General features: G+C 70.6%; 46 protein-coding genes. 25 read left to right on the top strand and 21 right to left on the bottom strand.

All coding sequences use genetic code 11. The features are described 5' to 3' along the window. The first annotated feature begins 131 nt into the window (after positions 1-131). From AC0682_RS28320 to AC0682_RS28290, 7 genes are all read left to right on the top strand, one after another. Positions 132-791: an SCO family protein gene (locus AC0682_RS28320; RefSeq protein WP_478535971.1), complete on the top strand. Its 660-nt coding sequence runs from the start codon at positions 132-134 to the stop codon at positions 789-791. Then, complete coding sequence (locus AC0682_RS28315; RefSeq protein WP_478535969.1) at positions 788-1,237, top strand: copper chaperone PCu(A)C; 450 nt, start codon at positions 788-790, stop codon at positions 1,235-1,237. Before AC0682_RS28320 ends, AC0682_RS28315 begins: the two co-directional genes overlap by 4 nt. Before the next feature lie 13 nt (positions 1,238-1,250). After that, positions 1,251-3,347 (top strand): copper resistance CopC/CopD family protein, encoded by a 2,097-nt coding sequence (locus AC0682_RS28310; RefSeq protein ID WP_478535968.1) that lies wholly within the window; start codon positions 1,251-1,253, stop codon positions 3,345-3,347. Positions 3,348-3,351: 4 nt separating this feature from the next. After that, positions 3,352-4,662: an iron uptake transporter deferrochelatase/peroxidase subunit gene (efeB, locus tag AC0682_RS28305; RefSeq protein WP_478535966.1), complete on the top strand. Its 1,311-nt coding sequence runs from the start codon at positions 3,352-3,354 to the stop codon at positions 4,660-4,662. An 89-nt stretch (positions 4,663-4,751) separates the two neighbouring features. Beyond that, a complete protein-coding gene (pheA, locus tag AC0682_RS28300; protein WP_478535964.1) occupies positions 4,752-5,687 on the top strand; it encodes a prephenate dehydratase in 936 nt (311 codons plus the stop codon). A gap of 726 nt (positions 5,688-6,413) precedes the next feature. Next, positions 6,414-7,691, top strand: coding sequence for a serine--tRNA ligase (gene serS / locus AC0682_RS28295; RefSeq protein WP_478535963.1), 1,278 nt, complete (start codon positions 6,414-6,416; stop codon positions 7,689-7,691). After that, on the top strand, positions 7,688-8,515 hold the full coding sequence (locus AC0682_RS28290; RefSeq protein WP_478535961.1) for an HAD family hydrolase: 828 nt from the start codon (positions 7,688-7,690) through the stop codon (positions 8,513-8,515). Before serS ends, AC0682_RS28290 begins: the two co-directional genes overlap by 4 nt. Before the next feature lie 124 nt (positions 8,516-8,639). On the opposite strand, the gene AC0682_RS28285 is transcribed toward AC0682_RS28290, so the two are convergent. From AC0682_RS28285 to AC0682_RS28265, 5 genes are all read right to left on the bottom strand, one after another. Next, positions 8,640-9,347, bottom strand: coding sequence for a hypothetical protein (locus tag AC0682_RS28285; protein WP_478535960.1), 708 nt, complete (start codon positions 9,345-9,347; stop codon positions 8,640-8,642). A gap of 311 nt (positions 9,348-9,658) precedes the next feature. Continuing rightward, on the bottom strand, positions 9,659-10,378 hold the full coding sequence (locus AC0682_RS28280) for an ABC transporter permease (RefSeq protein WP_478535959.1): 720 nt from the start codon (positions 10,376-10,378) through the stop codon (positions 9,659-9,661). A 30-nt stretch (positions 10,379-10,408) separates the two neighbouring features. Then, positions 10,409-11,320, bottom strand: a complete 912-nt coding sequence (locus tag AC0682_RS28275; protein WP_478535958.1) for an ABC transporter ATP-binding protein — start codon at positions 11,318-11,320, stop codon at positions 10,409-10,411. Then, positions 11,317-12,225, bottom strand: a complete 909-nt coding sequence (locus tag AC0682_RS28270) for an ABC transporter permease subunit (protein WP_478535957.1) — start codon at positions 12,223-12,225, stop codon at positions 11,317-11,319. Before AC0682_RS28270 ends, AC0682_RS28275 begins: the two co-directional genes overlap by 4 nt. Continuing rightward, positions 12,225-13,394, bottom strand: a complete 1,170-nt coding sequence (locus AC0682_RS28265) for an ABC transporter ATP-binding protein (protein ID WP_478535956.1) — start codon at positions 13,392-13,394, stop codon at positions 12,225-12,227. The genes AC0682_RS28270 and AC0682_RS28265 overlap by 1 nt, the downstream gene beginning before the upstream one ends. A 217-nt stretch (positions 13,395-13,611) precedes the next feature. On the opposite strand from AC0682_RS28265, the gene AC0682_RS28260 reads away from it, so the two are divergent. From AC0682_RS28260 to AC0682_RS28245, 4 genes are all read left to right on the top strand, one after another. Then, positions 13,612-14,463, top strand: a complete 852-nt coding sequence (locus AC0682_RS28260) for a M24 family metallopeptidase (protein WP_478535954.1) — start codon at positions 13,612-13,614, stop codon at positions 14,461-14,463. Next, entirely contained in the window at positions 14,460-16,232 is a 1,773-nt protein-coding gene (locus AC0682_RS28255) for an SDR family oxidoreductase (RefSeq protein WP_478535953.1), read from the top strand. Before AC0682_RS28260 ends, AC0682_RS28255 begins: the two co-directional genes overlap by 4 nt. Beyond that, entirely contained in the window at positions 16,229-17,197 is a 969-nt protein-coding gene (locus tag AC0682_RS28250) for a MerR family transcriptional regulator (RefSeq protein WP_478535952.1), read from the top strand. The genes AC0682_RS28255 and AC0682_RS28250 overlap by 4 nt, the downstream gene beginning before the upstream one ends. Before the next feature lie 149 nt (positions 17,198-17,346). Further along, a complete protein-coding gene (locus AC0682_RS28245) occupies positions 17,347-17,889 on the top strand; it encodes an RNA 2'-phosphotransferase (RefSeq protein WP_478535951.1) in 543 nt (180 codons plus the stop codon). A gap of 61 nt (positions 17,890-17,950) precedes the next feature. On the opposite strand, the gene AC0682_RS28240 is transcribed toward AC0682_RS28245, so the two are convergent. Then, positions 17,951-18,853, bottom strand: coding sequence for an LLM class flavin-dependent oxidoreductase (locus tag AC0682_RS28240; RefSeq protein ID WP_478535950.1), 903 nt, complete (start codon positions 18,851-18,853; stop codon positions 17,951-17,953). A gap of 150 nt (positions 18,854-19,003) precedes the next feature. On the opposite strand from AC0682_RS28240, the gene AC0682_RS28235 reads away from it, so the two are divergent. Next, positions 19,004-19,849 (top strand): Cof-type HAD-IIB family hydrolase, encoded by an 846-nt coding sequence (locus tag AC0682_RS28235; protein WP_478535949.1) that lies wholly within the window; start codon positions 19,004-19,006, stop codon positions 19,847-19,849. A gap of 78 nt (positions 19,850-19,927) precedes the next feature. On the opposite strand, the gene AC0682_RS28230 is transcribed toward AC0682_RS28235, so the two are convergent. The 5 genes from AC0682_RS28230 to hisC all read right to left on the bottom strand — a co-directional run bounded on the left by AC0682_RS28230 (position 19,928) and on the right by hisC (position 29,369). Next, complete coding sequence (locus AC0682_RS28230) at positions 19,928-21,634, bottom strand: sensor histidine kinase (RefSeq protein ID WP_478535948.1); 1,707 nt, start codon at positions 21,632-21,634, stop codon at positions 19,928-19,930. A 116-nt stretch (positions 21,635-21,750) separates the two neighbouring features. After that, positions 21,751-25,314: a thiol reductant ABC exporter subunit CydD gene (gene cydD, locus AC0682_RS28225; protein WP_478535946.1), complete on the bottom strand. Its 3,564-nt coding sequence runs from the start codon at positions 25,312-25,314 to the stop codon at positions 21,751-21,753. A gap of 99 nt (positions 25,315-25,413) precedes the next feature. After that, a complete protein-coding gene (cydB, locus tag AC0682_RS28220; protein ID WP_478535944.1) occupies positions 25,414-26,415 on the bottom strand; it encodes a cytochrome d ubiquinol oxidase subunit II in 1,002 nt (333 codons plus the stop codon). An 18-nt stretch (positions 26,416-26,433) separates the two neighbouring features. Then, complete coding sequence (locus AC0682_RS28215) at positions 26,434-27,945, bottom strand: cytochrome ubiquinol oxidase subunit I (protein ID WP_254812099.1); 1,512 nt, start codon at positions 27,943-27,945, stop codon at positions 26,434-26,436. A gap of 344 nt (positions 27,946-28,289) precedes the next feature. Continuing rightward, a complete protein-coding gene (hisC, locus tag AC0682_RS28210; RefSeq protein WP_254812100.1) occupies positions 28,290-29,369 on the bottom strand; it encodes a histidinol-phosphate transaminase in 1,080 nt (359 codons plus the stop codon). Positions 29,370-29,805: 436 nt separating this feature from the next. Between hisC and AC0682_RS28205 the strand changes: the two genes are divergently transcribed. The 3 genes from AC0682_RS28205 to AC0682_RS28195 all read left to right on the top strand — a co-directional run bounded on the left by AC0682_RS28205 (position 29,806) and on the right by AC0682_RS28195 (position 33,303). Continuing rightward, the gene (locus AC0682_RS28205) at positions 29,806-30,918 is read left to right on the top strand and encodes a LacI family DNA-binding transcriptional regulator (RefSeq protein ID WP_254812101.1); all 1,113 of its coding nucleotides are present in this window, start codon (positions 29,806-29,808) and stop codon (positions 30,916-30,918) included. Between the two features lie 173 nt (positions 30,919-31,091). Beyond that, positions 31,092-32,285 carry a metallophosphoesterase gene (locus AC0682_RS28200; protein ID WP_254812102.1) on the top strand — a complete coding sequence of 398 codons (1,194 nt, stop codon included), beginning with the start codon at positions 31,092-31,094 and terminating at the stop codon, positions 32,283-32,285. A gap of 181 nt (positions 32,286-32,466) precedes the next feature. Further along, a complete protein-coding gene (locus tag AC0682_RS28195) occupies positions 32,467-33,303 on the top strand; it encodes a hypothetical protein (protein WP_478535941.1) in 837 nt (278 codons plus the stop codon). A gap of 236 nt (positions 33,304-33,539) precedes the next feature. Here the strand turns inward: AC0682_RS28195 and AC0682_RS28190 are convergent, their stop codons facing one another. Then, entirely contained in the window at positions 33,540-33,896 is a 357-nt protein-coding gene (locus AC0682_RS28190; protein WP_478535939.1) for a DUF805 domain-containing protein, read from the bottom strand. A 270-nt stretch (positions 33,897-34,166) separates the two neighbouring features. Then, the gene (gene thiC / locus AC0682_RS28185) at positions 34,167-35,972 is read right to left on the bottom strand and encodes a phosphomethylpyrimidine synthase ThiC (protein WP_478535938.1); all 1,806 of its coding nucleotides are present in this window, start codon (positions 35,970-35,972) and stop codon (positions 34,167-34,169) included. A gap of 197 nt (positions 35,973-36,169) precedes the next feature. Between thiC and AC0682_RS28180 the strand changes: the two genes are divergently transcribed. Then, a complete protein-coding gene (locus AC0682_RS28180; protein ID WP_254812105.1) occupies positions 36,170-37,516 on the top strand; it encodes a YibE/F family protein in 1,347 nt (448 codons plus the stop codon). Between the two features lie 40 nt (positions 37,517-37,556). Here AC0682_RS28180 and AC0682_RS28175 read toward each other — a convergent pair whose 3' ends face one another. The 4 genes from AC0682_RS28175 to AC0682_RS28160 form a co-directional block, all read right to left on the bottom strand. Then, positions 37,557-37,994, bottom strand: a complete 438-nt coding sequence (locus AC0682_RS28175; RefSeq protein ID WP_015609883.1) for an SsgA family sporulation/cell division regulator — start codon at positions 37,992-37,994, stop codon at positions 37,557-37,559. Between the two features lie 101 nt (positions 37,995-38,095). Further along, the gene (locus tag AC0682_RS28170; protein WP_302885875.1) at positions 38,096-38,866 is read right to left on the bottom strand and encodes an IclR family transcriptional regulator; all 771 of its coding nucleotides are present in this window, start codon (positions 38,864-38,866) and stop codon (positions 38,096-38,098) included. Positions 38,867-39,141: 275 nt separating this feature from the next. Then, a complete protein-coding gene (locus tag AC0682_RS28165; protein ID WP_254812106.1) occupies positions 39,142-39,360 on the bottom strand; it encodes a DUF5326 family protein in 219 nt (72 codons plus the stop codon). Positions 39,361-39,492: 132 nt separating this feature from the next. Then, positions 39,493-39,810: a cupin domain-containing protein gene (locus AC0682_RS28160; protein WP_015577932.1), complete on the bottom strand. Its 318-nt coding sequence runs from the start codon at positions 39,808-39,810 to the stop codon at positions 39,493-39,495. Positions 39,811-39,897: 87 nt separating this feature from the next. On the opposite strand from AC0682_RS28160, the gene AC0682_RS28155 reads away from it, so the two are divergent. From AC0682_RS28155 to AC0682_RS28140, 4 genes are all read left to right on the top strand, one after another. Next, a complete protein-coding gene (locus AC0682_RS28155; protein WP_254812107.1) occupies positions 39,898-40,275 on the top strand; it encodes a phage holin family protein in 378 nt (125 codons plus the stop codon). A 35-nt stretch (positions 40,276-40,310) separates the two neighbouring features. Then, positions 40,311-41,435: a cystathionine gamma-lyase gene (locus AC0682_RS28150; protein ID WP_254812108.1), complete on the top strand. Its 1,125-nt coding sequence runs from the start codon at positions 40,311-40,313 to the stop codon at positions 41,433-41,435. Between the two features lie 163 nt (positions 41,436-41,598). Beyond that, on the top strand, positions 41,599-42,078 hold the full coding sequence (locus tag AC0682_RS28145; RefSeq protein WP_478535936.1) for an NUDIX domain-containing protein: 480 nt from the start codon (positions 41,599-41,601) through the stop codon (positions 42,076-42,078). A gap of 201 nt (positions 42,079-42,279) precedes the next feature. Beyond that, positions 42,280-43,146: a GNAT family N-acetyltransferase gene (locus AC0682_RS28140; protein ID WP_478535935.1), complete on the top strand. Its 867-nt coding sequence runs from the start codon at positions 42,280-42,282 to the stop codon at positions 43,144-43,146. Between the two features lie 209 nt (positions 43,147-43,355). Here AC0682_RS28140 and AC0682_RS28135 read toward each other — a convergent pair whose 3' ends face one another. Next, positions 43,356-44,570 carry an MFS transporter gene (locus AC0682_RS28135; protein ID WP_478535934.1) on the bottom strand — a complete coding sequence of 405 codons (1,215 nt, stop codon included), beginning with the start codon at positions 44,568-44,570 and terminating at the stop codon, positions 43,356-43,358. Between the two features lie 121 nt (positions 44,571-44,691). Here AC0682_RS28135 and AC0682_RS28130 point away from each other — a divergent pair, with 121 nt between their 5' ends. Together AC0682_RS28130 and AC0682_RS28125 are read left to right on the top strand one after the other, a co-directional pair. Next, on the top strand, positions 44,692-45,150 hold the full coding sequence (locus tag AC0682_RS28130; RefSeq protein ID WP_478535933.1) for a MarR family winged helix-turn-helix transcriptional regulator: 459 nt from the start codon (positions 44,692-44,694) through the stop codon (positions 45,148-45,150). A 28-nt stretch (positions 45,151-45,178) separates the two neighbouring features. Beyond that, positions 45,179-45,631: an N-acetyltransferase family protein gene (locus tag AC0682_RS28125; RefSeq protein ID WP_478535932.1), complete on the top strand. Its 453-nt coding sequence runs from the start codon at positions 45,179-45,181 to the stop codon at positions 45,629-45,631. 216 nt (positions 45,632-45,847) lie between these two features. On the opposite strand, the gene AC0682_RS28120 is transcribed toward AC0682_RS28125, so the two are convergent. After that, complete coding sequence (locus AC0682_RS28120; protein ID WP_478535930.1) at positions 45,848-47,227, bottom strand: serine hydrolase domain-containing protein; 1,380 nt, start codon at positions 47,225-47,227, stop codon at positions 45,848-45,850. Positions 47,228-47,313: 86 nt separating this feature from the next. Next, positions 47,314-47,898 (bottom strand): dihydrofolate reductase family protein, encoded by a 585-nt coding sequence (locus AC0682_RS28115; RefSeq protein ID WP_478535928.1) that lies wholly within the window; start codon positions 47,896-47,898, stop codon positions 47,314-47,316. Between the two features lie 129 nt (positions 47,899-48,027). On the opposite strand from AC0682_RS28115, the gene AC0682_RS28110 reads away from it, so the two are divergent. The 3 genes from AC0682_RS28110 to AC0682_RS28100 all read left to right on the top strand — a co-directional run bounded on the left by AC0682_RS28110 (position 48,028) and on the right by AC0682_RS28100 (position 49,888). After that, positions 48,028-48,603, top strand: coding sequence for a TetR/AcrR family transcriptional regulator (locus tag AC0682_RS28110; protein WP_478535926.1), 576 nt, complete (start codon positions 48,028-48,030; stop codon positions 48,601-48,603). Between the two features lie 238 nt (positions 48,604-48,841). Continuing rightward, positions 48,842-49,315, top strand: a complete 474-nt coding sequence (locus tag AC0682_RS28105; protein ID WP_478535925.1) for a hypothetical protein — start codon at positions 48,842-48,844, stop codon at positions 49,313-49,315. 219 nt (positions 49,316-49,534) lie between these two features. Beyond that, positions 49,535-49,888, top strand: a complete 354-nt coding sequence (locus AC0682_RS28100) for a VOC family protein (protein WP_261680111.1) — start codon at positions 49,535-49,537, stop codon at positions 49,886-49,888. An 83-nt stretch (positions 49,889-49,971) separates the two neighbouring features. Here AC0682_RS28100 and AC0682_RS28095 read toward each other — a convergent pair whose 3' ends face one another. Further along, a complete protein-coding gene (locus AC0682_RS28095) occupies positions 49,972-50,328 on the bottom strand; it encodes a helix-turn-helix domain-containing protein (RefSeq protein ID WP_478535972.1) in 357 nt (118 codons plus the stop codon). Positions 50,329-50,607: the final 279 nt, after the last annotated feature.

The raw sequence follows: 50,607 nt of genomic DNA, 5'->3' as shown, positions 1-50,607 counted from the left end.
CCCCCCCCCCCCCCCCCCCCCCCCCCCCCCCCCCCCCCCCCCCCCCCCCCCCCCCCCCCCCCCCCCCCCCCCCCCCCCCCCCCCCCCCCCCGCCGGTCCCACCACCCTCACCACGTTCAGGACATCTCTTCATGCGCAACAGAACAGCAGTGGCAGCCGTGGCGTTGGCCGCCGCTGCCGCACTGGCCCTCTCGGCCTGCGGCAGCGACGGTGACAAGGCGGGCTCCTCGTCGATCGCCGATGTCGAGGCCTCGCCCAAGGCCGGGGCCGCCACGGTCCTCGACCGGGAGTTCACCAAGCCGAACCTGGTCCTCACCGACACCGACGGCAAGGAGTACGACCTCCGCGAGGCGACCAAGGGCAAGCCGACGCTCATCTACTTCGGCTACACCCACTGCCCCGACGTCTGCCCGCTGACCATGAGCAACATCTCCGTCGCCAAGCGGGAGCTGCCCAAGGCCGACCAGGAGAAGCTCCAGGTCGTCTTCGTCACCACCGACCCCGAGCGCGACACACCCGCCTCGCTCGGCACGTGGCTCAAGGCCCAGGACCCCACCTTCGTCGGCCTCACCGGCGACTTCCCCACCATCCAGGCGGGGGCGCGCCAGATCGGGATCGGCATCGAGCCGCCGACCACGGACAAGGACGGCAAGCCCGTCTCGATGCACGGGGCGCAGGTCGTCGCCTTCTCCCCGAAGACGGACGGCGGTTACGTGCTGTACGGCGAGGGGACCACCGCCGAGGAGTACGCGAAGGACCTCCCCAAGCTGATCAAGGGGGAGAACCCGTGAACCGCCGCACGACCCTCGCCTCCGTCCTCGCCCTCACCACCGGGCTGACGCTGGCGGGGTGCTCCACGGACAGCGCTGAGCCCCGGCTGAAGGTCGTCGGCGCGTTCATGCCGCAGCCCGTCAGCGACATGGCCGCCGGCTTCCTCGTCGTCCAGAACAGCGGGTCCGCCGCCGACCGGCTCACCTCGGTGACCAGCCCGCTCTCCGACGACGTCACGATCCACGAGACGAAGAACCAGCAGATGCGCGAGGTCTCGTCGTTCGAGGTGCCGGCCAACGGCGAGCTGGATCTCGAACGCGGCGGCAACCACATCATGTTCATGAACCTCAAGCAGAAGCCCAAGCAGGGCGAGAAGGTCTCCATCGAGCTGCACTTCGAGAAGGCCGACCCCATCACGGTCGACCTGCCGGTGAAGGAAACCACTCACAACCCGAAGAAGCAGTGAGGGACCGACCGTGATGACTGCCACCGCCCCGCGTCCGCGGCCCTCCCGGCCCGGGCGACCGTCCCTGATACGGCGGCCGTCCCTGATACGGCGTCCGTTCGCCGCCGTCGCGCTCCTCGCCGCCCTGTTCAGCCTGGTGTCCGGGCTGCTGCTGGCCGGTGCCGGGCCGGCGTCCGCGCACGCCGCCCTCACCGGGAGCGACCCGCAGGACGGGGCGGTGGTGGCCACCGCGCCCAAGGAGGTCTCCCTCACCTTCTCCGAGGCGATCGCCGTCGGCGACGGTTCGATCCGGGTCCTGGACCCCAGCAGCAAGCGGGCCGACACCGGCGTGGAGCCGAAGGACCTCTCCGACGGCTCCACCGTGCGGTACGGCGTCGAGCTGCTCCCGGGCCTGCCGGACGGCACCTACACGGTGGCCTGGCAGGCCATCTCGGCCGACAGCCACCCCATCTCCGGCGCCTTCACGTTCTCCATCGGCGCCCCCTCCGAGACCACCGTGGCCCTGCCCTCCGAAGAGGTGGGCGGCGGCCCGGTGGGTACGGCCTACGGCATCGCGCGGTACATCGCGTACGCCGGGTTCATCGTCCTCGTCGGCGGCGCGGCCTTCGTCCTGGGCTGCTGGCCCCGGGGCGCGACCGTCCGGCCGATGCAGCGGCTCGTGGTGCGCGGCTGGGTCGCCCTGACCGCGGCGACCCTGGCCATGCTGCTGCTGCGCAACCCGTACACCGGCAGCGGGAAGTTCGCGGACGCCTTCGACCTGGACGGGCTCCAGGCCGTCCTGGACACCAAGCCGGGCGCCGCCCTCGTCTCCCGGCTGCTGCTGCTCGGCGCTGCCGCGCTCTTCATCGCGGTGCTGTTCGGTACGTACACGCGCCGCGAGGACGCCGTCGAGAAGAAGGACCTCACCTTCGGCCTGGCCGTCGGCGGCGGGGTCGTGGCGGCGGGCATCGCCGCCACCTGGGCCATGTCCGAGCACGCCTCGACCGGTATCCAGGCGGGGATCGCCATGCCGGTGGACGTCCTGCACCTGCTGGCCGTGGCCGCCTGGCTCGGTGGCCTGGTCTCGCTCCTGGTGGCGCTGTACCGGACGCCGGACATCGGGAGCGGGGCCGTACGGCGGTTCTCCCGGGTCGCGTTCGGCAGCGTGCTGGTCCTGGCGGCGACCGGGATCTACCAGTCGTGGCGGCAGGTCGGCACCTGGTCCGCGCTGACCGGTACCCGGTACGGGCAGCTCCTGATCCTCAAGGTCGCGCTCATCGCGCTCCTGGTCGCCGTGGCGTGGTTCTCGCGGCGGTGGACGGGACGGCTGAAGGACGCGACCGCCGCTTCCGGGCCTGCGGAGGCAGCCGCGACCGGGCCGGTGAAGCCGACCGGGCCGGTGGGGGCCTCTGACGAGTCGGTGGCGCCGACCGCGCCGGTGGAGCCGACCGGCCCGGTGGAGGCCCTTGACGCGTCGGTGGCGCCGGGCGAACCGGCGGAGAGCGCCGACAAGCCGGAAGCGCTCGCCGCGGTGGCGCCCGCCGCCGACGTCGATCCCGCCCGCGCCGCCCAACTCGCGCGCCAGCGGGCCGCCCTGACCGCCACGAAGGAGAAGCGGATACGGGACGCCGACGCGGAGCGCTCCGGCCTGCGCCGCTCGGTCCTGGCCGAGGCGGCGATCGCCGTGGTCCTGCTGGCCGTCACCACCCTGCTGACCTCGACCGAGCCGGGCCGTACGCAGGAGGAGGCCAAGGGCGCCTCCACCGCGGCGACCGCCCCGGCGGCCTCGGGGCCCGTCAACCTGAGCATGCCCTTCGACACCGGCGGCCAGAACGGCAAGGGGACCGTCCGGATCGACATCGACCCCGGGCGCTCCGGCGCCAACGAGCTGCACGTGTGGATCGACGGCAGCGACGGCAAGCCGATGGACGTCCCCGAGCTGAAGGTGGCCCTCACCCTGGAGGCCCAGGAGATCGGCCCGCTGCCGGTCGCGCCCGACCGGCTCGCAGAGGGGCACTGGTCGGCGACCAACGTCCAGATCCCGATGGCGGGGGAGTGGAAGGTGGACGTGACGGTACGGACGTCCGACATCGACCAGGTCACCATCGACAAGACAGTGAAGATCGGCTGAGTACGTGAGCATCAGGACCAAGACAGGGTCGGCCGACGGCCGACAGACACCGGACTCCGGGACGGGCACGGCCCCCGTCGGTGTCTCGCGGCGGCGGCTGCTGGGCGGCGTGGGCGCGGCGGGTGCCACCGGGCTGGTGCTCGGCGCGGCGGGCGGGTATGCCGCGACCCGCTCCGAGGAGCCGACCGCCCTGACGGCCGTCGGCTCCACCGAGGCGATGTTTCACGGGAAACATCAACCGGGGATCACCACTCCGCTTCAGGCCCGGGGCCACCTCGTCGCCTTCGACCTGGTGGCGGGCGCGGGGCGCAAGGAGGCCGTGGCCCTGATGCGGCGCTGGTCGGCGGTGGCGCGTGAGCTGATGGCGGGCCGTCCGACGGCAGGCTCGGCGGACGGGCCCGGCCATGACACCGGCATCGCGCTGGACGCGGGCCCTTCCTCGCTCACGGTCACCTTCGGCTTCGGCCGTACGTTCTTCGCGCGTACGGGCCTCACCGCCCGGCTGCCCGCCGCACTCGACCCGCTGCCCCCGTTCTCCTCCGACCAGCTGGACGCCCAGCGCTCCGACGGCGACCTGTGGGTGCAGATCGGCGCGGATGACGCCCTGGTCGCCTTCCACGCCCTGCGGGCCGTCCAGAAGGAGGGTGCGGACACGGCAAGGGTGCGCTGGCAGATGAACGGCTTCAACCGCACTCCCGGGGCGACGGCCCGGCCGATGACCGCCCGCAACCTGATGGGCCAGATCGACGGGACCGGCAACCCGAAACCGGCCGACGAGGACTTCGAGCGGCGGGTCTTCGTGCCCGCCTCCCCCGGCACTCCGCACGAGTGGCTGGAGGGCGGTTCGTACGCCGTCGTCCGCCGCATCAGGATGCTGCTGGACGACTGGGAGAAACTCCCGGTGGACCGGCAGGAGCAGGTCATCGGGCGGCGCAAGGCGGACGGGGCCCCGCTGAGCGGGGGGAGCGAGACCACGCCGATGGACCTCGACAAGGCGGGCCCGGACGGCCGGCTGGTGATCCCCGACAACGCCCACGCCCGGGTCTCCTCCCCGGAGAAGAACGGCGGGGCCGCCATGCTGCGCCGCCCGTTCTCGTACCACGACGGGATCTCGAAGGACGGCACTCCGGACGCCGGGCTGCTCTTCGTCTGCTGGCAGGCGGACCCGTTCAAGGGGTTCGTGCCGGTGCAGCGGAAGCTCGACCGGGGCGACGCCCTGTCACCGTTCATCCGCCACGAGGCGAGCGGGCTGTTCGCGGTGCCGGGCGGGGCCGCGGAGGGCGAGTACGTGGGGCAGCGGCTGCTGGAGTCGTGAGCGGCCGGGCGACTGCGGTCCCGGGAAGGAGCCCCGACCGGATTGTGAGACGGCGCCGCCCCTGCCGTGCGGCGCCATAGGGTGAGCGTATGTCCGCCACGCGCTACGCCTATCTCGGTCCCGAAGGCACCTTCACCGAGGTCGCCCTCCGCACGCTCCCGGAAGCCGCCACTCGCGAACTGGTCCCGATGGTCTCCGTACCGGCGGCCCTGGACGCCGTGCGCAACGGAGAGGCGGCAGCGGCCCTCGTACCGATCGAGAACTCCGTCGAGGGCGGCATCACGGCCACGCTCGACGCGCTGACCGGCGGCGAGCCGCTGATGATCTACCGGGAGGTGCTGCTCTCCATCACCTTCGCACTGCTCGTACGGCCGGGCACCAAGCTGTCGGACGTCAAGACGGTCACCGCGCACCCGGCCGCCCAGCCGCAGGTCCGCAACTGGATGGCCACCCACCTCCCGCAGGCCGTGTGGGAGTCCGCGGCGTCCAACGCGGACGGCGCCCGGCTGGTCCAGGAGGGGCGCTACGACGCCGCGTTCGCCGGTGAGTTCGCCGCCGCCACCTACGGCCTGGAGCCGCTGGTGACGGAGATCCACGACGTGGAGAACGCCCAGACCCGCTTCGTCCTGGTGGGCCGCCCCGCCCGCCCGTCCGCCCCGACCGGGGCCGACAAGACGTCCGTGGCGATCTGGCTGGGCGACGACCACCCCGGTGCGCTGCTGGAACTGCTCCAGGAGTTCGCGGTGCGCGGCGTCAACCTGATGCTGATCCAGTCCCGCCCGACCGGCGAGGGCATCGGCAACTACTGCTTCGCCGTGGACGCCGAGGGGCACATCGCGGACCGGCGGGTGGGGGAGGCGTTGATGGGGCTGAAGCGGATCTGCCCGAAGGTGCGCTTCCTCGGTTCGTATCCCCGGGCGGGCGTCTCCGCCGACGAGGTCCGGCCGCTGCGGGCGGGCACGTCGGACAGTGACTTCACTGAAGCCGCCGACTGGCTGGCGCGCAGCCAGGACGGTCGGATCTGACCGACGCCCGGAGCCAACCGGACGGACGGATGACGAGTGGAGCCGACCGGACGAGTGACGAGTGGAGCCGACCGGAGCGGCCGGCTTCAAGGCCGCCGACCGCGCTGGGCTGTGGTCGTACCTACGGATAGTCATCCGCCCACAGGGATGCCCGCGAGTTATCCACAGGCGGGCTTCTCGACCTGGGGACAAGTCGACACCCCGAGGCGACATCATCGACAAATCAACGCAGTGGGTCCGGATCAGTCCACAGACGACCGAGTCGGCACGCCTCCTCCTGAGTCGCCCCGCGTCGCGCGAATTCCCTTGATCAACTCACCAGAGCGACGAATTGCCACCCGAATGAGCGTGCGGGAGGGGTTTCGGCACAGAACTCCAGGGCAGCGAGAACCCTCCGCCCATCCTGCGGAGCATTCCGGTCCGACGTCCGCCCCGATCATCCACAGAACTTCTTCACAGCCTGTGGATAACTATTCCGGGACACCTCTCCCTGTGGACAACAACAGAGGGCAGGCCCTCAACTCCCCCTCCACCCAAGGCTCCTGCGTCAAGGAGGCCTGCACCTTCTGCCCTGTTCAGGGGAGTTAACCACCGTTATTGACGCGACACCCGCATGCCCACTTCACGATTCACCACTAGAAATACCAATCGCGGCAATTCGGTCAAAGTGACACGCTCGGCAATATCGGTTCGAGTGCGAGATCCGCGCACCGGTAGCCTGGAGGGGTGATTGACCTTCGCCTGCTCCGTGAGGACCCCGACCGTGTTCGCGCCTCCCAGCGCGCCCGTGGAGAGGACGTCGCGCTCGTCGACGCCCTGCTCTCCGCCGACGAGCTGCGCAGGTCGTCCGGCGTCCGCTTCGACGAACTCCGCGCCGAGCAGAAGCAGCTCGGCAAGCTGATCCCCAAGGCCACCCCCGAGGAGCGCGCCGAACTCCTCAAGAAGGCCGAGCAGCTCAAGGCCGACGTCAAGGCGGCCGACGCCGCCCAGGACGAGGCCGACGCCGAGGCCAAGCGCCTGCTGCTCCAGCTCGGCAACATCGTCCACGAGGACGTGCCGGTCGGCGGCGAGGAGGACTTCGTCGTCCTGGAGACGCACGGCACCATCCGTGACTTCGGCGCCGAGGGCTTCGAGCCCAAGGACCACCTGGAGCTGGGCGAGGCGCTCGGCGCCATCGACGTGGAGCGCGGGGCGAAGGTCTCCGGTTCGCGGTTCTACTACCTCACGGGCGTCGGCGCGCTCCTGGAGCTGGCCCTCGTCAACGCGGCGATCGCCCAGGCCACCGAGGCCGGCTTCATCCCGATGCTGACCCCCGCGCTGGTCCGCCCGCGCGCGATGGAGGGCACCGGTTTCCTCGGCCAGGCCGCGGAGAACGTGTACCACCTGGAGAAGGACGACTACTACCTGGTCGGCACCTCCGAGGTCCCCCTCGCCGCGTACCACATGGACGAGATCGTCGACGCGGAGAAGCTGCCCCTGCGGTACGCCGGGTTCTCCCCCTGCTTCCGCCGTGAGGCCGGGACGTACGGCAAGGACACCCGCGGCATCTTCCGCGTCCACCAGTTCGACAAGGTCGAGATGTTCTCGTACGTCGACCCGGCCGACGCCGAGGCCGAGCACCGCAGGCTCCTGGAGTGGGAGAAGCAGTGGCTCACCGGCCTCGAACTGCCCTTCCAGGTCATCGACGTCGCCACCGGCGACCTCGGCGCCTCGGCCTCGCGCAAGTTCGACTGCGAGGCGTGGATCCCGACCCAGGGCAAGTACCGCGAGCTGACCTCCGCGTCGAACTGCGACAGCTTCCAGGCCCGCCGCCTCTCCGTCCGGATGCGCGAGGGCAAGAAGGTCCAGCCGCTGGCCACGCTGAACGGCACGCTCTGCGCCGTACCGCGCACGATCGTGGCGCTCCTGGAGAACCACCAGCTGCCCGACGGTTCGGTCCGGGTGCCCGAGATGCTCCGTCCGTACCTGGGCGGGCGCGAGGTCCTGGAGCCGGTCGCCAAGTGACCTTCCCCTTCAAGCTCGTCGCCACCGACCTCGACGGCACCCTGCTGCGCGGGGACGAGACGGTCTCCGAGCGCACGCGCGAGGCGCTGGTCGCCGCCACGTCGGCCGGTGCCGCGCACATCGTGGTCACCGGACGCTCGGTTCCCTGGACCCGGCACATCCTGGACGACCTCGGCTACGACGGCCTCGCCGTCTGCGGCCAGGGCGCGCAGGTCTACCACGCGGGCGAGCACAAGCTGCTGACCTCGCTCACCCTGGACCGGCAGCTCGCCGGACTCGCCCTGTCCAAGGTGGAGGCGGAGGTCGGTCCGCTCGCGCTGGCCGCCAGCCGCGACGGCCTGGAGGGCGAGGTGCTGGTCGGCCCGGGGTACCAGGTGCACGAGGGGCGGCTGCCGTACGTCTTCGTGGAGGACGCCTCCGAGATGTGGGCGGCCCCGCTCAACAAGGTCTACCTCCAGCACCCGGAGCTGGACGACGACGCCCTGGCCGCCGCGGCCCGCGCCGCCGTCGGCAATCTGGTCGATGTGGTCATGGCGGGCCCGGGAATAGTGGAGATCCTCCCGCTGGGGCTGAGCAAGGCGACCGGCCTCTCGCTGGCCGCCCGCCGGCTCGGGGTGAAGGCCGCCGACACCATCGCCTTCGGTGACATGCCGAACGACATCCCGATGTTCGGGTGGGCGCGGCACGGCGTGGCCATGGCCAACGCCCACGACACCCTGAAGGCCGTGGCGCACGAGATCACCGCGTCCAACGAGCACGACGGCATCGCGGTCGTGCTGGAGGAACTGCTCCGTACGGGCTCCGTCGCGGCCACGCCCCACTGACGCACAGCCTGACGCACAGCCCTTGAGGGCCCTGCCCGCCGCCACCGGATGTCCGGGGCGGCGGGCAGGGCCTTTTGACGGCGCCTCCCGTCAGGTCAAGGCGCCTCCCGTCGGGCGACGGCGGTCAACGGCGCCCGGTGCGGCGCCGCAGGTCCCTCAGCTGATACGCGAAGGCCGCCATGCGCGCGTCGAACCGGGCGTCCATCCGCGCGACCTCCTGCGACAGATCCGACAGCCGCACGCTCATCGCCCCGACCAGCTGCTGCGTCGCCTCGACCTTCCGCTCCAGACCGTCCAGCCGCTCCGACATCCGGCAGAGCACCGGCCCGAGCTCCTGGAGCGCCCGGCCGACATCGACGAGGCAGCTCTCGATCCGGGTGACCCTCGCCTCGAGCGCCGCGTACTCGGCCCGGAGCGTCCCCTCGGCGTCGAGGAGGTACGTACGGACGCAGCGGGCGATGTCGCTGTCGCGAAGAAGCAACGCAACATTGAGGACGGTACGGCGGGTGTAGAGGCGCAGTTGAGTAGCTGCCTGTGGATAACTTTCCTCTCCTTCCCTCCCCCATAGCGACACCATGTCGCTCTGGAAGGATCGCAGTTCAGAGCCGCGCAGCACACGCAGCCCGTTCTCGGTGAACTCCTCCTGGTGGCGATCGGTGAGCCTTCGCACCGAAGTTGTGGATACTTCGAAGTAACGTGCCACCTCCTCTGTGCGAACGTGAATTCCGTCCGGGAGCGTGACAAGGCTCTTCACCTTGTCCAGGACATCGACGCGCCCCATCTGCTCGACGCGCAGCGCGCGCGATTCGAGCAGGGCGACTTCCGTGGGCATGGGCATGCCTTCCGTACGAGGGAACGACAAGGGAGCGCCCCTACCCCGGGCTGCAGGGGTGGAGGACGCTCACGGTTGCCACTCACTCGATGACCGGACCGGTGGGCTCCAGCCTCACCCGGGTCCGGCTAACCCCGATTTCACGAACGCTACGACGCCACGGATTCCAGTTGCCTCCACGCACCCTGCCCAACGACCCGATAAACGTACGGTTACGCGCACAGTTGTCCCGCTCATACGACAACCCCCGCCCCTGAGGAACAGGGACGGGGGTCGCACGGGATGCCACCGGGATCAGACCTGGCGCGGGCTCACTCCTCCCCGGCCAGCTTCAGCGCCCGCAGCTTCTGCCCGGCGTACCAGGTGGCGGCCACCGTCACGGCGGCCAGCAGGACCGTGGCGAGCGGCAGGCCCACGTCCGAGGTGACCATGCCCTGACCGGCGACCTTCTCGGCCACCGCGAGGGACCACTGCTGGACGCTGAGCGTCCGCGCCCCCGGCACCAGGCTGCCGAAGAGGGCCTCCCAGACCAGCGCGTACACCAGGCCGATGACCACCGCGTGGCGGCTGACCGTGCCGAGCAGCAGGAACAGCGAGCTGTACGCGATCGAGGCGACCAGCGCGGCGATCGTGTAGGCGACGGCGATCTGCTGCCCGTTGCCGTTGAGGATCAGCCCCGCGAGCAGGGTCGGCAGGGCGGAGAAGACCATGGTCACCGCGATGGCGACGATCAGCTTCGTGAAGATGATCGTGGGCCGCTTCACCGGCTTCGCCAGCAGGTAGACGATCGAGCCGTCGTCGATCTCGGGGCCGATCGCCCCGGTCCCGGCGATCACCCCGATCAACGGGACCATCGTGGCGATGGCGAACCCGCCGAGGACGTTGGCGGCGACCTGGTCGTCGGCCCCGGCGAACATGCGGACCGCCGCCGCGATGACGAGCAGCAGCGCGGGAAGGACGAACAGGATGGCGGCCCGGCGCCGGCCGAGCAGGGCCCGGTAGGTGAGCCGGGCGACTGTGGGGTCGTACATGACGGTGCACAGCTCCTTTCAGGCCACTACTCAGGCCGCTACGAGGTAGGAAAAGACCGATTCGAGGGACTCGTCGGACGGGGAGACGGTCAGCAGCCGGATGCCCTGTTCCCGGGCGACCTTCGGCAGCAGTTCGGTGAAGCGCCCGAAGTCGACGGCCTGGATGCGCAGGGCCTTCTCGGTCAGGTCGACCTCGATGCCGGCCGTCGACGGATCGGCGATGAGCGCGGCGGCCAGCGCCCGGTCGTCGCTGGAGCGGACCAGATAGCGGTGCGGCCGGTCCTTCATCAGACGGCGGATCTTCCGGAAGTCGCCGGAGGCCGCGTGCCGGCCCGCCACGATCACCTCGATGTGCGAGGCGAGCTGTTCGACCTCCTCCAGGATGTGCGAGGAGAACAGGACCGTACGGCCTTCGGCGCCCATCCGCCGCAGCAGCTCCATCAGCTGCATCCGCTGCCTCGGGTCCATCCCGTTGAACGGCTCGTCCAGCAGCAGCACCGAGGGCTCGTGGACCAGCGCGGACGCCATCTTCACGCGCTGGCGCATGCCCTTGCTGTACGTGGAGATCTTGCGGTCCTGCGCGTACTCCATCTGGACCGTGGCGAGCGCCCTCTGCGCCTCGGCCCCGCCCAGCCCCTGGAGTTCGGCGTTGGCGACGACGAACTCCCTGCCGGTGAGGAAGTCGTACATCCCCTCCCGCTCGGGGACGATGCCGATCTTCTTGTAGACGCTCTCGTTGCGCCAGATCCGCTGTCCGTCGAGCGTGACCTTCCCCGTCGAGGGGGCGAGGAATCCGCCCATCATGTTGATGAGCGTGGACTTCCCGGCGCCGTTCGGGCCGAGCAGCCCGGTGACCCCGGGGCCCACCGTCATGGAGACGTCGTTGACGGCGACCACATTGCCGAACCAGCGCGAGGTGTGGTCGATCTCGATGGTGGTCACAGCCCGACCCTCCGGTAGCGGCGCATGAGGACGGCGTACGAGCCGACGACGAGCGCGAGGACAACGAACAGGTAGACCACTCCCGTCCCGGCCCCCAGTCCTTCCCCTCCGGGGAAGGAGGAGGTGGCGCCGAGGAACGCGGTCTGTACGCCGCTGATCAGGGTGATCGGTGAGAAGAGGCCCAGCCACTCCACGGCCCCGGGCGAACCGGTCTCCCAGGCGATGACCTGGACCGTGGAGACGGCCCCGTAGGAAATGGTCAGCAGCGCGATCACCGCGGCCACACCGAAGCCCCGGCGCGGGGTCAGGGCGGCCATCACCAGGCCGAGCCCGGCGAACAGCACGGACAGCAGCGCCACCGACACCAGCCCCTGGCCGAACCACTTGGTCTGATCCGCGAAGTCGAACTTGGCGAGCAGCGCGCCGACATAGAGGATCAGCAGCGGCGCCCCGGTGAGGATGAAGAGGGCGGTCGCCGTGGCCGCGAACTTCGCGGTGACGTAGTCGGAGCGCTCGATCGGCCGCGAGAAGTACAGGGGGACGCTCTTGAACCGCAGGTCCCTGGAGACCGCCTGCGGGGCCTGTGCGGCGATGAAGAGGCCGATGACCGCCTGCATGTAGAGCGCGTACGACGTGTACTTGACGACGAGCTTGGTGGCGTCGGGCGCGGCCATGGAGACGGCGACCAGGATCGCCGCGACCAGGGCCATCACGCCGAACAGCAGCATGGGCAGCACCTTGGACTTGGCGGAACGGCCCAGTCCGAAGGAGCCGCGCAGGGTCTGCGAGTAGAGCGAGCGGCGGGCGTACGCCCGGCCGAGCCGCTGGCCGTCGTAGGAGCGGTAGCCGATGTTGTGGATCCGGGAGGTCTCGCGCCCGGCTGCGGCGTTGGTCTCGGTGCTCATCACGACCGCTCCCCTTCCTGCTGGTACGGCCCCGGCGTGGCGGCCTGCTGTACGTGGCCTCCGGACGGCTGCTGTACGGGGCCCCCGGCGTCCTTCTGTACGGGGCCGGGCCCGGCGGTGGCGGCCTGGGGCGGGGCGGCTCCGGTGCGCGCCGCGCCCTGTTCGCCGCGGAAGACCTCGGCGATCTGGTGGCGGCGCTGCTCCATGCGGACCAGGCCGAGCCCGAGCCCGGCGACGCTGTCGCGGACCAGGTCGTAGGTCTCCTCGCCGGTCGCCTCGACGAGCAGGATGTGGCCCGCGCCCGGCAGCCCTTCCGTGTCGAGCCCGTCGTGGCCGAGCAGGGTGACCCCGGCCCCGGTGAGGACCTTGCGCAGGGCGTCGGTGCCGTCGGAGTGGGCGTCGCTGTCGGTCACCTCCACCGCGAGGGTGGTGGTGATCTGGGTGAAGTCGCTGGTGGAGCTGGAGCGCAGGAGGGCGCCGCCGTCGATGACGACGACGTGGTCGCAGGTGCGCTCCAGCTCGCCCAGGAGGTGCGAGGTCACCAGGACGGAGATGCCGAAGTCGGTGTGGATGCGGCGGATCAGGCCGAGCATCTCGTCGCGGCCGACCGGGTCCAGGCCGTTGGTCGGCTCGTCGAGGAGGACCAGCTGGGGGTCGTGGACGAGGGCCTGGGCCAGCTTGACCCGCTGCTTCATGCCGGTCGAGTAGCCGCCGATGGGGCGGTAGCGCTCCTCGTAGAGGCCGACGTGGCGCAGGGTGTCGGCGGTGCGCTCGCGGGCGGCGGTCGGCGGCAGCCCCGACATGCGAGCCATGTGCACGACAAACTCCGTCGCCGACACGTCGGGCGGCAGGCAGTCGTGCTCCGGCATGTACCCCACCCGCTCCCGGATGGCGGCGCCGCTGGTCGCCACGTCGAGCCCGAGCACCGCGGCCCGGCCCTCGGTGGCGGGGGAGAGGCCCAGCAGGATCTTGATCAGCGTGGACTTGCCGGCCCCGTTGGAACCCACCAGACCGGTCACACCTGGTCCGATGTCCAACGTGAGCCGGTCGAGCGCGGTCACCCGGGGGAACCGCTTGCTCAGGGCTTCGGTAGCGATAACGGCAGTCACGGATACGACGGTAGTGGCGCGGGCCACAGCGATCGTCAGCCCTGACGGCTGGATCGGCATCAGACTCCAGGCGTACGGCCCCGTAGGGGGACCCCGCGAAGGAGGAGTTCCGTGCCCCGGGCACGCGACGCCGAGGCCCCCGGCGCGGGGCGGTCCACCCTCGGCCGGAGTTTTCCACAGACCGTGCACACCCCTTGACGCAGTCGCTGGACATTGTCACATTCATCAGTGTCACGTTACGGGCACGTACCGCACACGGCAGGGAACGGACGGTGTCATGGTCTCGGCAGTGCAGGACGAAAACGCCCCGGAGCTGCGGGGGTTCAGGGAAGTGCAACGCCTGGCCTATGCCTGCGCCGAGGCCGTCGCCGGTCAGCTCAGACCGGGGGTGACCGAGCGTGAGGCGGCCCGGATGCAGCGGGACTGGCTGCGGAAGCGGGGCGTGCGGGACTGGTTCCATCTGCCCTTCGCCTGGTTCGGGGACCGGACGGCGTTCGCCGGGTTCAAGGTGCCGCTCCAGTTCTTCCCGACCGACCGGAGGCTGGAGCCGGGCATGCCCTTCATCCTGGACATGGCCCCGGTCCACAAGGGGTACACCGCCGACATCGGTTACGCGGGCTGCCTCGGCCTCAACCCGCTCCACGACAAGCTCCTCGCCGATCTGGAGGCGCACCGCGAGCTGATCCTGCGCCAGGTCCGCGAGCGCCGTTCGCTCCGCGAGATCTACGAGGACGTCGAACGCCTCATGACCGCCCAGGGGTACGCGAACAGGCACCGCGCCTACCCCTTCGGTGTGATCGCCCACAAGGTGGACCGTGTGGCCGAACGGCGTTGGTCCCCCCACGTGTTCGGGTTCGGGACGCAGTCCCTCAAGGGGCTGCTGAGCGATGCGGTGCACGGCCACCGGGACGGCTGGTCGCCGCTCTGGAGTCCGTACCGCTTCTCCGACCATCCCCCGCAGCCGGGGCTGTGGGCGGTCGAACCCCACCTCGGGTTCCGGGGTACGGGCGTGAAGTTCGAGGAGATCCTGGTCGTCACCGACTCCGAGGACCCCGAACAGGGCGCCTTCTGGCTGGACGACGATCTGCCGCACGTGCGGCGCTGGGCCGAGGAGAAGGTGGCGGCGTGAATCTGCCGGGAGCGCGTGAGCGCCGGGTGCGTACGGGCGGCGTCGAGCTGTGCGTCGCCGAGCTGGGGGACGGGGACCGGCCGACGGTGGTGCTGGTCCACGGGTATCCGGACAGCAAGGAGGTCTGGTCCGAGGTCGCCGTGCGGCTGGCCGAGCAGTGGCACGTCGTGCTGTACGACGTACGCGGCCACGGCCGTTCCACGGCCCCGAAGCCGCTGCGCGGGGGATTCACCCTGGAGAAGCTGACCGACGACTTCCTCGCGGTGATCGACGCCGTGAGCCCGGACCGGCCGGTCCATGTGGTCGGGCACGACTGGGGGTCCGTGCAGTCGTGGGAGTTCGTCACCGTCGGGCGGACCGAGGGCCGGATCGCCTCGTTCACCTCGATGTCCGGCCCCTCCCTGGATCACTTCGGCCACTGGATCAAGCAGCGGTTGGCCCGGCCGACCCCGCGCCGGGTCGCCCAACTGCTGGGCCAGGCAGCCAAGTCCTGGTATGTGTACATGCTCCATACCCCGGCGCTGCCGGAGCTGGCCTGGCGCGGGCCGCTCGGCAAGCGGTGGCCCGGCCTCCTCCAGCGGCTGGAGAAGGTGCCCGCCGGCGACTACCCGACAGCCTCCCTGCCCGACGACGCGGCGCACGGGGCCTGGCTCTACCGGGACAACGTCCGCGCCCGGCTGGGCAGGCCGCGCCCCGACGCCTACGCCCACGCGCCGGTCCAGCTCATCACCCCGACCGGTGACTCCTTCCTCTCCGAGCGGCTCTACGACGACCTGGAGCAGTGGGCCCCCCGTCTGGTGCGCCGGTCCCTGCCGGCCAAGCACTGGGTCCCGCGCACCCGGCCCGACCAACTGGCCTCGTGGATCGACGAGTTCGCCGCCGCCAACGAAGCGGGCGGCCAGGAGGGGCCCACGGCCCAGCAGCCCGCGGCGAAGGGCCCGTACGCGGAGCGGTTCGGCGGCCGGCTGGTGCTGGTGACGGGTGCGGCCTCCGGGATCGGGCGGGCCACGGCCTTCGCGTTCGCGGAGGCGGGCGCCCGGGTGGTGGCCGTGGACCGGGATGCGGAGGGGGCCGCCAGGACGGCGGAGCTGGCCCGGCTGATCGGGGCGCCGGCGGCCTGGGGCGAGGCGGTCGACGTCAGCGACGAGGCGGCGATGGAGAAGCTGGCCGACCGGGTCGCCGCCGAGTACGGAATCGTCGACGTCCTGGTCAACAACGCCGGGATCGGGCTCTCCGGCTCCTTCCTGGAGACCACGAGCGAGGAGTGGAAGCAGGTCCTCGACGTCAACCTCTGGGGCGTCATCCACGGCTGCCGGATCTTCGGCAAGCAGATGGCGGACCGGAACCAGGGCGGCCATATCGTCAACACCGCCTCCGCGGCCGCCTTCCAGCCCTCCCGCGCCCTGCCCGCGTACAGCACGTCGAAGGCGGCCGTGCTGATGCTGAGCGAGTGCCTGCGGGCCGAGCTGGCGGAGAAGTCGATCGGGGTGAGCGCGATATGCCCCGGCATCGTCAACACCAACATCACCGCCACCACCCGCTTCGCCGGGGCCGACCCGGCGGAGGAGCAGCGGCTGCGGAAGCGGACCACCCGGCTCTACGGGCGGCGCAACTACCCGCCGGAGAAGGTCGCCGACGCCGTTCTGGAGGCGGTCGTCCGCAACCGTGCCGTGGTGCCGGTGACTCCGGAGGCGCGCGGCGCCCGGTTGCTGTCCCGGCTCAGCCCCGGAGCGCTGCGACGGCTCGCCCGAGTGAAGCCGCCGCTGTGACCGGGCGGGAGGCGGGGGCACCTGCGGCAGAGGGTCGCGGCGCCGAATACCGGATCGAGGATCTGGCCCACGCCAGCGGGGCCACGGTCCGCACGATCAGGGCGTACCAGGACCGGGGGCTGCTGCCGACACCCGAGCGGCGCGGCCGGGCCAATGTGTACGGGGAGACCCATCTGGCCCGACTGCGCCAGATCGCGGACCTGCTGGACCGGGGGTACACCCTGGCCAGCATCAAGGAGCTGCTGGAGGCGTGGGACTCGGGGCGGGGGCTGGGCGGTGTGCTCGGCCTGGTCGCCGAGGTGCACGGCCCCTGGACCGACGAGGAGGCCGGCCGGATCACCCGTGCGGAGCTGGACGCGAAGTTCGGCGGCGCGCAGGACGACAAGGCGATCGCGGAGGCGGTGGCGCTGGGGGTGCTGGAGCGCGTAGCGGGCAAGGCCGACGAGTTCCTCGTACCGAGTCCGCAAGAACTGGCGGTGGCAGTTGAGTTGCATGCGGCGGGTGTTCCCCTGCTCGCTATCGCCGCTCATCTCAAGGAACTTCGCGGCCAGGTCGAGCACATTGCCTCCGGTTTCCTGGAGTTCACCACCGAGCACGTCTTCGCCCGCTACCTGGGCCACCGCCCGCCCACCGACTCCGACGCGGCCGAGGCGGCGTCGATGGTGCGCCGCCTCCGGCCGCTCGCGCAGCAGACGGTCGACGCCGAACTGGCCCGCGCCATGCGCAAGTTCGCCACCCGTCATCTGCACCGTCACCTCGGCGCCCAGGAGAGCGCCACCGAGGGGGGTGAGACCCGTCCGGTGCTGCTCCCGCTCCGCACAACACAGGCCATCCAGGAGCTGGTTGGCGCCGACCAGGTGGCGGCCTTCGTCACAGCCGCTGCCGAACGCGAGATACAAGCACGCACTTTGGACGCTCTCGCCTCATCTCACGCCATAGGAAACAAAATTGACGAAAACGACTAAAACACCCACCACTTGTCCACAGAGCAGTCGAATGCCCCTGTGGATAACCTGAGTTGGTTGTGGATCAAACGTCAATGCGAAGGAATCCGAAAAGAACCCTGTAGGAAATCCGGATGCACCGATGATCCGCCTGCGGGCACTCTGGCGGGATGGACGAGCGCCACACCGTCAAGGTGTCCAAGTACCTCTCGAAGCATCTGCGCCACCAGCCGGAGCGCATCGGGATCGCGCTCGACGAGAACGGCTGGGTGGCTGTCGAGACGCTGCTGAGTGCGGCGGCCCGGCACGGTTTCCCCATCACCCGTGCCGAACTGGACCATGTCGTCGCCGCCAACGACAAGCGCCGCTTCACGGTGGACGGCGACCGCATCCGCGCCGCTCAGGGCCACACGGTCACCATCGACCTGGACCTGCCACCCGCCGAGCCACCGGCATACCTCTACCACGGCACGGTCGCCCGGGCGCTGGACGCGATCCGGGCCGAGGGCCTGCGCCCCATGGCCCGCCACCACGTCCACCTCTCGCCCGACCGCGAGACGGCCACCCGGGTCGGCGCCCGCCGCGGCCGCCCCCTGGTCCTCGCGGTGGACGCGGGCGCCATGCACCGGGCCGGCCATGTCTTCCGGGTCAGCGCCAACGGAGTCTGGCTCGCCGACGCCGTACCACCGGAGTTCCTGCGGCTGCGCGGGTGAGCCGCCGCGCGGCCCGGTCGCGAGTGAGCCGCCGCGTGCTCCTCGTACCGACCGCCGACTCTCAGGTCAGCTGCGCGAGCGCCTCGGTCGCGATGCGCTCGTAGACCGCCGGGTCCGTGTCGAAGTCGGAGTCCGGGATCGGGGCGTGGACGGCGATCTCGGTGAAGCCCAGCTCCGCATGGCGGCCCGCGAAGTCGACGAAGGCGTCCACCGACTCCAGCGGGGCGTTGCGGTCGGGGGTGAAGCCGGTGAGCAGGATGCGGTCCAGTTCAAAGGCGTCCCGGCCGGTCTCCTGACAGGCGGCCTCCAGCCTCTCGCCCTGTTCACGGAGGGCCTGCACCGATTGCTCCGGGGTGCCCTCCTCGTACAGCTTCGGGTCGCCCGTCGTCACCCACGCCTGCCCGTACCGGGCAGCCAGCCGCAGACCGCGCGGGCCCGTCGCGGCGACCGCGAAGGGGAGCCGGGGGCGCTGGACGCAGCCCGGGATGTTGCGGGCCTCCAGGGCGGAGTAGTGCGTTCCCCGCTCGCTCACGGCGCCCTCGGTGAGCAGTCGGTCAAGGAGCGGGACGAACTCACCGAAGCGGTCGGCACGCTCCCTGGGGGTCCAGGCCTCCTGCCCCAGCGCGGTGGCGTCGAATCCGCTGCCCCCGGCGCCGATGCCGAGGGTGATCCGGCCCCCGGAGATGTCGTCCAGGGAGATCAGCTCCTTGGCCAGGGTCACCGGGTGGCGGAAGTTCGGTGAGGTGACCAGCGTGCCCAGGCGCAGGCGCTGCGTGGCCGTCGCGGCGGCGGTGAGCGTGGGGAGCGCGCCGAACCACGTCCGGTCGCGGAAGCTGCGCCAGGACAGGTGGTCGTAGGTGTAGGCGGTGTGGAAGCCCAGCTCCTCCGCCCGCCGCCAGCGGTCGCGGCCCCCCTCGTGCCAGCGGTCGACGGGCAGGATCACGGTGCTCAGGCGCAAGGTCATGGACCCGAGCCTACGGCCGTCGCGGCCCGCGCCGCCGCTCCCGTAGCCCTTTGACATATGCCTGGGGAATGTTCCGCAGCTCAGCGGCGCGCCCACTCACATGTGCGCCCCTCCGCACGCACGTGCGCCTCGGTGGGCGAGAATGGCGGGGTGACCTCAGCTACCGATACGCCTCTCCCTGCCGTCACGCGGCTGATCGCGACCGACCTCGACGGCACCCTGCTGCGTGACGACAAGACGCTCTCGGCACGCACCGTCGCCGCGCTCACGGCCGCCGAGGAGGCCGGGATCGAGGTCTTCTTCGTCACCGGCAGGCCGGCCCGGTGGATGGACGTCGTCAGCGCCCATGTGCAGAGCCACGGACTGGCGATCTGCGCCAACGGTGCCGTGGTCACCGACCTGCGGGCCGACGGCGAACTGCTCACCGTGCGGGCGCTGGAGCGCGACGCCGCCCTCCACGTCGTGCACAGCCTGCGCGACTGCGCCCCCGGCACCTCCTTCGCCATCGAGCTGACCACCGGCATCAACTACGAGCCCGCCTACCCGCCCTTCCACCTGGACCCGGGCGCCGCCGTCGCCCTCGCGGAGAAGCTGCTGCACGAGGACGTGCCCGGGGAGGGTGCCCCCGTGGTCAAGCTCCTGGCGCACCACACCGAGATGCCCCCCGACGCCTTCCTCGCCCTGGCGCGCACGGTGGCCGGGGAGCAGGCCGCCATCACCCGGTCCAGCCCTTCCGCCCTGCTGGAGGTCAGCGGGCTCGGGGTCTCCAAGGCCAGTACGCTCGCCGCCTGCTGCACCGAGCGGGGCATCTCCGCCGCCGAGGTGGTCGCCTTCGGTGACATGCCCAACGACGTCGAGATGCTCGGCTGGGCCGGTACGTCGTACGCGATGGGCAACGCCCACCCCGCCGCCCGGGCCGCCGCTACGGGGCAGACCCTCACCAACGAGGAGGACGGCGTGGCGGTGGTCATCGAGCGGATCCTCGCCGCCCGCTGACGCCACCCGCCGTTGGCATCGACGGCCGTTCCCCTGCGCCTCGCCTCAGCCTCCGCCCGGCGGCCGTTCGCGTACGACTCACAGCGGTGCCTCCCACACCACCGTCGTCCCGCCCCCGTCCTCCCCGGTCCCCGGGCCGAACCAGCTCGCCCCGCCCAGCGACTCCGCCCGGCGGGCCAGGTTCCGCAGACCGCTGCGGCGCCCGCCCTCCGGGATGCCCACCCCGTCGTCCGCCACCGACAGACGCACCGCGGCCCGGCCGTCCGGCAGGGTCGCCGTGGCGTCCACCACCACGTCGATCACCGAGGCCCCGGAGTGCCGGAAGGCGTTGGACAGCGCCTCGCGCAACGCGGCGACCAGGTTCTTGCCGGTCAGCTCCCCGACGAGCGAGTCCACAGCGCCCAGGAAACGGTGCGAGGGCTTGAAACCGAGAGGGACCGCCGCCATGTTGATCTCCCGCAGGACGCGGGTGCGGAGCCCCGAGGGGGCCTCGGCCGGTTCCTGCTGGAGCGCGAAGATGGCGGTACGGATCTCCTGGATGGTCACGTCCAGCTCGTCGACCGCCCGGCCCACCCCTGTCCGCACCTCGGGGACGACCGAGCGGCGCTGGGCGCTCTCCAGCATCATCCCGGTGGCGAAGAGCCGCTGGATGACCAGGTCGTGCAGGTCACGGGCGATCCGGTCGCGGTCCTCGTAGACCGCGAGCCGCTCCCGGTCCCGCTGCGCCTCGGCCATCATCAGCGCCAGGGCCGCCTGCGAGGCGAACTGGGCGGCGAGCGTCCGCTCGGCCCGGCTGAAGGGGGGCGCGCCTCGCGTCCGGGGGGTCGCCAGGGCGCCGAGCACCCGGCCCCCGCTCTGCAGCGGCAGCAGCATGCTCGGCCCGAACAGGCCGGCCAGTCTGGTGACCATCCGGCTGTCGGTGGCCGAGTCGTCGATGAAGACCGCCTCCCCGGCCAGCAGCTTCGCCACCACCGATGAGCGGGCCGGGATGATCACCCCGAGCGAGGACGAGGGGTCGTCCGCGGAGACCGCGACGATCTCCAGCCCGCCGTCCGCGGTGGGCAGCAGCACGATCCCGGCGGCGGAGTCCGCGAGATGGCGGGCCTGTTCGGCGACGACGGAGAGCGCGTCGTCCGCGTCCCCGCCCGAGAGGAGGGCGGTGGTCACCGCCACCGAACCGTCGATCCAGCGCTCCCGCTGCCGCGCCGCCTCGTACAGCCGGGCGTTGCCGATGGCGATCCCCGCCTCGGTGGCGAGGACCCGCACCATGTGCAGGTCGTAGTCGCTGAACTCGCCGCCATCCTCCTTCTCGGTCAGATAGAGGTTGCCGAAGATCTCCCCCTGGACCCGGATCGGCACCCCGAGGAAGGTCCGCATCTGCGGATGGCCGGGCGGGAATCCGGCGGAGCGCGGATCCTCGGCCAGGTCCGCCAGCCGTACGGGTTCGGGGTCACGGATCAGCGCGCCCAGCAGGCCCCGGTGGCCGTCGGGTCTGCGTCCGATCGCCTGGGCGGCCTCCTCGGAGACCCCATGGGTGATGAAGTCGCAGAGGCCTTCACCCGACTCGTCGACGACGCCGATGGCGGCGTACCGGGCGTGGGCCAGCTCCGCCGCCGTCGCACAGATGCGGTCCAGGGTGGAGTGCAGCTCCAGCCCCGTACCGATCGAACGCATCGCCTCCAGGAGCTGCGGGACCCGTGCCGTCAGCTCGGTGGAGAGGCCCTGCAGGCTGCGGGTGGCCTGCGTGGCGGCATCGAGTGAGTCCTGCGGGTCCGGCTCTGCCATGATCTGAGCCTAATTAGTTGAGATTGGCTAGGAAAGTCGGATTTTCCCGTGCTCGATTCCCACCGGGCTCGGTACCGGGCCCCACTCGGCGCCCCGCCGCACCCGGCACCCACCCCTCAGGCCCCCGCCCCCGCCGTCTCCGCCTCCCGCTCCAGCATGCGGCGCAGTGGCCCCTCCTCGGCTGCCAGCTCCGCGTACGGTCCGCGCTGCACCACCCGGCCCGCGTCGAGTACGAGCACCTCGTCGACGGCCTCGACACCGGCCAGCCGGTGCGTGATCAGGACGGTCGTCCGTCCCTCGGTCGCCGCCAGCAGGTCGGCGGTGAGCGCGTCGGCGGTCGCCAGGTCCAGATGCTCGGCCGGCTCGTCCAGGACGAGGACCGGGAAGTCGGCCAGCAGCGCCCGGGCCAGGGCGAGACGCTGGCGCTGACCGCCGGACAGCCGGGCGCCGTGCTCGCCCACCGGAGTGTCGAGCCCCTGGGGCAGCGAGCGGACCCACTCCAGCAGTCGGGCCCGGGAGAGCGCCTCGTCCAGTTCGGCGTCGGTCGCTCCGGTGCGGGCGAGGCGCAGGTTCTCCCGGATCGAGCTGTCGAAGACGTGGGCGTCCTGGGCGCACAGGCCGACGGAGCGCCGTACGGTGTCGCCCTCCAGCCCGGCCACCTCCGCACCGCCCAGGCGGTACGTCCCCGAGGACGCGTCCAGGAAGCGCAGGAGCACCTGTGCGAGCGTCGTCTTGCCCGAGCCGGAGGGGCCGACGACCGCGATACGGCGGCCGGGCACCAGCGTCAGGTCGAGCGACTCCAGCGCATCGTGGTCCGCCCCCGGGTAGCGGGCCGAAAGACCCCGTACCTCCAGTGGGAAGGGGGTGGCGGGCGGATCGGCCGGGGACGCGGGCTCCTGTACGGGAACGGGGGCGTCGAGCACCTCGTACACGCGCTCCGCGCTCCGCAGGATCCGCTGGCGGTACTGCACCGCGAGCGGCATCCCGGCGACGGCCTCGAAGGCGGCGAGCGGGGTGAGCACCAGCACCGCGAGCGCGACGCCGGAGAGGCGCCCGTCGTTCACGGCGGGGACGGCGACGGCCGCGGCGGCGACCACGGTCAGCCCGCAGACCAGGGCGGAGAGCCCGCCGCCGAGGGCCGTCGCGGTGGCCGCGCGGGAGGCGATCCGGGTGAGCAGACCGTCGGCGGCCCGCATGTGCGCCTGCCGGGCCGGGAGGGCTCCGGCAACGGTCAGCTCGGCCGTGCCGCCGAGGAGATCGGTGACCCGGGTGGCCAGGGCGGCGCGGGCGGGCGCCAGCTGACGCTCCGTACGGCGGGCGACGGCACCGCTCACCAGCGGCACCCCGACCCCGGCGACCAGCAGCCCGACCGCCAGGATCACGCCCGCCTCGGGCAGCAGCCAGCCGGTGAACCCGGCGGCGGCCACCGAGACGGTGAGCGCGGTCCCGGCGGGCAGCAGCCAGCGCAGCCAGTAGTCCTGGAGCGCGTCCACGTCGGCGACGAGTCGGGAGAGCAGGTCGCCCCGGCGCACCGTGCGCAGCCCGGCGGGGGCGACCCGTTCAAGGCCCCGGTAGACCGCCACCCGCAGTTCGGCCAGCAGCTTGAGGACGGCATCGTGGGAGACCAGGCGCTCCGCGTACCGGAACACCGCCCGGCCGATACCGAAGGCACGCGTCGCGGTGACGGCCATCATCAGGTAGAGGACCGGCGGCTGTTCGGAGGCGCGGGAGATCAGCCAGCCGGACACGGCCATGAGCCCCACGGCCGATCCGACAGCGAGGCTGCCCAGCAGCAGCGCCAGTGCCAGCTGCCCGCGCTGGGCGCCCGCCGCCTCGCGGATCCGGGCGAGGGTCCGTCCGGGGCGGGCCTCGGTCTCCCGCAGCAGTTCGGTACCGGGGGCCGCGTCCGCGTCGGCGGGCTCCAGCAGATCGGCAGCCTCCAATACGTCCCCGGGGGGACGCGCGTCCAGCAGTTCACCGCCCGCGAGGGGCTGCGGAACGGGCAGGCCGGGCGCGGAAGTCGCGGCAGTCCCGGGGGCGTCCACCGCGCGCGGCTCCAGCGCCACCACCCGGTCCGCCACCGCCAGCAGGGCCGGGCGGTGGACCACCAGCAGAACGGTCCGGCCCGCCGCCAGTCTCCGTACGGCCTCGACGATCCCCGCCTCCGTCTCGCCGTCCAGGCTCGCGGTCGGCTCGTCCAGGAGCAGCAGGGGCCGGTCCGCCAGGAACGCCCGGGCCAGGGCGAGGCGCTGGCGCTGGCCGGCGGAGAGCCCGGCCCCGTCCTCGCCCAGCCGGGTTCGCACCCCGTCGGGCAGCTCCGCGACGAAGTCGTACGCCCCCGCCTCCCGCAGCGCCGCCACCACCGCCTCGTCGTCGGCGTCGGGCCGGGCGAGGCGGACGTTCTCCGCGATCGTCCCGGCGAAGAGGTGCGGTCGCTGCGGGACCCAGGCGATCCGGCTCCGCCACCGCTCCGGGTCCAGCTCCGCGAGGTCCCGCCCGCCGACCCGGACGTGCCCCTCATCGGGTACGGCGAACCCCAGGACCACAGTGAGCAAGGTGGACTTGCCGACGCCGCTCGGCCCGACCAGGGCAACGGTCTCCCCGGGCTCGACGGTCAGCGAGACGGCGTCCAAGGACGGCTCGGTGCGGCCTTCATGGCGTACGGTCACGCCCTCCAGCTCCAGGCGCGTCGAGTCCGGGACCTCCTCGGCGCCCGACGCCCGGGGCTCGGACTCCAGGACCGCGAAGATCTCCTCGGCGGCTGAAAGTCCCTCCGCCGCCGCGTGGTACTGCGCCCCGACCTGGCGGATCGGCAGATACGCCTCCGGAGCCAGGATCAGGACCACCAGACCGGTGTAGAGGTCGAGGTCCCCGTGCACCAGCCGCATCCCGATGGTGACGGCGACCAGGGCGACCGACAGGGTGGCCAGCAGCTCCAGGGCGAACGAGGAGAGGAAGGCGATCCGCAGAGTGCGCAGGGTGGCCCGCCGGTACTGCGTGGTGATGGAGCGGATCGACTCTGCCTGGACCTTGGCCCGGCCGAAGACCTTGAGCGTCGGGAGCCCGGCGACGACATCGAGGAAGTGCCCGGAGAGCCGGGAGAGCAGCTGCCACTGCCGGTCCATCCGGGACTGGGTGGCCCAGCCGATCAGGATCATGAAGAGGGGGATGAGCGGCAGGGTGACCACGATGATCGCCGCCGACACCCAGTCCTCGGTGACGATCCGGGCCAGTACCGCCACTGGCACGACGACCGCGAGCCCGAGCTGCGGAAGATAGCGAGCGAAGTAGTCGTCGAGCGCGTCGACCCCGCGCGTCGCCAGCGCCACCAGGGAGCCGGTGCGCTGGCCGCTCAGCCAGCCGGGACCCAGCTGCGCGGCCCGCTCCAGGAGTCGGCCGCGCAGCTCGGACTTCACCGCCGCGCTCGCCCGGTGGGCCGCCAGCTCGGTGAGCCAGGCGACCAGGGCACGCCCGGCGGCGACCGCCGCGAGCAGGAGCAGCGGGGTACGGAGCTGGGCGACCGTGAGCCCGTCCTCGAACCCGCCCACCACGATTTCCGCGATGAGCATCGCCTGGGCGATCACCAGGGCGGCGCCCACCAGACCGAGCGCCACCACGGCCGCCAGGAAGAGGCGGGTGGCCCGGGCGTACCGCAGCAGACGCGGGTCGATCGGTTTCACGTGAAACATCCCCCAGCAGGGTCGACGGAGCGGGCCGGGTCGTGACTCACGGAGAAGTCGTGTTTCACGTGGAACACGACCCGGCGAGGCCGGTGCGGATCAGTGCGCGTCCGCGATGTGCTGAGTGCCGATCCGCTTGCGGAACACCCAGTACGTCCAGCTCTGGTACAGCAGCACCATGGGTGTGGCGATACCGGCGCACCAGGTCATGATCTTCAGCGTGTACGGCGTGGAAGAGGCGTTGGTGACCGTGAGGTTCCACGCCTCGTCCAGCGAGGACGGCATGACGTTCGGGAAGAGCGTCAGGAACAGCATGCCCACGGCCGCCACGATCGTCAGCCCGGAGTAGGCGAACGACCAGCCCTCACGCCCCTTGGCGATGGCGCCGATCGCCGCCACCAGGGCCACCACCGCCACGATCAGCGCCACCAGGCTCCAGCGGTCACCGCTCGCGGCCTGGGTCCAGAGCAGAAAGCCGAGTGCGAGCACCGCTGTGGCCAGGCCCAGCTTGATGGCGAGGGCGCGTGCCCGGCCCCGGATGTCCCCGGCCGTCTTGAGCGCGGCGAACACCGCGCCGTGGAAGGTGAAGAGGAAGAGCGTGGCGAGCCCGCCGAGGATCGCGTACGGGTTGAGCAGGTCGAAGAAGTTGCCGACGTACTCCATCTCGGCGTCGATCTTCACGCCGCGCACGATGTTCCCGAAGGCCACCCCCCAGAGCACGGCGGGGATCAGCGAGGTCCAGAAGATCGCGGTCTCCCAGTTGGTCTGCCACCGCTCTCCGGTCCGCTTGGCCCGGTACTCGAAGGCGACGCCGCGCACGATCAGGCAGAGCAGGATGATCAGCAGCGGCAGGTAGAAGCCGGAGAACAGCGTGGCGTACCACTCGGGGAAGGCCGCGAAGGTCGCGCCGCCCGCGGTGAGCAGCCAGACCTCGTTGCCGTCCCAGACGGGCCCGATGGTGTTGATCAGGACCCGCCGCTCCTTGCGGTCGCGGGCGAGCAGCTTGGTGAGGACCCCGATACCGAAGTCGAACCCCTCCAGGAAGAAGTAGCCGATCCAGAGGACGGCGATGAGCACGAACCAGATGTCGTGGAGTTCCATCTCTCAGCTCCTGTGCTCTCAGTACGAGAAGGCCATGGGCCGGTCGGCGTCTTCGTCGTCGTGGCCGTTGATCCGGGTGGGCGGGTTGAGGTCGGATTCGGTGAGTTCCGGCGGCCCGGCCTTGATGTACTTCACGAGCAGCTTGACCTCGATGACCGCGAGGATCGCGTAGATGAGGGTGAAGAGGATCATCGAGGTGAGGATCTCGCCCTGCGACACACCGGGGGAGACCCCGTCCCGGGTCTGGAGCACCCCGTAGACCACCCAGGGCTGGCGGCCCATCTCGGTGAAGATCCAGCCCCAGGAGTTGGCTATGAGCGGGAAGAGCAGCGTCCAGAGCGCGGTGAGCCAGTAGAGCTTGGTGAGCTTCGGGCTGAGCGCCTTGTTCCGGAAGAGGACCAGGTTCGGCACCTCGTCCTCACCGGTCCGCATCGCCGGTGGCAGCAGGAACCTCTTCCGGGTCAGCCAGAGCCCCAGGAGGCCCAGGCCGAAGGAGGCCATCCCGAAGCCGATCATCCAGCGGAAGCTCCAGAACGCCACCGGGATGTTGGGCCGGTAGTCGCCGGGGCCGTACTTCTCCTCCAGCGTCCTGTTGATGTCGTTGATGCCCGGGACATGCGAGTTGGGGTCGCTGTTGGCGAGGAAGGAGAGCACCCCGGGGAGCGAGATCTCGACGGAGTTGTGGCCCTCGCTGACGTCCCCGTAGGCGAAGATCGAGAAGGGTGCGCGGTCCTGGCCGTCCCAGAGCGCCTCGGCAGCGGCCATCTTCATCGGCTGCTGCCGGAACATCACCTTGGCGAGCATGTCGCCACTGACCGCGGTGAGCAGTCCGGCGATGACGACCGTGACCAGGCCCAGCCGCAGCGAGGTCCGCATCACGGGGATGTGCTTCTTGCGCGCCAGGTGGAAGGCGGCGATGCCGACCATGAACGCCCCGCCGACCAGGAAGGCCGCCGTGATGGTGTGGAAGAACTGGGTGACCGCGGTGTCCTGCGTGAGCACTCGCCAGAAGTCGGTGAGCTCCGCCCGCCCGCGCTCCTCGTTGATGCGGTAGCCGACCGGGTGCTGCATCCAGGAGTTGGCCGCCAGGATGAAGTAGGCGGAGAGGATCGTGCCCAGCGAGACCATCCACATGCAGGCGAGGTGGATCTTCTTCGGCAGCCGGTCCCAGCCGAAGATCCACAGTCCGATGAAGGTGGACTCGAAGAAGAAGGCGATCAGCGCCTCGAAGGCGAGCGGGGCGCCGAAGATGTCACCGACGAAGCGCGAGTAGTCCGACCAGTTCATGCCGAACTGGAACTCCTGGACGATGCCCGTCACGACGCCCATGGCGATGTTGATCAGGAACAGCTTGCCCCAGAACTTGGTCGCTCTGAGGTACTTCTCGTTGTTCGTCCGCACCCAGGCGGTCTGCAGGCCGGCGGTGAGCGCGGCGAGCGAGATCGTCAGCGGAACGAAGAGGAAGTGGTAGACGGTGGTGATGCCGAACTGCCATCGCGCCAAGGTCTCCGGCGCCAGAGCGAGGTCCACGTCGTCTTTCTCCTTACGTCGCCGTGGTGACACCACGTCTCCGTGGTCGCACCGGGCACTTCGCCCCGCCAATCCCCTGGATCACGGGCAAACGGGGCACGCTTGTGAACGCGTTCACATTCACAAGCAATTATGGCGCACACACTTTCGGACCCTTCGCCGGGGGTACCCCTTCTCGGCCCCGGCCCGCAGGAACAAGCCAGAAGCCCATGCGAAAGGCCCCGGACCTCGTCGTTCGAGGTCCGGGGCCACCGGCCGTCGGTGCGCCGCGACGGGCACACCGGTCAGAGGAGCACCACGACGGGTGCACCGGAGCACAGGAGCGCCACGGCGGGCGCCTACCGCTACAGCTCCGCGCGGAACGCCTCCGCCGTCTTCAGGAAGAGGTCGTTGCCCTCGCTCTCGCCGATCGTGACCCGTACGCCCTCGCCCTTGAACGGGCGCACCACCACACCGGCCCGCTCGCAGGCGCCCGCGAAGTCGAGGGTCCGCTCGCCCAGGCGCAGCCAGACGAAGTTGGCCTGCGACTCCGGCACGGTCCAGCCCTGGCGCACCAGCTCCTCGCTCACCCGGCCCCGCTCGGAGACCAGCGAGCCGACCCGGCCCAGCAGCTCGTCCTCGGCGCGCAGCGAGGCGACCGCCGCATCCTGGGCGAGCTGGCTGACGCCGAAGGGGACCGCGGTCTTCCGCAGCGCGGCGGCCACCGGCTCATGGGCCACGGCGAACCCGACCCGCAGCCCGGCCAGCCCGTACGCCTTGGAGAAGGTCCGCAGCACCGCCACATTGGGGCGGTCCCGGTAGATATCAATGCCGTCGGGCACCTCGGCGTCGCGGATGAACTCCTTGTACGCCTCGTCGAGCACCACCAGCACATCGCTGGGCACCCGGTCCAGGAACCGCTCCAGCTCGGCCCGGCGCACCACGGTCCCGGTGGGGTTGTTCGGGTTGCAGACGAAGATCAACCGGGTCCGGTCGGTGATCGCCTCCGCCATCGCATCGAGGTCGTGCACCTCGCCGTCGGCCAGCGGGACCTTCACCGAGGTCGCGCCGCTCACCTGCGTGATGATCGGGTACGCCTCGAAGGAGCGCCAGGCGTAGATGACCTCGTCACCCGGGCCCGAGGTCGCCTGCAGCAGCTGCTGGGCCACCCCCACCGATCCGGTGCCGGTCGCCAGGTGCGAGACCGGCACCCCGAAGCGGTCGGCCAGCTCGTTCATCAGCCCGGTGCACGCCATGTCCGGGTAGCGGTTGAAGCTGCCCGCCGCGGCGAGCGCCGACTCCAGGACCCCCGGCAGCGGCGGGTAGGGGTTCTCGTTGGAGGACAGCTTGTACGCGACCGGTCCACCGGCCGCCGCCGGCTTGCCCGGCACATAGGCGGGAACGCCGTCCAGCTCGGCGCGCAGCTTGGGGCTCGTCTCGCTCACCGCAGGTCCTCCTCGACCGTCCGTTCACAGCAATACTGCACACCTTATGAGGATTGGGCGCCGCTGCGAATGGGCCGGGAGCGGAATCTCCCGCAGTGCCGGGAATGGTCCGCCCCCAGGCCTCTCCGCAGTCTGCACGGGGTCTTCTGGGCGCCCGTCCGGGGAGTCTTCCAGGGGGGAGCGTTTTCGGTCCCGGCGCGCGCCCATGTCTCACGCCGTGGCGCGCGTCCCCCGAAGTGGTGAGTTGAGACCTCTTCGAGACATCGACCATTCAGCAGGCAGCCAGCCGTCCCCACCTGATACACCAAAGTCGATCCCGCCAACAGCCTCGCATTACAAGGGATATGATGGGTAATCACCTTGCAGAAACGTGCCTGCCTGAGGGTGCATATGCGACCGGACCGACCGCCCCTCGGAGCCCTACTATCGGCTCGCCATGACAGCAGCAGGGAAGCACCAGGTGAGCCGGACGGAGACCCCCCGGCGCGGCGGCCGGCCAGGACGGGCGGGCATCCGTGACGTGGCCGCCGCGGCCGGAGTCTCGATCACGACCGTCTCCGACGCGCTCAACGGCAAGGGCAGGCTCCCGGACGCCACCCGCAGCCATGTCCGCGAGGTCGCAGAGCGCTTGGGCTACCGCCCCTCCGCAGCGGCCCGAACCCTCCGTACCGGCAAGTCGGGGCTGATCGGCCTGACCGTGACCACGTACGGGGATGAACCTTTCACCTTCACCGAATTCGCGTACTTCGCGGAGATGGCGAGAGCCGCGACCTCGGCGGCGCTCGCCCGGGGCTACGCCCTGGTCATCCTCCCCGCCACCTCCCGCCACGACGTCTGGTCGAACGTCGCGCTCGACGGCACCGTCGTCATCGACCCCTCCGACCAGGACCCGGTCGTCACCGAACTCGTCCGCCAGGGGCTCCCCGTCGTCTCGGACGGCCGACCCGCCGGGGCGCTCCCCGTCACCGCCTGGGTCGACAACGACCACCGGGCCGCCGTGCTCGACCTCCTCGACCACCTCGCCGCCGCCGGGGCCCGCCGCATCGGCCTGCTGACCGGCACCACCACCGACACGTACACCCGGCTCTCCACCACCGCCTACCTCCACTGGTGCGAGCGAGTCGGCCAGGACCCCGTCTACGAGTCCTACCCGGCGCACGACCCGTGCGCGGGCGCGGTCGCCGCCGACCGGCTGCTCGCCCGCCCGGACCGCCCCGACGCGGTCTACGGCCTCTTCGACCCCAACGGCACCGACCTCCTCGCGGCCGCCCGGCGCTACGGTCTGCGCGTCCCCGACGACCTGCTGCTGGTCTGCTGCAGCGAATCCACCGTGTACGCGGCCACGGAGCCGCCCATCACGACGCTCTCGCTGAAGCCCCGCCACATCGGCACCGCCGTCGTCCAGCTCCTGATCGACGCCATCGAAGGGGTCGAGCACGACGGTCCGGTGGAGCAGGTGATACCGACGGAGCTCATCGTCCGGACCTCTTCGCAACGGCGCCCGCCGCGCACCACGGTCAGCGCGCCGCGCTCCCCCAGCAGGGACTGATCGCCTCTTTTCGGACCAATCGGCCGGTGAACCGTACGTGCGCCCGGATTCACCACCCCTGGTGCGTCACACAGATCGATCCGCATTCCTATGATGGGCGCACGACACCGCGGACCACCTCTGCCAGGCAGGACCGTCAGGTGTACGGCGGCGCGACGGTGGTGGAGGGGTCGATGACTCAGGGGGCCGGTCAGGAACCCGTGGTGCGGACGGCGACGTTGCGTGACTTCCGGGTTCCGCCGTATGCGCGGACGCCCGTACCGCCCCAGGCGCCAGGCGCGGTGCCGCCCCCGACACCACCTCCGCACGCGCCGGAGCCGACCGCGCCCGCGCAGCCGCCCGCGCCGCACACCGTCGTACCCCCGTCGCACCCGCTCACGCCCCCCGCGCCGCCGGCCACCGAACCGCCCCACCCCGGCAACGCGGCCGTCGGTGACGAGCCCCCGGAGGGGTACACCCCCACCGAACGCGACCTCCCCGTCATCAACCGCGGCGACACCGTCAAGATCCAGGCCATCCCCGAAGCGCGCCCCGACAGCGGCGAGGGCCGCGGCCCGCTCTACGTCGTCGGCGACGTCCACGGCTATCTGGACGAGCTGGTGGCCGCCCTCGCCGCCCAGGGCCTCATCGACGGCGACGGCAACTGGGCCGCGGGAGACGCCCGGCTCTGGTTCCTGGGCGACTTCACCGACCGCGGCCCCGACGGCATCGGCGTCATCGACCTCGTCATGCGGCTCTCCGCGGAGGCGGCGGCCGCGGGCGGCTACTGCAAAGCCCTGATGGGCAATCACGAGCTGCTCCTCATCGGTGCCAAGCGGTTCTCCGACACCCCCGTCAACTCCGGAGCCGGCACCGCCACCTTCCAGGCCGCCTGGCTGCTCAACGGCGGCCAGAAGAGCGACATGGACCGCCTCCAGGACGTGCACCTCCAGTGGATGTCCCGGCTCGACGCGGTCGTCGAGGAGGACGGGCATCTGCTGATGCACTCCGACACGACGGCCTACCTCGACTACGGGTCCACCATCGAGGACGTCAACGACACGATTACCGCCATCCTCACGCGCAACGACGCCGACGAGTGCTGGGACCTCTTCCGCAAGCTCACCAAGCGGTTCGCCTTCCGCGACGAGGGGGGCGCCGACGCGGTGCGCGAGCTGCTCTCCACGTACGGCGGGCAGCGCATCGTCCATGGCCACAGCCCGATTCCGTATCTCCTGGGCGAGGTCGGCACGGAGGACGGCGAGGACGGTTCGGGCCCGGTGGTGAACGGCCCGCACGTCTACGCCGACGGGCTCGCCATCGCCATGGACGGCGGGGTGACCATGGCCGGAAAGCTACTGGTCGTCCAACTCCCCCTGCATGGCTGACCTCTGACGGGGAAGACGCTTTTCGATCGGACCGCGCCGATCATCGGGCCTATTTACGGAAACACCCTGTCTCCCCGTGCCGTGGGCGCTCTACCATCGGCTCATCAGTGGCAGGCTCTCCTCCGTTTCTGCCCGATCGCCCGGCCGACCCGGGCAGCCGGGCCCGACGGAGCATCGGGGGATGCAGATGACAAGCGCTCCGCACCTGCTGGCCGAGGACGGTCCCGAGTACGCGCGGATCCTGGGTGACGCCCTGCGTCACGCCCGGGAACGCCCGGACCTGGAGGGCGTCGGTGACCGGCTCAACACCGAACAGCTGCGCACGATGGCGCTCGACGCCACGGCGCTGATCACCGCGTCGGCGGCCACCGAGTACGAGCACTACGTGAAGGCCCGCGCCGAGCTGCGCGCGGCGAGCGCGACCGTGCCGGAGGGCGAGCAGTACGGAGACACCTCGTCGGCCACCGGACCCGGCGCCGGCATAGGGGCGGTCCTCACGGTCCTGACACCGCTCCTCGCGGGCACCGCCGCCGTGATCTTCCTGCTGGTCGGCTATCTCCTGAAGGCGGTCAGCCCGTCCCTCGCCTTCGGCGCCAGCATGGTCGCGGCCGGGTGGTTCTTCGCGGCCGTCGCCGCCGCGGCGATCCTGGTCGCCGCCATCGGGCTGCTCGTCACCGCCCTGCGCAACGGCTCGACCTCACTCGCCGCGGAGGACGAGGAACAGGAGCTGCCGGAGGAGGTCGCCCGGGCCCGGGAGGCCTGGCGTCACGCCCTGCTGGAGCGCGGCATCCTGCCGTTCCTCCGGGACGCCCTGGCCGACCCGACCGCGGGCCCCGCCGCACGGACCCCGCACCGCTCGCCCCACCGCATGCCGAAGATCGGCTACAGCAGGCCGGACTTCTCCGGTCCGGAGGACGGCCCGTCGGCGGGCCCCCGTCCGACCTTCACGAGCCCGGACTTCACCAGCCCGGACTTCGGTGGCCCGGACTTCGGTGGCCCGGAGCACCGGCCGGAGTAGCCACCGCGGGCCGCCCGGCCGGAGGGGCCCGCAAGCGGCACGCGATCCGGGGGCCGTACACCGTACGCGGACGCCCCACCCAGGCAGGCCCCGCGCCCGCGCCCCGCGCAGCCGGGGCCCGTACGCCGTACGCCCTGAGCTGGCCCACCGATCAGGGGGCCCACCAACGCCACAGGCCGGGGCGGCGAGTGCCGCGCCCGGCCTGTGGAATGCTCCGGTCCGGCCGGAGCGGTGGATCAGCCCACCTGCGGAGCCAGCTTCGGGTTGGTGCCGTACTGGTTCGGCTCCTGCTTGCCCTCCGAGGCGAAGAAGACGATCAGGACGATGAAACCGACCAGCGGGATCAGCCCGATCAGCAGCCACCAGCCCGAGCGGCTGGTGTCGTGCAGACGGCGCACACCGACCGCGAGCGACGGGATGAGGATCGCAAGGGAGTAGATGTAGTACAGGATGTCCGTGCCGATCAGGCTGCCGATGATCGACAGAACCAGGCTGATCACAAAACTGACCAGCGCGAACATCCAGAACTCCTTGCGGCGCGCACGCCCGCTGAAGCCTGCGTAGTTCTTGAGTACTGCCAGGTACCAGTCCATGGTGATTCCCTCCCCAGGCCCCCCGTGAGAGGGCCGCTGAATTTCGGCCGAGCAAGCCGGAAAGTAAGCCACAGATAAGGAACGGGTCAAGCTCAGCCGACTCAGCTGCGAAACGTACATCCACCTGCCACCCGACTGTGTCCATACTGTCGCCTGACAACGCGATGAATGCCAACAAACAGGAACCAACAGGACAAGAGGCCCATGCCGCCCTCGACGCCCCTCAAGGGCGACGAGGACGGAAGGGCGATCTGCGGCCCTGAGGCCTTCCTACTCCGCGATCGGCAGATAGACCCGGTTGCCGGCGGCCGCGAACTCCCTCGACTTCTCGGCCATGCCCTCCTCGATCTCCTCCTGCGAACCGCCGTGCTGACGGCGAATGTCCTGGGAGATCTTCATCGAACAGAACTTCGGCCCGCACATCGAGCAGAAGTGCGCCGTCTTCGCCGGCTCGGCGGGCAGCGTCTCGTCGTGGAACTCCCGGGCCGTGTCCGGGTCGAGGGCCAGGTTGAACTGGTCCTCCCACCGGAACTCGAACCGCGCGTCCGAGAGCGCGTCGTCCCACTCCTGCGCGCCCGGATGCCCCTTGGCGAGGTCGGCCGCATGGGCTGCGATCTTGTAGGTGATGACCCCGGTCTTCACGTCGTCCCGGTTGGGCAGCCCCAGGTGCTCCTTGGGCGTGACGTAGCAGAGCATCGCCGTCCCCCACCAGGCGATCATCGCAGCGCCGATGCCCGAGGTGATGTGGTCGTAGGCGGGCGCGACATCCGTGGTCAGGGGGCCGAGCGTGTAGAACGGCGCCTCCTCGCAGATCTCCTGCTGGAGGTCGATGTTCTCCTTGATCTTGTGCATCGGGACGTGCCCGGGGCCCTCGATCATCGTCTGGACACCGAACCGCTTGGCGATCGTGTTCAGCTCGCCCAGCGTGCGCAGTTCGGCGAACTGCGCCTCGTCGTTGGCGTCCGCGATCGACCCGGGGCGCAGCCCGTCACCGAGGGAGTAGGTGACGTCGTACGTCGCGAGGATCTCGCACAGCTCCTCGAAGTGCTCGTAGAGGAACGACTCCTTGTGGTGCGCCAGGCACCAGGCCGCCATGATCGAGCCGCCTCGGGAGACGATGCCGGTCTTGCGGCGGGCCGTCAGCGGGACGTACGGCAGGCGCACTCCGGCGTGCACCGTCATGTAGTCCACGCCCTGCTCGGCCTGTTCGATGACCGTGTCCTTGTAGATCTCCCAGGTCAGCTCCTCCGCCCGGCCGTCGACCTTCTCCAGGGCCTGGTAGAGGGGGACGGTGCCGATCGGCACGGGGGAGTTGCGCAGCACCCACTCGCGGGTGGTGTGGATGTTGCGGCCGGTGGACAGGTCCATGACCGTGTCCGCGCCCCACTTCGTCGCCCAGGTCATCTTGTCCACCTCCTCCTCGATGGAGGAGGTGACGGCCGAGTTGCCGATGTTGGCGTTGACCTTCACCAGGAACCGCTTGCCGATGATCATCGGCTCGATCTCGGGGTGGTTGACATTGGCCGGCAGCACCGCCCGGCCTGCCGCGATCTCCTCCCGTACAACCTCGGCCTCGACGTTCTCCCGGATCGCGACGTACTCCATCTCCGGGGTGATCTCCCCGCGCCGGGCGTACGCGAGCTGGGTGACGGGCCGCCCGTCGCGGCTGCGGCGCGGCTGGCGCGGGCGGCCGGGGAAGACCGCGTCGAGGTTGCGCAGCCCGCCGCGCGGCGAGGTGTGCTTCACCCCGTCGTCCTCGGGGCGGACCGGGCGGCCCGCGTACTCCTCGGTGTCGCCGCGCGCGATGATCCAGTTCTCCCGCAGGGGCGCGAGGCCGCGGCGGACGTCGGTGTCGATGGCGGGATCGGTGTACGGGCCCGACGTGTCGTACAGCGTCACGTCCTTGCCGTTGGTGAGGTGCACCTGTCGGACCGGCACCCGGAGGTCAGGGCGTGCGCCCTGGACGTACCCCTTGTGCCAGCCGATGGACTTCCCGGCCCCGTCGTTCGGAAGCGCACCGTCGGGCGTTCCGTCGTTCTGTTTCGAGGCAGGCGTGCGTGCGTCCGCTGTGGTCATGAGACCTACTCCCTACGCCGGCATTACCCGGTAACAGGTTCGGCGGTCGGCGCAGCCGTGTCCCGTACGGATGTACGGCGATCAGCGCCCTCTCAGCCCGGTGCTCCGAGCTCCCGCGTGTGCAAAGGTGCCTCCACGCTAGCGTCCTTTCCGGCGAGCTGACCAGAGGGCCCTCCCGTTCTTGCGATGATCGCCCCGTGACCTCCCCCCAAAACGACCCCGCACCCCAGCCCCCGCCCCCGGACCACACCCACGGCCACACGCACAGCCACGGCCCCGCCGCCCCGGTGTCCAAACACCTGCGCAGGGTCATCGCCGCCGTCCTCGTCCCGTTCGCCACGGCGGTCGTCGTCGGCCTGATCGCGTTCTGGCCCGGCGGCGTCCCCGACCACGAGCGCACCGGCGTCGGATTCGACCGGCAGACCCAGGACGGCAAGGTCGTCCAGGTCGTCAAGGTCGACTGCGCCGACGTCAATGCCGCGCAGGTCCCGCCCACCGGTGACACCTCCACGCCCTCGGGCCGGGAGGCGGTCAACGAGCAGGAGGGGGAGTGCGCGAAGGCGACCATCGAGGTGACCACCGGCGACGACAAGGGCCGGCAGTTCGTCGAGGTGGTGCAGCCTGACGCGCCGCGCCAGCTCCGCGAGGGCCAGGGGGTGGTGGTGGCGTACGCCCCCGACGCCCCCCGCGACCTCCAGTACAGCGTCACCGACATCAACCGGACGATCCCCATGACGCTGCTGGCCGCGATCTTCGCGCTGGCGGTGGTGGCGGTGGGCCGGATGCGCGGGGTGATGGCGCTGGTGGCTCTGGCCGTCTCGTTCGCCGTACTGACCCTGTTCATCCTGCCGGCCATCCTGCAGGGCTCGAATCCGCTGGTGGTGGCGGTGATCGGGGCCAGCGCCATCATGCTGGCGGCGCTCTACCTGTGCCATGGGGTGACGGCCCGTACCTCCGTCGCGGTCCTCGGCACGCTGATCTCACTGCTGCTGATCGGGCTGCTCGGCTCCCTGTTCATCGGCTGGGCGAGCCTGAGCGGCAACACCGACGACAACACCGGTCTCATCCACGGGCTCTACCCGGACATCGACATGAGCGGTCTGCTGCTGGCCGGTGTCATCATCGGATCGCTCGGCGTGCTCGACGATGTGACGGTCACGCAGACCTCCGCCGTCTGGGAGTTGCACCAGGCGGACCCGCGGATGGGTTGGCGCGGGCTGTACCGGGCAGGTCTCCGCATCGGGCGGGACCACATCGCCTCGGTCGTGAACACCCTGGTGCTGGCGTACGCGGGCGCGGCGCTGCCGCTGCTGCTGCTCTTCTCCATCGCCCAGAGCAGCGTGGGGACGGTGGCCAACAGCGAGTTGGTGGCCGAGGAGATCGTGCGGACGCTGGTGGGCTCGATCGGGCTGGTCGCCTCGGTGCCGGTGACGACGGTACTGGCCGCGCTGGTGGTCTCGGCGGACCGCCCGGGCGCCCGCACCTCCTCGTCCACGGCCGCCACCCCCGCCCGGACCGGCAGGGGTCGCCGCCGTAAGGCGTGAGAAGACGTGCGGCGGGGTGCAGCACGTGCGGAGCCGGCGCTCAGCCCGCGTTCTGTTCCTCCGCGAGGATGCGGCCGAGCGCCTCCTCCAGATTCCCGTCGAAGTCACCCAGCGTGTGCTCCTGGCCGAGCGGCACCAGCTTGTCGGTCCGGTCGAGAAACGCCACCAGCGGTGCCGTACCGGCCCGGAACAGTGCCCGGTCCGCGCCGACCTGCAGACGGATGTGCACATCACCGAGGCCCTCGGGCTCCGTGGGCCCGATGTGCACATCGCCGTCGCCGCTGGGGCTGTTGAGCCCGTCCAGCAGCAGCTCACGACCGAACGCCCAGGTCACCGGGGCATCGCCGGGCAGATGGAACGTCATCCGGATGGCGTAGGGATCAGCCACCTCGTAACGGAGCTCCACCGGAATACGGAACGAGAGCTCCTCGGAGACGAGGAAGCTCATCATGACCTCTGCTTGAACCGACTCGCGCATCGTTCAACCCCGCAGTAGATGAAACTGGCCAGGAATGATCCCCCATGGCCCTATTGACGCCATCGTGGTGCACGCGATAGCAGATCACAAGGAGTGATTTTTCAGATACTGATAGAGAACACGAACGAACGCAAGAGGCTCGCCACTTCGCCACGTAGCTGTTCGACTGCGGGCAGCAACCGTTCTTCCCTGTCCAGGGGTACAGAAATGGCCATGGCCGCAATGGTGGCACCGGCCGTGACGGGAATGGCGGCACAGACGGTTCCCAGTGCGTACTCCTGGCGTTCGATGACCGGTTCACCCCGGCGCAACGTCCGCAGCCGCTCCAGAAGGGCCGCGCGATCTCGCACTGAGTAACGAGTGAGGGGCCGAACGGGGTGCCGGTCGAGGTGGTCCTCACGGTCTTTCTCGTCGAGCTGGCCGAGAAGGCACTGCCCGATCGCGTGCGCGTGCCCGGTCTCGCGGAAGGAGGCCCACTCGTCGACCGCCGGTGCGTCGGGGGCGTCCGCGACCGCGATGAGTTCGATCTCGCCCTCGCGGTAGACGGCGCAGTACACCGGAACCCCGATGGCGTCCCGCCAGTGTGCGAGGGAGTCGGTGACGGTGGCGGGGCGGCTTCTCGCCCCCTGGGCCGCGGTGAGGTTCTCGGCGGCGGCACCGAAGAGGAAGACGCCGTTCTCCCTGCGGAGGTAGCCCTCGTGGGTGAGAGTGCGCAGGAGGTGGTAGGCCGTCGGCAGCGGTAGGCCGGCCTCACGTGCGAGTTGCTTGGCGGGCGCCCCGTCCCGATGGGTGCCCACAGCCTCCAGCAGCCTCAACGCCCGCTGAACCGAACTGATCAACGTCGGGACAGCGGTGCTCGATGCCGTGGTCAAAGGTCACCCCCAGGCATGGTGACGGGCCATCAGCCCTCCCGTGGAGGCCGCCCCCACAGGCCTGCCGCACCAGCGTCCGTGCTGTCGTACCAACCACTGGTCACTCGGTCGGTTCGGTGACGGTAGGTCACACTCGAGGTGGCGGCAGCGGTATGTCACTGTATCGGCCGACCCCGATCGGAGGGGGTTTTCGTCCGGGACTTAGCTCAGCTGGGCTAATCCGACCCGCAGGCCTGTGCGCACCCCCGATCCCGCACGGGCCCGCGGCGGAGCTGCTACCAGTCACCACGCGAGGACGACGAGGACATGAACTTGCGTACGACGAAGACCAGACCGCCGACCAGCACGACGAAGACCAGCACCTTGAAGAGCAGGCTGATCACGAAGCCGACGATGCTGGCGATCAGACTGCCGAACACGAAGATGGCGATGACAGGCACCGCGATCCACTTCACCCACCAGGGCATTCCCGCGTATATCTCCTGCACGGCCATCGCCGTCCACCTCGTCTCTCTCGGTTCCTGCCTCGATGCTAAGCGCGCAGGGGACCCCGGCGGGGGCCTCGCAGCCCTTGAAGACCCCTGATCGAACCCTTAGGGAACCGGGGGCCGAGGCAGGCAGGACCCTCAGCCCTCCGGAGGCGAGAAGACGACCATCACCCGCAGGTCCTCGGTGATGTGGTGGAACTTGTGGGCGACCCCGGCTGGCACATAGACGACGCTCCCCCGGCCGACCTGCGTCGTCTCCGTTCCGACCGTGATCGACGCACGGCCGCTGACAACGAAGTACACCTCGTCCTGCTGGTGCGGCTGCTGCGGGTCGAGCGCACCCGCGTCCAGGGCGTACAGGCCGACGGACATGTTCCGCTCCCGCACGAACTGCAGGTAAGCGCCGTCGTTGGCGGCCCGCTCCGCCTCCAGTTCGTCCAGTCTGAATGCCTTCATGGCCCGTCCGCCCCTTGTGACCCGTGCTCCGGGTTCCGCCTGCGCTGTCGGTGTCCACCACCGATCGTGTCTGCCACGATCAGACACATGAAGAATTTCGTAGTCAAGACGATCGCCAACGCGGGTGCGCTGGCCGTGGCCATCTGGCTGCTCGGGAACATCACGCTGGAGGGTGGCTCCACCAGCCGCAAGGTCCTCACCCTGATCCTGGTCGCGCTGATCTTCGGCCTGGTGAACTTCCTGGTCAAGCCGGTGGTCCAGCTGCTGACCTTCCCCTTGTTCATTCTGACGCTCGGACTGATCACCCTGGTGGTCAACGCCCTGATGCTGCTGCTGACCTCCTGGCTGGCGGGGGTCTTCGACCTCAGCTTCCACGTCGAGGGCTTCTGGACCGCGGTCCTGGGCGCCCTGATCATCTCGGTCGTCTCCTGGGCCCTCAACATGGTCCTGCCGGACGAGGACTGAGCCCGGACCCCACCCGCATCGACTGACGGAGCAGCATGAGCACCATGGGCGACGGAACGCGCTCGGTACGCGCCGGACTCCCCGCACCGGAACAGTACGAACCGGCCCTGCCCGGACCGGTCTTCGCCGCGCACTTCCACCTCTCCGGTGAGCCGGTGGGCCCCTACACCTACGGCCGGGACACCAACCCGACGTGGACCCGTCTGGAGCGGGCCATCGGGGAGCTGGAGGCGCCCGGCGAGGAGGTGAGCACCACCGTCTTCGCCTCCGGCATGGCGGCGATCAGCGCGGTCCTCTTCTCCCAGGTCCGCGCCGGAGACACCGTGGTGCTCCCCGACGACGGCTACCAGGCACTGCCGCTCGTACGGGACCAGCTGACGGCCTTCGGCGTCGAGGTCCGCACCGCTGCGACCGGCGGCGACGCCCAGCTGTCTCTGCTGGAGGGGGCGAAGCTGCTGTGGATCGAGAGCCCCTCCAACCCGGGCCTGGACGTCTGCGACATCCGCCGACTGGTGGCGGCGGCGCACGACGCCGGGGCGCTGGTCGCCGTCGACAACACCCTGGCCACGCCGATCGGCCAGCGCCCGCTGGAGCTGGGAGCGGACTTCTCGGTCGCCAGCGACACCAAGGGCATGACGGGGCACGGCGACATCCTGCTGGGCCATGTCACCTGCCGTGATGCCCGACTGGCCGCCGATGTACGGCGCTGGCGCAAGGTGGTCGGGGCGATCCCTGGCCCGATGGAGGCCTGGCTCGCCCACCGTTCGCTCGCCACGCTCCAACTGCGCGTCGAGCGCCAGTGCGCCACGGCGCTGGCCCTCGCCCATGCGCTGGCCAAGCGGTCCGAGGTGACCGGGCTGCGGTATCCGGGGCTGCCCACCGACCCGTCGTACGCCACGGCCGAGCGCCAGATGCGGCGCTTCGGTTCGGTGGTCTCGTTCGAGCTGGCCGACCGGGAGACCGCCGAGCGATTCCTCGACGCACTGCGCCTGGTCGACGACGCGACGAGTTTCGGCGGCGTACGGTCCACCGCTGAGCGCCGGGGCCGCTGGGGCGGTGACGCCGTGCCGGATGGGTTCATCCGCTTCTCGGTCGGCGCGGAGGACCCGGAGGACCTGCTGGCGGATGTCGAGCGGGCGCTGGACGAGGCGGTCCGGTAGCACGCCGGCCGGTCGGTCCGGCAAGGTGGTTTGGTCGGTCGGTCCGGGCAGGGGCGCTCGATCGGTCCGGACGCGGGCGCTCGGTGGGCCCGGGCAGACCGGCCGGACGCCGCCTGGGGCCGGGGGGAGTTTCAGACGGCCCCGTGTGGGCCACTCTCTTGCCATGACCGAACGTCCTGTGGTCAAGCGCACCGCACGCGCCATCCTGCTCGACGGCGACGACCTTGTCCTCATCAAGCGCACGAAGCCGGGGGTCGATCCGTACTGGCTCACGCCCGGTGGTGGAGTCGAGCCGGAGGACGCCACTGTCGTCGACGCCCTGCACCGCGAGGTCGACGAGGAGCTGGGCGCCAAGATCGTCGATGTGGTGCCCTGCTTCGTCGACACCGTGGAGCACATCGCCGACGGCGGCGTGACGGGGGTGAAGGTCCAGCACTTCTTCGTCTGCCGGCTCGCGTCGATGGACGTGACCCGGCGCCACGGCCCGGAGATCGACGAGCCTTGCGGAGAGTACGAGATCGTCCGGGTGCCGTTCAGCCGGGTCGGGATCGCCGCCGTGCACCTCGTACCAATCTCCCTGCGCCACTATCTGGACGGCAACATCGAGGGCGTACGGGCGATGCACGCGCCCGACCTGGGCTGACGGCCCCGGCTCCCCGACCCTGGGGCTCCCCGCGCGGTGGGGGCTGCCCGCACAGTCGGGCTGCCCACACCATGGGAGCCTCGCGTTTCACGTGAAACGCGATGTGGGGTTTCACGTGAAACCGAGCGGCAGGCGCTCCGGTTCCGGCCAGATCCGGGAAACCGCTGGACGGACGATCATCGCGTCGGCCAGCCTGGCCCCATGCACAGCCCATCACTCCTGCCCCTCGTCGACCTGCCCGTACGACGCCTCACCCGGGGAGACCTGGTCTCCTGCGCGGACCTCTCCGAGAGCCGGGGCTGGCCACGCGACGAGCGCCGATGGGGGTTGCTCCTCTCCGCGGGTACGGGTTACGGGATCGAAGCACCCGAGGGGTGTGGCCTGATCGCGGCCTGCGTGATGACGTCGTACGGGCCCCGCCTGGCGGCCGTCGGCGTGCTGCTCGTGGCTGAGAGCCACGCCCGGCGGGGGATCGCCCGGCGGCTCATGCACCATGTGATGGCGGAGGCCGGGTCCACCCCGCTCGCGCTGTACTCAACTTCCCAGGGGCAACGCCTCTACGAGCAGCTGGGCTTCACCCATGTGGGCCGGACCCAGCGGGTCCTCGGCCGGTTCCGCCCCGAGGACCGGCCCTCGGCCGTCTCGACGCGTGCGGCCGCCGCCGATGATCTACAGGCGATGGTCCGTCTCGACCTGCCGGCCTTCGGCATCGATCGCACGCACATCATCGCCCGGCTCCCGGCCTTCGCCGACCGGATCCAGGTCGCGGAGGAGAACGGCGAGCTGACCGGATACGCGGCCCTCTGGCCGAGTGGCGACGCCCATGCCGTCGGCCCGCTCGTCGCGCGGGACAACGCCACCGCGAAGGCTCTGGTCACCGCGGTGGCCGCGACCACGGACCGGCCCTTGCGGGCCGATGTGGACGCGCGCCATGAGGATCTGCTCGGCTGGCTGGTGGAGCGCGGTCTCGAACGGGGCTCCGGGACGGCGGTGATGACGTACGGCATCGCGGACCTCCCGGGCGATGCCAGTCGCAGGTTCGCCCCGCTCACGGTCGCGACCGGCTGACGCGCGGTCTCCGACGAGAGGGTCCGCCACGGCGGTCGCGCATCCGTGGTCCTGTCCCGGTGCTTCACCGCCGACCCCGATGGCACCGATCAGGCGGTCGTCGCGGCGGAAGGCCGACACATGCCCGCCCGCGCGTCCACGATGCTCACGGCAACGGCGACACCGGCCGCAAGGTGCGGTTGGGGTGGTGCGTGGGTCCGGGACGGCGCTCAGGATCGGTCCGTGGCGGCGACCGGCTCAGGGCGGCTGCCCCCGGCGACGATCCGGCCCGCGCGGGCGGGTGTACGGCGCTCCAGCAGGCCGGAGACCACGGCTAGGGCCAGAGCGGACGCGGCGAGGGCGGCACCGACCCAGTTGGGGGCCGTGTAGCCGCGACCGGCGGCGATCACGAGGCCGCCGAGCCAGGCGGCGAGGGCGTTGCCGAGGTTGAAGGCCCCGATGTTGACCGCGGAGGCCAGAGTGGGGGCTCCGGCCGCCTGGTCGAGGACCCGCTTCTGCAGCGGGGGGACGGTCGCGAAGCCCAGGGCGCCGATGAGAGCGATGGTGACGGCCGCGGCGGCCTTGTTGTGGGCGGTCACGGTGAACAGGCAGAGGACAAGGGCGAGCGCGCCGAGTGAGACGTACAGCATCGGCATGAGCCGGCGGTCGGCGAACCTGCCGCCGATCAGGTTGCCGCCGACCATGCCGAGGCCGAAGAGGACCAGCAGCCAGGTGACGGAGGAGGGCGCGTACCCGGCGGTGCCGGTCATCATCGGGGTGATGTAGGTGATCGCGGCGAAGACTCCGCCGAAGCCCAGGACGGTCATGGCCATCGCGAGCAGGACCTGGACGTTGCGGAGCGCGGCCAGTTCGTGGCGGATGCGTACGCCTTCGGGCCTGGCCTGCTCGGGGACGAGTCTGGCGACTCCGAGGAGCCCGATCACACCGAGAAAGGACACGACGAGGAACGTGGTCCGCCAGCCGGCGGACTGGCCGATGTACGTGCCGAGCGGGACGCCGACGACATTGGCGACGGTGAGCCCGGTGAACATCATCGCGATCGCCCCGGCCTTCTTCTGCGGGGCGACCAGATCGGCCGCGACCACCGAGCCGATACCGAAGAAGGCGCCGTGGGCGAGGGAGGCGACCACCCGGCCGACGAGCATGACGCCGAAGACGGGCGCCAGGGCCGAGACCAGGTTGCCCACGACGAACAGCCCCATCAGGAGCATCAGCATCCGCTTACGGGTCACCCGAGTTCCCAGGAGCGTCATCAGCGGGGCGCCGAGGACGACCCCGAGCGCATAGCCGGTGACCAGAAAGCCGGCGGTCGGTATCGAGACCTGGAACTCCGCGGCCACCTCGGGGAGCAGCCCCATGATCACGAACTCGGTCGTTCCGATCCCGAACGCCCCGATGGCCAGGGCGAGGAGCGCGAGCGGCATGGGTTTCACCTTCCCCTAAAGTTGCTTCTGCGCTTTACGGGCGTCAACAATAATTGCAAACGCGGGCTATTGCAGATGTCCCCTATCCTGGAACCACGCAGCCCCGCCCGGAGGAGGCACCATGACCGCGACCGACCCGGCCCTGACGGCCCTCTCTCAAGGGTGGTGCGCCCTCTCGCTGCTCCACGGAAAGATCGAAGCCCGCGTCGAGCGCGCCCTCCAGTCCGGCCACGGGCTCAGCGTCCGCGAGTACTCACTGCTCGATGTGTTGAGCCGACAGCACAGCGGCCCCGGCGGTCACCTCCAGATGAAGCAGGTGGCCGACGCCGTGGTGCTCAGCCAGAGCGCGACCACCCGGCTCGTCACACGGCTGGAGGACCGGGGACTGCTGACGCGGTATCTGTGCGACACCGACCGTCGGGGCATCTACACCGATGTCACCGAGGCCGGTCTCGCCCTGCTCGCCGAGGCCCGGCCCACCAACGACGGCGCGCTACGGGCGGCGCTGGACGAGGCGTCGGAGAACCCCGAACTCGCCCCCCTGGTACGGGCGGTCGAGGAGCTGAAGGTCACAGCCTGACCGTGGCACGGCGCGTACGCTGCGGATCATGAGTGATCTTGAGATCCGCCCCGTTGCCGAAGCCGACCTCGACGCCGTGGTCGGCATGCTGGCCGACGATCCGCTCGGCGCCCAGCGCGAGACACCCGACGACCTCACCCCGTACCGCGCCGCTCTCCGGCGACTGGCCGACGACCCCAACCAGCACGTCGTCGTCGCCGTCCGTGAGGGGCGCGTGGTGGGGACCCTCCAGCTGAGCGTGATCCCCGGCCTCTCCCGGCGCGGGACCATCCGCTCGATCATCGAAGCCGTCCGCGTCCATGCCGACGAGCGGGGCAGCGGGCTCGGTACGCAGCTGATCCAGTGGGCCGTCGACGAATCCCGCCGTCAGAACTGCCAGTTGGTACAGCTGACCTCGGACGCCACCCGACAGGACGCGCACCGGTTCTACAAGCGGCTCGGCTTCACCGCCAGCCATGTGGGCTTCAAGCTCGCTCTCTGAGCGACAACGGTCGTGGGGGGGGGGGGGGGGGGGGGGGAAAAACACAAAAAAAAAAAACAAAAGGGAGGGGGGGGGAAGGAAAGGCCGAACAACAAGATGAGGGCAGCCCACCAAGGGGGGCCGCCCCCACGCCCCCTCTCTCCGCGCGCCGCGTTGTTTGTTGGGGTGTTTCCCCCCCCCCCCCCCCCCCCCACAACGACCGTCACGGTCCGGGTGTCAGCCGCCGAGCCCTCGCCAGCCGGCCGGGTCCAGCCCGCCGGGGATGTCCGCATCCGCGTCATAGGGCTCACGCGTGAAGGCGAACGAGCCGAGGTCGAGATGGTCGACGGAACCATCCTCCCGGCGTACGACGCGGAGGGTCTCGCCCGCGTAGTAGTCGTCCAGCCCCGTCCAGGTGCCGTCCGGCCGGGCCGTGAAGAACGCTCCGCGCCCCTTGGATCCCAGCGGCCTCAGCTCAAGGCCCCGGCCCTCGGTCAGCTTCAGTGTGAACGTGTGGGTCCCCCAGTGCCAGATCCCGGTCAGAGCCACCAGCTCCGCGTCCGCCTCCGGCAGCGGGCGCCAAGGTTCCGGGATGCGCGGCTCCGCGTCCGCGACGATGGTCAGGAGTTCGGCGGCCACTGTGGCCGCGGGCAGCCCCGAGGTGGCATTGGCCAGCGCGACCGCGGCCACATCGTCGTCCTCGCTGAACCAGAGGCCCGCGACGAACCCGGGCAGCGAACCAGCATGGCCGACGAGGACGCGGCTGTCGGTCTTCACGATCTGGAGGCCGAGGCCGTAGCCGTTGCCCCCGGGCTCGGCGACCGGCGAGGCGGGCGTCCTCATCTCCCGTACGGACGTGGCCGACAGCACCCGGTCATCGCCCTCGACCAGGAAGGCGGCGAACCGCAGCAGGTCGGCCGCGGTCGACCAGAGCTGCCCGGCGGGCGCCATCAGCCCGAGGTCCTCGGCGGGCTCGCTCACCACCACATCGGCCCAGGGGTGGACGGCCCAACCCTCCGCATACGGAGCGACCGGCCCGTAGGTCGTACGGTCCATGCCCAGCGGCTCCAGGATCTCGCGGCGCAGCGCCTCCACCCAGGAAACCCCCCGCACCGCCTCGACCAGCGAACCGAGCAGGGTGTAGCCCGGGTTGGAGTAGTGGAAGCGGTGACCGGCCGGATGCATCTGCGGCTGCTCGCCGAGCACATCGGCGAGCTTGGGCCGCAGGGCCCCGGGGGTCCGCTCCCACCAGGGGGCGGGCGCCTCTGCACCCAGCCCCGCGCTGTGGCCAAGCAGCTGAAAGATGGTCGCGCCGCCCGCCCCGGTGCCAGGCAAGTGCCTCTCCAGCTGATCGCCCAGGTCGATCAACCCCTCGTCGCGCAGCCGCAGGACCAGCACCGCGGTGAACGTCTTGGAGATCGAGCCGATCCGGTACTGCGTATCGGCATCGGCGACCTGCCCCTCCAGACTCGTACGCCCCCCGCTCCAGACGATCCGGCCGCCCCGCCGCACGGCGGCCGCGAGGGAGGGCGCACGGCCCTCCCGCTGGGCGGTGGCGAGGCGATGGAGGAGAGAACGTCGGGTGGTGGGGAGCAGTTCTTCGCTGGGAGAATTCATGGTCAACCCATACCGGACAAGCTGCCGCCTGACGAGGGGATTACCGGGCACGACACCCGCCCCCCGCGATCAACCCGCCCAGGGTCTCAGCACTTCCGGCCGTACGTCCGCACCAGAACCCCGTTCCCGAAGGTGCGGACCCCCTCCAACGTGAACTCGTCAGCGGCGACACCGGACCCGAACATCGGCATCCCGGTGCCGTACACCAGCGGGTAGGTCTTGATCACCAGCTCGTCGATCTCGTCGATCAGCTCCCCCGCCAGCTGTGACCCGCCGCAGAGCCAGATACCCAGCTCGCCCTGCTCCGCCTTCAGTTCCCTGACCCGGCCGACCAGGTCCCCCGAGATCAGCTCGACGTTCGGGTCCGGCGATTCGGTCAGAGTCCGGGAGGCGACGAACTCCCGCATATGGCCGTAAGGGCTCGTCACACCGCCGTCCAGGGCCAGCTGGTAGCTGGCCCGCCCCTGAACCACGGTGTCGAACCGCCGGTTCTCCAGATCACCGAGCCCGAGGATGCCGCGCCCCTCGGCCGAGATGGTCTCCGGATACTCCTCCTTGAGAAAGCCGAGGAACTCCTCGTCGACAAAGGCCATCATCGCCGTGGCGTCGCCCTTCGGGTCACCGATGAAGCCGTCGATCGAACAGGCGATGAAGTACGTCAGCTTGCGCATGTGTTCCCCATTCCGCGGGTCGGTGCGGGCCGACGGCCCGGACACACTCAACCACTTCACATATAGTGCTTCAACCATAGTGGTTACGCATCCCCTTTTCCGCAGCACGACGGCAGAGAGAAGAGACCCATGGCAAGAAACCCCGAGCGCAGGGTGGCACTCACGGACGCGGCGATCGAGGTCCTGGCCCAACAGGGCGCCCGCGGCCTCACCTTCCGCGCCGTGGACACCCGGGCCGGCGTGCCCGTGGGCACCGCGTCGAACTACTTCAGCAACCGTGACGACCTGTTCATGCAGACGGGCGCCCGCATCCACAGCCGGATGGCCCCGGACCCGGCCCAGGTCGAGCAGGCCTTGCGCCCCGCGCCCTCCCGCGCCCTGGTCGCCGAGCTGATGCACTGGCTGGTCCGCCGCATGACCGACGACCGCACGGGCTACCTCGCCCTGCTGGAACTCCGCCTGGAGGCGACCCGCCGTCCGGAACTCCGGGCCCAGCTGACCACGACGGTCCGCACCGCCTTCGAGGAGAACGCGGCCTTCCACCGCGACACGAACCTCCCCGGCGACCACACCGCGTTCCTCGTCCTCTACCTGGCGATGACCGGTGTCCTCCTGGAGCACTTCACGCTGCCGGACGTGCTCGGTGACACCGCCCTGGAGACGCTGGTGGACGCGGTCGTGGAACGGATCATCCCGGGCGGCTGACCTGCGGGCTCCCCCGCGGAGGATCTGTAGGATCGCGCGGCTCGCGTCGCAGGCGATCCCTCTGAACTGGAGCTTCTCACTCAGTCTCACGTGATGTCGGCGGAGCTTTGTCTCACGCAGAGTGTCGTTTCTTCCGACTGCGGTGTTGATGGCGCTCAGCGAGAGCGGGCAGCGCGCCGAAACCAGGGTGCCGTTCAGGCTGTGGTCGCCGTAGTGTCCCGGGCGAAAGGCGGTTGCAGTGGAGATCACGGTGCAGTGGATCAGGACGTCCTGGACGAAGTACTCCAGGGGCGGTGACGCTGCTGCCCGCAGGAATTCAGCGCCAACGGGGTTCCTGGTGTCACCGGTGCCGTCTTCCTTCTCCCAGGTCATCCAGATGTCCGAGCGTGACGGCTTCGAGCCCCACGAGAGCGAGAGGGACTTGCGCCAGGTCGGACTCAGTTTGCGAGACGAGGGCGATCGGCTCCGGGTGCTGGCGCGTGTGGAGCCGTTGTTCGGATTGCCGCCGCGTCCGCGGCGCCCGCCAGCGGTGCGTCTGGTCTCGGGGCAGTGGGTCCGTTGGCAGTTGAACTATCGGTTCAGTAGCGCCGCCGGAATACGGGACTGGTCGTACTGGCTCGACACGTTCAACGTTGCCTATGGGCCCGTCGACCCGAACGTCTTCCTGTCGGAGCCGACCGTTCTGGTCGATGAGTGCGGTCCTGTTCGATAGCCGTCCGTCGGCGATCGGCTGGTCATGGGTTCTGCCTGAAGGCGGGCGGCGAGGTGGTGTCCCCTGGAGTGGTGTAGCAGCGATCACTTCTCGCGACTTGCTGCTAGCACATCGCGCTACTACACCGCTCTACGGGACACGATCCGCACACCGGACCGGCGGTCGACGGCAGTCACCCCCAGCCCTGGCAGCCAGCCGACCCTGTTTATGCTCACGCCCATGGCACTCGAATGGGAACAGATCATCGTCGACTCCTCCGACCCCATCGCCCTCGGGCGCTGGTGGGCCGAGGCTCTCGGCTGGGTAGTGGTCGACGAATCCGAGGAGATCATCGAGATCCGGCCTGAGCCGGACCAGATGCCGGGGCTGCTCTTCGTGCCTGTCCCCGAGGGCAAGACGTCGAAGAACCGGCTCCACCCCGACTTCCGCCCCGACGACCAGGAGGCCGAGGTCGCCCGGCTGCTCTCCCTCGGTGCCCGGCGCGCCGACACCGTGCAGGACGAGCAGCACTGGGTGACCCTCCTCGACCCGGAGGGCAACGAATTCTGTGTCCTGGGTGAGCGGAAGAGCTGAGCGGGGCCGGGCAGCCGTTCGGGCGGAGGTGCCGGACGGTTTCGCCCACCCGCAGGTGCCCCAGCCGCTGTTCGCCGACCCGGCTACACCACTACACGAGACATGACCGGCGGCGACGAGGCGATAGGAATGCCGGTCTCGATGGTGTTGCCGCCTAGTCGAGCGCCTTCGATGTCGGTCAGAGCGTCCATCACGGCTTGTCCGGCCTGGGTGGGGCGGAGTGATTCGCCCCGGCGGGGGCGGATGTAGAGCTGGACGTCCAAATCCCTTTCCAGGGCAGCGAACTGGGTGTAGAGGACCGAGCGGGCGGTGCCGAGATGGCGTGAGGCCTCGGCGAGGGTGCGATGTTCCATCGCTGCTCGAAACCGCTGAAGGCGGCCCCAGCAACGCCGATCTGTGAGGGCCGGCCTGATCAGCGGCGGTACTGAGTCGAGTTCCATTTGGCTCACGGCCCGGCGTCCGCCGCGTGGACGGAGTTCGATGCCCATGGCCCGGAGATGGCTTGTCAGCGTCGTTGGGCTCATGTCCAGCTCGGTGGCGATGCTGGCCAGGGTCCGGGCCTGCCGTATGTACTGCTCTCGGAGCCACCGCTCATCGACGATCGGCTTCCTCGATGGCTCTCGGCTAAGGGCTGTCCCGCAAAGATCTTGAAGCCGCCTCGGGCATGGCGGCCGCCTTGCTTATCCGGCGAGGGCGAGGTTGTGCATCCGGGCGATGCC

Source organism: Streptomyces sp. NPDC043746, assembly GCF_056436485.1.
Note: the sequence above shows the minus strand (reverse complement) of the source record. Positions and strands in the feature narration are given on the sequence as shown.

Bases quoted from the DNA above. Each gene is read 5' to 3' on its own strand.
- pheA (WP_478535964.1), top strand. From the start codon at position 4,752: ATGTCCGCCACGCGCTACGCCTATCTCGGTCCCGAAGGCACCTTCACC.
- cydB (WP_478535944.1), bottom strand. From the start codon at position 26,415: ATGGAACTCCACGACATCTGGTTCGTGCTCATCGCCGTCCTCTGGATC.
- AC0682_RS28110 (WP_478535926.1), top strand. From the start codon at position 48,028: ATGGCAAGAAACCCCGAGCGCAGGGTGGCACTCACGGACGCGGCGATC.
- AC0682_RS28320 (WP_478535971.1), top strand. From the start codon at position 132: ATGCGCAACAGAACAGCAGTGGCAGCCGTGGCGTTGGCCGCCGCTGCC.
- AC0682_RS28140 (WP_478535935.1), top strand. From the start codon at position 42,280: ATGCACAGCCCATCACTCCTGCCCCTCGTCGACCTGCCCGTACGACGC.
- AC0682_RS28270 (WP_478535957.1), bottom strand. From the start codon at position 12,225: ATGAGCACCGAGACCAACGCCGCAGCCGGGCGCGAGACCTCCCGGATC.
- AC0682_RS28230 (WP_478535948.1), bottom strand. From the start codon at position 21,634: ATGGCAGAGCCGGACCCGCAGGACTCACTCGATGCCGCCACGCAGGCC.
- AC0682_RS28135 (WP_478535934.1), bottom strand. From the start codon at position 44,570: ATGCCGCTCGCGCTCCTCGCCCTGGCCATCGGGGCGTTCGGGATCGGA.
- AC0682_RS28150 (WP_254812108.1), top strand. From the start codon at position 40,311: ATGAGCACCATGGGCGACGGAACGCGCTCGGTACGCGCCGGACTCCCC.
- AC0682_RS28205 (WP_254812101.1), top strand. From the start codon at position 29,806: ATGACAGCAGCAGGGAAGCACCAGGTGAGCCGGACGGAGACCCCCCGG.
- AC0682_RS28310 (WP_478535968.1), top strand. From the start codon at position 1,251: ATGACTGCCACCGCCCCGCGTCCGCGGCCCTCCCGGCCCGGGCGACCG.
- AC0682_RS28115 (WP_478535928.1), bottom strand. From the start codon at position 47,898: ATGCGCAAGCTGACGTACTTCATCGCCTGTTCGATCGACGGCTTCATC.
- AC0682_RS28130 (WP_478535933.1), top strand. From the start codon at position 44,692: ATGACCGCGACCGACCCGGCCCTGACGGCCCTCTCTCAAGGGTGGTGC.
- AC0682_RS28280 (WP_478535959.1), bottom strand. From the start codon at position 10,378: ATGTACGACCCCACAGTCGCCCGGCTCACCTACCGGGCCCTGCTCGGC.
- AC0682_RS28100 (WP_261680111.1), top strand. From the start codon at position 49,535: ATGGCACTCGAATGGGAACAGATCATCGTCGACTCCTCCGACCCCATC.
- AC0682_RS28165 (WP_254812106.1), bottom strand. From the start codon at position 39,360: ATGGCCGTGCAGGAGATATACGCGGGAATGCCCTGGTGGGTGAAGTGG.
- AC0682_RS28285 (WP_478535960.1), bottom strand. From the start codon at position 9,347: ATGCCCACGGAAGTCGCCCTGCTCGAATCGCGCGCGCTGCGCGTCGAG.
- AC0682_RS28155 (WP_254812107.1), top strand. From the start codon at position 39,898: ATGAAGAATTTCGTAGTCAAGACGATCGCCAACGCGGGTGCGCTGGCC.
- thiC (WP_478535938.1), bottom strand. From the start codon at position 35,972: ATGACCACAGCGGACGCACGCACGCCTGCCTCGAAACAGAACGACGGA.
- AC0682_RS28095 (WP_478535972.1), bottom strand. From the start codon at position 50,328: ATGGAACTCGACTCAGTACCGCCGCTGATCAGGCCGGCCCTCACAGAT.
- AC0682_RS28260 (WP_478535954.1), top strand. From the start codon at position 13,612: ATGGTCTCGGCAGTGCAGGACGAAAACGCCCCGGAGCTGCGGGGGTTC.
- AC0682_RS28265 (WP_478535956.1), bottom strand. From the start codon at position 13,394: ATGCCGATCCAGCCGTCAGGGCTGACGATCGCTGTGGCCCGCGCCACT.
- AC0682_RS28190 (WP_478535939.1), bottom strand. From the start codon at position 33,896: ATGGACTGGTACCTGGCAGTACTCAAGAACTACGCAGGCTTCAGCGGG.
- AC0682_RS28195 (WP_478535941.1), top strand. From the start codon at position 32,467: ATGCAGATGACAAGCGCTCCGCACCTGCTGGCCGAGGACGGTCCCGAG.
- AC0682_RS28145 (WP_478535936.1), top strand. From the start codon at position 41,599: ATGACCGAACGTCCTGTGGTCAAGCGCACCGCACGCGCCATCCTGCTC.
- AC0682_RS28200 (WP_254812102.1), top strand. From the start codon at position 31,092: ATGACTCAGGGGGCCGGTCAGGAACCCGTGGTGCGGACGGCGACGTTG.
- AC0682_RS28240 (WP_478535950.1), bottom strand. From the start codon at position 18,853: ATGACCTTGCGCCTGAGCACCGTGATCCTGCCCGTCGACCGCTGGCAC.
- AC0682_RS28120 (WP_478535930.1), bottom strand. From the start codon at position 47,227: ATGAATTCTCCCAGCGAAGAACTGCTCCCCACCACCCGACGTTCTCTC.
- AC0682_RS28245 (WP_478535951.1), top strand. From the start codon at position 17,347: ATGGACGAGCGCCACACCGTCAAGGTGTCCAAGTACCTCTCGAAGCAT.
- AC0682_RS28125 (WP_478535932.1), top strand. From the start codon at position 45,179: ATGAGTGATCTTGAGATCCGCCCCGTTGCCGAAGCCGACCTCGACGCC.
- AC0682_RS28160 (WP_015577932.1), bottom strand. From the start codon at position 39,810: ATGAAGGCATTCAGACTGGACGAACTGGAGGCGGAGCGGGCCGCCAAC.
- AC0682_RS28175 (WP_015609883.1), bottom strand. From the start codon at position 37,994: ATGCGCGAGTCGGTTCAAGCAGAGGTCATGATGAGCTTCCTCGTCTCC.